Origin of the sequence: Streptomyces sp. 2-1, assembly GCF_048564895.1 — a bacterium.
In the GTDB taxonomy this organism is placed as follows: domain Bacteria; phylum Actinomycetota; class Actinomycetes; order Streptomycetales; family Streptomycetaceae; genus Streptomyces; species Streptomyces phaeochromogenes.
In genome coordinates, this window is the sequence record NZ_CP183383.1 from 4,635,774 (window position 1) to 4,691,764 (window position 55,991).

56 protein-coding genes and 1 pseudogene (2 of these 57 cut by a window edge) are annotated in these 55,991 nt (G+C 70.1%); 21 read left to right on the top strand and 36 right to left on the bottom strand.

All coding sequences use genetic code 11. The features are described 5' to 3' along the window. From ACN20J_RS20230 to ACN20J_RS20250, 5 genes are all read right to left on the bottom strand, one after another. Positions 1-356, bottom strand: partial view of a hypothetical protein gene (locus ACN20J_RS20230; RefSeq protein ID WP_361922480.1) — the 5' portion only. 61 nt of this gene lie to the left of the window's left edge; 356 of the gene's 417 nt are visible here — the first part of the coding sequence; it begins with the start codon at positions 354-356; its stop codon lies off the left edge, out of view. A gap of 56 nt (positions 357-412) precedes the next feature. After that, positions 413-1,291 carry a hypothetical protein gene (locus ACN20J_RS20235; protein WP_361922483.1) on the bottom strand — a complete coding sequence of 293 codons (879 nt, stop codon included), beginning with the start codon at positions 1,289-1,291 and terminating at the stop codon, positions 413-415. A 57-nt stretch (positions 1,292-1,348) separates the two neighbouring features. Next, positions 1,349-2,548 (bottom strand): ABC transporter permease, encoded by a 1,200-nt coding sequence (locus ACN20J_RS20240; RefSeq protein WP_419668916.1) that lies wholly within the window; start codon positions 2,546-2,548, stop codon positions 1,349-1,351. 68 nt (positions 2,549-2,616) lie between these two features. Continuing rightward, positions 2,617-3,318 carry an ABC transporter ATP-binding protein gene (locus ACN20J_RS20245; RefSeq protein ID WP_361922486.1) on the bottom strand — a complete coding sequence of 234 codons (702 nt, stop codon included), beginning with the start codon at positions 3,316-3,318 and terminating at the stop codon, positions 2,617-2,619. Continuing rightward, the gene (locus tag ACN20J_RS20250; RefSeq protein WP_419666475.1) at positions 3,315-4,688 is read right to left on the bottom strand and encodes a peptidoglycan-binding protein; all 1,374 of its coding nucleotides are present in this window, start codon (positions 4,686-4,688) and stop codon (positions 3,315-3,317) included. The genes ACN20J_RS20245 and ACN20J_RS20250 overlap by 4 nt, the downstream gene beginning before the upstream one ends. A gap of 249 nt (positions 4,689-4,937) precedes the next feature. On the opposite strand from ACN20J_RS20250, the gene ACN20J_RS20255 reads away from it, so the two are divergent. From ACN20J_RS20255 to ACN20J_RS20270, 4 genes are read left to right on the top strand one after another with little or no spacing between them, the layout of a single operon-like run. Further along, positions 4,938-5,351, top strand: a complete 414-nt coding sequence (locus ACN20J_RS20255; RefSeq protein WP_361922492.1) for a hypothetical protein — start codon at positions 4,938-4,940, stop codon at positions 5,349-5,351. A 15-nt stretch (positions 5,352-5,366) separates the two neighbouring features. Next, a complete protein-coding gene (locus ACN20J_RS20260; protein ID WP_361922495.1) occupies positions 5,367-6,308 on the top strand; it encodes a hypothetical protein in 942 nt (313 codons plus the stop codon). Between the two features lie 12 nt (positions 6,309-6,320). Then, the gene (locus ACN20J_RS20265) at positions 6,321-7,199 is read left to right on the top strand and encodes a hypothetical protein (RefSeq protein ID WP_361922498.1); all 879 of its coding nucleotides are present in this window, start codon (positions 6,321-6,323) and stop codon (positions 7,197-7,199) included. 51 nt (positions 7,200-7,250) lie between these two features. After that, the gene (locus ACN20J_RS20270) at positions 7,251-7,670 is read left to right on the top strand and encodes a peptidase inhibitor family I36 protein (RefSeq protein ID WP_361922501.1); all 420 of its coding nucleotides are present in this window, start codon (positions 7,251-7,253) and stop codon (positions 7,668-7,670) included. On the opposite strand, the gene ACN20J_RS20275 is transcribed toward ACN20J_RS20270, so the two are convergent. Then, positions 7,671-8,708, bottom strand: a complete 1,038-nt coding sequence (locus ACN20J_RS20275) for a glycosyltransferase family 2 protein (RefSeq protein ID WP_361993788.1) — start codon at positions 8,706-8,708, stop codon at positions 7,671-7,673. A gap of 214 nt (positions 8,709-8,922) precedes the next feature. On the opposite strand from ACN20J_RS20275, the gene ACN20J_RS20280 reads away from it, so the two are divergent. Beyond that, a complete protein-coding gene (locus ACN20J_RS20280; RefSeq protein WP_190231114.1) occupies positions 8,923-10,284 on the top strand; it encodes an LCP family protein in 1,362 nt (453 codons plus the stop codon). A 64-nt stretch (positions 10,285-10,348) separates the two neighbouring features. Here ACN20J_RS20280 and ACN20J_RS20285 read toward each other — a convergent pair whose 3' ends face one another. Beyond that, positions 10,349-10,897 (bottom strand): acyl-CoA thioesterase, encoded by a 549-nt coding sequence (locus ACN20J_RS20285; RefSeq protein WP_055616228.1) that lies wholly within the window; start codon positions 10,895-10,897, stop codon positions 10,349-10,351. A gap of 119 nt (positions 10,898-11,016) precedes the next feature. Here ACN20J_RS20285 and ACN20J_RS20290 point away from each other — a divergent pair, with 119 nt between their 5' ends. Beyond that, a complete protein-coding gene (locus ACN20J_RS20290; RefSeq protein WP_189845031.1) occupies positions 11,017-12,282 on the top strand; it encodes an LCP family protein in 1,266 nt (421 codons plus the stop codon). Between the two features lie 81 nt (positions 12,283-12,363). Here the strand turns inward: ACN20J_RS20290 and ACN20J_RS20295 are convergent, their stop codons facing one another. After that, on the bottom strand, positions 12,364-13,521 hold the full coding sequence (locus ACN20J_RS20295) for an acyl-CoA dehydrogenase family protein (protein ID WP_189845033.1): 1,158 nt from the start codon (positions 13,519-13,521) through the stop codon (positions 12,364-12,366). A gap of 223 nt (positions 13,522-13,744) precedes the next feature. Here ACN20J_RS20295 and ACN20J_RS20300 point away from each other — a divergent pair, with 223 nt between their 5' ends. The 6 genes from ACN20J_RS20300 (at position 13,745) to ACN20J_RS20325 (ending at position 19,931) form a co-directional block, all read left to right on the top strand. Further along, on the top strand, positions 13,745-15,088 hold the full coding sequence (locus tag ACN20J_RS20300; RefSeq protein ID WP_189845034.1) for a UDP-glucose dehydrogenase family protein: 1,344 nt from the start codon (positions 13,745-13,747) through the stop codon (positions 15,086-15,088). A gap of 289 nt (positions 15,089-15,377) precedes the next feature. Further along, positions 15,378-16,028 (top strand): hypothetical protein, encoded by a 651-nt coding sequence (locus tag ACN20J_RS20305; RefSeq protein ID WP_189845035.1) that lies wholly within the window; start codon positions 15,378-15,380, stop codon positions 16,026-16,028. Beyond that, a complete protein-coding gene (locus tag ACN20J_RS20310) occupies positions 16,025-17,368 on the top strand; it encodes a copper resistance CopC/CopD family protein (RefSeq protein ID WP_419666476.1) in 1,344 nt (447 codons plus the stop codon). Before ACN20J_RS20305 ends, ACN20J_RS20310 begins: the two co-directional genes overlap by 4 nt. Positions 17,369-17,417: 49 nt before the next feature. Beyond that, entirely contained in the window at positions 17,418-18,485 is a 1,068-nt protein-coding gene (locus ACN20J_RS20315) for a cupredoxin domain-containing protein (protein ID WP_419666477.1), read from the top strand. 151 nt (positions 18,486-18,636) lie between these two features. Next, on the top strand, positions 18,637-19,125 hold the full coding sequence (locus ACN20J_RS20320) for a hypothetical protein (protein ID WP_419666478.1): 489 nt from the start codon (positions 18,637-18,639) through the stop codon (positions 19,123-19,125). Continuing rightward, positions 19,122-19,931, top strand: a complete 810-nt coding sequence (locus ACN20J_RS20325; protein WP_419666479.1) for a cupredoxin domain-containing protein — start codon at positions 19,122-19,124, stop codon at positions 19,929-19,931. The genes ACN20J_RS20320 and ACN20J_RS20325 overlap by 4 nt, the downstream gene beginning before the upstream one ends. Before the next feature lie 48 nt (positions 19,932-19,979). Here ACN20J_RS20325 and ACN20J_RS20330 read toward each other — a convergent pair whose 3' ends face one another. The 3 genes from ACN20J_RS20330 to ACN20J_RS20340 form a co-directional block, all read right to left on the bottom strand. After that, entirely contained in the window at positions 19,980-20,480 is a 501-nt protein-coding gene (locus ACN20J_RS20330) for a CGNR zinc finger domain-containing protein (RefSeq protein WP_361993767.1), read from the bottom strand. Between the two features lie 108 nt (positions 20,481-20,588). After that, positions 20,589-21,569: a hypothetical protein gene (locus tag ACN20J_RS20335; RefSeq protein WP_419666480.1), complete on the bottom strand. Its 981-nt coding sequence runs from the start codon at positions 21,567-21,569 to the stop codon at positions 20,589-20,591. A gap of 7 nt (positions 21,570-21,576) precedes the next feature. Next, positions 21,577-22,002: a peptidase inhibitor family I36 protein gene (locus tag ACN20J_RS20340; protein WP_189845041.1), complete on the bottom strand. Its 426-nt coding sequence runs from the start codon at positions 22,000-22,002 to the stop codon at positions 21,577-21,579. Between the two features lie 246 nt (positions 22,003-22,248). On the opposite strand from ACN20J_RS20340, the gene ACN20J_RS20345 reads away from it, so the two are divergent. After that, on the top strand, positions 22,249-22,614 hold the full coding sequence (locus ACN20J_RS20345; protein WP_419666481.1) for a VOC family protein: 366 nt from the start codon (positions 22,249-22,251) through the stop codon (positions 22,612-22,614). A 212-nt stretch (positions 22,615-22,826) separates the two neighbouring features. Here the strand turns inward: ACN20J_RS20345 and ACN20J_RS20350 are convergent, their stop codons facing one another. The 8 genes and pseudogenes from ACN20J_RS20350 to ACN20J_RS20385 all read right to left on the bottom strand — a co-directional run bounded on the left by ACN20J_RS20350 (position 22,827) and on the right by ACN20J_RS20385 (position 30,309). Beyond that, the gene (locus tag ACN20J_RS20350) at positions 22,827-24,011 is read right to left on the bottom strand and encodes a dipeptidase (RefSeq protein ID WP_189845043.1); all 1,185 of its coding nucleotides are present in this window, start codon (positions 24,009-24,011) and stop codon (positions 22,827-22,829) included. Between the two features lie 255 nt (positions 24,012-24,266). Next, entirely contained in the window at positions 24,267-25,541 is a 1,275-nt protein-coding gene (locus ACN20J_RS20355; RefSeq protein WP_419666482.1) for an RNA polymerase sigma factor, read from the bottom strand. A 40-nt stretch (positions 25,542-25,581) separates the two neighbouring features. Then, positions 25,582-25,938 carry a YciI family protein gene (locus tag ACN20J_RS20360; RefSeq protein ID WP_055618818.1) on the bottom strand — a complete coding sequence of 119 codons (357 nt, stop codon included), beginning with the start codon at positions 25,936-25,938 and terminating at the stop codon, positions 25,582-25,584. Between the two features lie 161 nt (positions 25,939-26,099). Then, on the bottom strand, positions 26,100-26,678 hold the full coding sequence (locus ACN20J_RS20365) for a Uma2 family endonuclease (RefSeq protein ID WP_189845045.1): 579 nt from the start codon (positions 26,676-26,678) through the stop codon (positions 26,100-26,102). A 59-nt stretch (positions 26,679-26,737) separates the two neighbouring features. Continuing rightward, positions 26,738-27,592, bottom strand: a complete 855-nt coding sequence (locus ACN20J_RS20370; protein WP_189845046.1) for a hypothetical protein — start codon at positions 27,590-27,592, stop codon at positions 26,738-26,740. 244 nt (positions 27,593-27,836) lie between these two features. Next, positions 27,837-27,977, bottom strand: a pseudogene (locus ACN20J_RS20375) (DUF397 domain-containing protein); the annotation flags it as partial. Positions 27,978-27,998: 21 nt separating this feature from the next. Next, positions 27,999-29,081 carry an LCP family protein gene (locus ACN20J_RS20380; protein WP_419668917.1) on the bottom strand — a complete coding sequence of 361 codons (1,083 nt, stop codon included), beginning with the start codon at positions 29,079-29,081 and terminating at the stop codon, positions 27,999-28,001. A 169-nt stretch (positions 29,082-29,250) separates the two neighbouring features. Beyond that, on the bottom strand, positions 29,251-30,309 hold the full coding sequence (locus ACN20J_RS20385) for a LacI family DNA-binding transcriptional regulator (protein WP_189845047.1): 1,059 nt from the start codon (positions 30,307-30,309) through the stop codon (positions 29,251-29,253). Positions 30,310-30,440: 131 nt separating this feature from the next. Here ACN20J_RS20385 and ACN20J_RS20390 point away from each other — a divergent pair, with 131 nt between their 5' ends. The 4 genes from ACN20J_RS20390 to ACN20J_RS20405 all read left to right on the top strand — a co-directional run bounded on the left by ACN20J_RS20390 (position 30,441) and on the right by ACN20J_RS20405 (position 36,046). Further along, positions 30,441-31,844, top strand: coding sequence for an ABC transporter substrate-binding protein (locus ACN20J_RS20390; RefSeq protein ID WP_361896223.1), 1,404 nt, complete (start codon positions 30,441-30,443; stop codon positions 31,842-31,844). A gap of 140 nt (positions 31,845-31,984) precedes the next feature. After that, on the top strand, positions 31,985-32,800 hold the full coding sequence (locus tag ACN20J_RS20395) for a carbohydrate ABC transporter permease (protein ID WP_189845085.1): 816 nt from the start codon (positions 31,985-31,987) through the stop codon (positions 32,798-32,800). Between the two features lie 4 nt (positions 32,801-32,804). Continuing rightward, the gene (locus ACN20J_RS20400) at positions 32,805-33,710 is read left to right on the top strand and encodes a carbohydrate ABC transporter permease (protein WP_419666483.1); all 906 of its coding nucleotides are present in this window, start codon (positions 32,805-32,807) and stop codon (positions 33,708-33,710) included. 26 nt (positions 33,711-33,736) lie between these two features. Further along, the gene (locus ACN20J_RS20405) at positions 33,737-36,046 is read left to right on the top strand and encodes a glycoside hydrolase family 3 N-terminal domain-containing protein (protein WP_419666484.1); all 2,310 of its coding nucleotides are present in this window, start codon (positions 33,737-33,739) and stop codon (positions 36,044-36,046) included. Between the two features lie 68 nt (positions 36,047-36,114). Here the strand turns inward: ACN20J_RS20405 and ACN20J_RS20410 are convergent, their stop codons facing one another. Genes ACN20J_RS20410 through tsaB form a run of 4 tightly spaced genes read right to left on the bottom strand, consistent with a single transcriptional unit; the run spans position 36,115 to position 38,642 of the window. Further along, positions 36,115-36,369: a hypothetical protein gene (locus ACN20J_RS20410; RefSeq protein WP_055610254.1), complete on the bottom strand. Its 255-nt coding sequence runs from the start codon at positions 36,367-36,369 to the stop codon at positions 36,115-36,117. Further along, on the bottom strand, positions 36,366-37,481 hold the full coding sequence (gene tsaD, locus ACN20J_RS20415) for a tRNA (adenosine(37)-N6)-threonylcarbamoyltransferase complex transferase subunit TsaD (RefSeq protein ID WP_189845051.1): 1,116 nt from the start codon (positions 37,479-37,481) through the stop codon (positions 36,366-36,368). Before tsaD ends, ACN20J_RS20410 begins: the two co-directional genes overlap by 4 nt. Further along, entirely contained in the window at positions 37,474-37,965 is a 492-nt protein-coding gene (gene rimI / locus ACN20J_RS20420; RefSeq protein ID WP_419668918.1) for a ribosomal protein S18-alanine N-acetyltransferase, read from the bottom strand. The genes tsaD and rimI overlap by 8 nt, the downstream gene beginning before the upstream one ends. 20 nt (positions 37,966-37,985) lie before the next feature. Further along, a complete protein-coding gene (tsaB, locus tag ACN20J_RS20425) occupies positions 37,986-38,642 on the bottom strand; it encodes a tRNA (adenosine(37)-N6)-threonylcarbamoyltransferase complex dimerization subunit type 1 TsaB (protein WP_190231104.1) in 657 nt (218 codons plus the stop codon). A gap of 83 nt (positions 38,643-38,725) precedes the next feature. Here tsaB and ACN20J_RS20430 point away from each other — a divergent pair, with 83 nt between their 5' ends. Continuing rightward, on the top strand, positions 38,726-39,307 hold the full coding sequence (locus ACN20J_RS20430; RefSeq protein ID WP_373310881.1) for a hypothetical protein: 582 nt from the start codon (positions 38,726-38,728) through the stop codon (positions 39,305-39,307). 555 nt (positions 39,308-39,862) lie between these two features. Here ACN20J_RS20430 and tsaE read toward each other — a convergent pair. The 10 genes from tsaE to ACN20J_RS20480 form a co-directional block, all read right to left on the bottom strand. Continuing rightward, complete coding sequence (tsaE, locus tag ACN20J_RS20435) at positions 39,863-40,414, bottom strand: tRNA (adenosine(37)-N6)-threonylcarbamoyltransferase complex ATPase subunit type 1 TsaE (RefSeq protein ID WP_189845053.1); 552 nt, start codon at positions 40,412-40,414, stop codon at positions 39,863-39,865. Next, a complete protein-coding gene (locus tag ACN20J_RS20440; RefSeq protein WP_189845054.1) occupies positions 40,380-41,630 on the bottom strand; it encodes an alpha/beta fold hydrolase in 1,251 nt (416 codons plus the stop codon). Before ACN20J_RS20440 ends, tsaE begins: the two co-directional genes overlap by 35 nt. Before the next feature lie 136 nt (positions 41,631-41,766). Next, positions 41,767-42,918 (bottom strand): alanine racemase, encoded by a 1,152-nt coding sequence (gene alr / locus ACN20J_RS20445; RefSeq protein WP_419666485.1) that lies wholly within the window; start codon positions 42,916-42,918, stop codon positions 41,767-41,769. A 35-nt stretch (positions 42,919-42,953) separates the two neighbouring features. Next, positions 42,954-43,865 carry a L,D-transpeptidase family protein gene (locus ACN20J_RS20450; protein WP_189845056.1) on the bottom strand — a complete coding sequence of 304 codons (912 nt, stop codon included), beginning with the start codon at positions 43,863-43,865 and terminating at the stop codon, positions 42,954-42,956. Between the two features lie 125 nt (positions 43,866-43,990). After that, positions 43,991-45,427 carry an NAD(P)H-hydrate dehydratase gene (locus ACN20J_RS20455; RefSeq protein ID WP_419668919.1) on the bottom strand — a complete coding sequence of 479 codons (1,437 nt, stop codon included), beginning with the start codon at positions 45,425-45,427 and terminating at the stop codon, positions 43,991-43,993. A 453-nt stretch (positions 45,428-45,880) separates the two neighbouring features. Then, positions 45,881-46,252 (bottom strand): holo-ACP synthase, encoded by a 372-nt coding sequence (locus tag ACN20J_RS20460; protein ID WP_190231100.1) that lies wholly within the window; start codon positions 46,250-46,252, stop codon positions 45,881-45,883. Positions 46,253-46,261: 9 nt separating this feature from the next. Then, positions 46,262-46,714 carry a hypothetical protein gene (locus tag ACN20J_RS20465; protein ID WP_361914097.1) on the bottom strand — a complete coding sequence of 151 codons (453 nt, stop codon included), beginning with the start codon at positions 46,712-46,714 and terminating at the stop codon, positions 46,262-46,264. A gap of 3 nt (positions 46,715-46,717) precedes the next feature. Next, on the bottom strand, positions 46,718-47,623 hold the full coding sequence (locus ACN20J_RS20470; RefSeq protein ID WP_419668920.1) for a hypothetical protein: 906 nt from the start codon (positions 47,621-47,623) through the stop codon (positions 46,718-46,720). A 187-nt stretch (positions 47,624-47,810) separates the two neighbouring features. After that, complete coding sequence (glmS, locus tag ACN20J_RS20475; RefSeq protein ID WP_419666486.1) at positions 47,811-49,658, bottom strand: glutamine--fructose-6-phosphate transaminase (isomerizing); 1,848 nt, start codon at positions 49,656-49,658, stop codon at positions 47,811-47,813. 119 nt (positions 49,659-49,777) lie between these two features. Then, the gene (locus tag ACN20J_RS20480; RefSeq protein ID WP_189845091.1) at positions 49,778-50,029 is read right to left on the bottom strand and encodes a hypothetical protein; all 252 of its coding nucleotides are present in this window, start codon (positions 50,027-50,029) and stop codon (positions 49,778-49,780) included. A 185-nt stretch (positions 50,030-50,214) separates the two neighbouring features. On the opposite strand from ACN20J_RS20480, the gene coaA reads away from it, so the two are divergent. Both coaA and ACN20J_RS20490 read left to right on the top strand, forming a co-directional pair. Continuing rightward, complete coding sequence (gene coaA, locus ACN20J_RS20485; protein ID WP_361914085.1) at positions 50,215-51,204, top strand: type I pantothenate kinase; 990 nt, start codon at positions 50,215-50,217, stop codon at positions 51,202-51,204. Positions 51,205-51,239: 35 nt separating this feature from the next. Beyond that, positions 51,240-52,169: a DUF389 domain-containing protein gene (locus ACN20J_RS20490; protein WP_189845060.1), complete on the top strand. Its 930-nt coding sequence runs from the start codon at positions 51,240-51,242 to the stop codon at positions 52,167-52,169. 181 nt (positions 52,170-52,350) lie between these two features. Here ACN20J_RS20490 and glmM read toward each other — a convergent pair whose 3' ends face one another. The 3 genes from glmM to rplM all read right to left on the bottom strand — a co-directional run bounded on the left by glmM (position 52,351) and on the right by rplM (position 54,997). Further along, complete coding sequence (gene glmM / locus ACN20J_RS20495) at positions 52,351-53,709, bottom strand: phosphoglucosamine mutase (protein WP_361896189.1); 1,359 nt, start codon at positions 53,707-53,709, stop codon at positions 52,351-52,353. A gap of 274 nt (positions 53,710-53,983) precedes the next feature. Beyond that, the gene (rpsI, locus tag ACN20J_RS20500; RefSeq protein ID WP_055614905.1) at positions 53,984-54,511 is read right to left on the bottom strand and encodes a 30S ribosomal protein S9; all 528 of its coding nucleotides are present in this window, start codon (positions 54,509-54,511) and stop codon (positions 53,984-53,986) included. Between the two features lie 42 nt (positions 54,512-54,553). Next, positions 54,554-54,997, bottom strand: coding sequence for a 50S ribosomal protein L13 (rplM, locus tag ACN20J_RS20505; RefSeq protein ID WP_055614906.1), 444 nt, complete (start codon positions 54,995-54,997; stop codon positions 54,554-54,556). A 648-nt stretch (positions 54,998-55,645) separates the two neighbouring features. On the opposite strand from rplM, the gene ACN20J_RS20510 reads away from it, so the two are divergent. Continuing rightward, positions 55,646-55,991: the start of a hypothetical protein gene (locus ACN20J_RS20510; protein WP_372505577.1), read on the top strand. 524 nt of this gene lie beyond the right edge of the window; 346 of the gene's 870 nt are visible here — the first part of the coding sequence; it begins with the start codon at positions 55,646-55,648; its stop codon lies off the right edge, out of view.

The following is a 55,991-nucleotide window of genomic DNA, read 5'->3' on the forward strand; positions in this document are numbered from 1 at the left end:
GGCGGGGCGACATCGGAGGCGCCGGCGTAGTTCGAGTTGAAGTACGAGACACCGGTCTTGCTGTCGTGGCTGTTCGCGTAGGACGCGGCGTTGTTCTTCACGGGCGTGCCCACACCGTTGGTGCCCTGGCCACCGTTCGAGAAGTTCCAGTTGGCCCAGTTCGCGATGTCGTGGTACGTGGCGGTCCAGCCGCCCTTCTGGTCGGAGTTGTACCAGAGGCAGTAGTCGACATCGATGACGCCGCCGCACAGGCCGTCGGGGATGCTGTCGGCCTGTGCGGGCGCGGCGGTGGCGAGCATGCCGAGGGCCCCGGCGGCCGCCAGCGCGGCAGTGAGTGCGGAGGTACGGATACGCATGGGATGGGTGTCCCTTCTGTCCTGCGGATGGGAGGTGGTCGGGCAGCGGCGGCGGTTCACCGGGATTCGCCCAGCTCGGCTGCGGCCCGCTTGAGCTGGTCCGTCTTGTGCCGCTTGATCCGGGCGAGTTCCTCGGCCTTCTTCTCGATCTCCGTCCGCTGCCACGTGGACTCGACGTCGAACCAGGTGCGTACGAGTCCGGTCTTCTTCTTGCATTCGACGTCCGCTCGGGCCGTCGAAATCTCGGTGGGGTTTGTCTTCTCGGTCCCGAACTCCGGGTCGTCGATGGCGTCCATGGGCGAGGCGTAGCGGTAGCCCTTGGCCGCCATGCACGAGGACCACGTGCGGAAGCCCGCTACGACGCGCGAGTCCTTCTGGCTGCGCACGAAGCTCTCCAAGTTCAGTTCGCGCGCGATCTTGTCGGGGCCGAACTCCTCCTCCGTGCCCGCCAGCCGGCGCTTGGCCTCTCCGATGCACCCACCGTCCGGGTTGAGGGAACCGTCCGCGAGCGGCTTGCCGGCGAGTGTGATGCGGCCCGCCTCGCCCAGGGACTTGGTGTTCGACTCACCGGCCTTCGGGGTCGGGAAGTGGTAGCCGTACAGCGCCGCCGTATGGGAGTTGGCGACGCCGTAACGGCGGTCCATGACCCCGATGTCGGGAGACTGGGTGTCGTCCGGGCGGTAGTCGAAGCCCGAGCGCTTCATGCAGCGCTGGGCCAGGCTGCTCATCGCGCGTGTCATCAGGCCGAGTTCGGACTCCGAGAAGATGTAGCCCTCGATGGGCAGGGCTAGATCTCCCGTGAGGCTGGACGACCTGGGCGCGATGGAACTGTCCGGCTGCTCCGGTACCGCCGCCTCGTCGCCGTCACCGGAGCTCGAGCAGCCCGAGAGGAACAGGGCTCCAGCGAGCAGGGCTGTCACTGTCGTCTTTCGCACGTCTCTTCCTTGGTAACCGTGAGGGCTGGGAGCTGAACGACCCTGGAGTGGTGCGCCTCAGCGGCGCAGCGCCTCTGCGGGTTGGATGCGGCTGGCGCGCCAGGCGGGGTAGAGCCCCGCGAGGACCCCGGTGACCAGACCGATCGCCGGGGCGGCGACGACGGTCGCCGGGTGGATGACCGGTGTCCAGTCGCGGACGACCGCCATGCCGACCACGGTGACCGTGCCGAGGCTCGTGCCGATCAGCCCGCCGAGCGCGCCCAGCGCACCCGACTCGGCCAGAAACTGCACCGTGATGTGGCGGCCGCGGGCGCCGAGCGCCCTGCGCAGGCCGATCTCACCGGTGCGTTCGAGCACGGCCACCAAGGTGGTGTTGGCAATGCCGACCGCACCGATCACCAGACAGATGCCGGCCAGCAACATGAAGAGCTCGTCCAGGTCGGACGTGACGTTGCCGCGCAGGGTTCTGGGGTCGGGCGGCGGTACGACCTTGAAGTACTCGGGGTGTGCGGGGTCGAGTGCCAGCGCTGCTTCCGAGGCGATCTGCCGGGCGGCCCCCAGGTCGGTCGCGATGAGCATCTTGGCCCGCTCGCCGCTCTCCGGGCTTCCCCAGATCCGCTCGGCGGCGGTCCGCGGCACCACCACCGACAGCAGCAGGTCCGCCTTGCGCTCGACGTCCTCGACGATGCCGATGACGGTGAACGCCTGGTCTCCCACAAAGACCGCCGGCGCGGTCTCGAGTGTGGTGATGCCCAGCCGTGCGGCCAGGCCCGAACCGATCACGGCCACGTTCTCGCCCCGCCGGTCGTGGTACGCGTCGAACGTCCGCCCCTGAGCGAGGACCGGCCCGGCCGCGGCGAGAACGCCGGGGGACGCCGCGACGACCTGAGTTCGTTCCCCCTCGTCGCCGGTTCCAGGAGGCGCGGCCGAGACGACATCCCCCGGACCCAGTCGCACCGGCCAGTACACGCCCGCCTGGCGCACCCCGTTGAGTCTTCCGATACGGCGGTCCGCGTCGGCCGGGAAGGCGTTGTCGAGAAACTCGGGCTGAGCGCCGCCGGTGTCCTCAACAGTGACCTCGGTGGCGGTCAGCTCATTAAAGCGAGAGTCGATCTGCGAGGACGTAGTGGCGGTGAGACCGAGGACCGCGACGAAGGTCCCGACGCCCAGGACAGTGCCGAGCGCTGTGAGCGCGGACCGTGCGGGCCGCTGGAGGATGCCCGCCGCGGACTCGGACAACAGGTCGCGCGAGCTCAGCCGGGACCGGTCGGCCCGGTCCGTACGGGTGCGGCTCGCACGCTTCGCACGGCCGGGTATCGGGACCTTCACGTGGCGGTCACCTGCTCGCTGAGCATGCCGTCCCGGATGGCGACGGTGCGCTGTCCGCGGGCCGCCACCTCCGGGTCGTGCGTGATCACCACGAGGGTCATCCCGTCACTGTGGAGTTCGTCCAGGAGCAGCAGGATCGACTCGGCTGTCACGGTGTCGAGGTTTCCCGTCGGCTCGTCGCACAGCAGCAGCGATGGGCGGGCAACCAGCGCGCGAGCGATGGCGACACGCTGCCGCTCGCCACCCGACAGCCGGGTGGGCAACGCGTCGGTGCGGTGACCGAGGCCGACTCGCTCCAGCGCCTCACGGGCCCGCTGCTCGCGGCCGCGGCGCGCGCTGGTGTTGTAGACCATGGCCAGCATCACGTTCTCGACGGCCGAACGGTGCGGCAGCAGATGGAAGCTCTGGAAGACGAACCCGATCCGCCGGCCACGCAGCCCGGTGCGGTCCGCGTCGGAGAGCGTTCCGGTATCGATGCCGTCAAGGAAGTAGCTGCCCTCGGTGGGCCCGTCGAGCAGCCCCGCGATGTTGAGGAAGGTGGACTTGCCAGAGCCGGAGGGGCCGACAACCGTGACGTACTCGCCCTGTCCGATGGCCAGTTCACACGCATTGAGCGCCTGGACCGGAGGTGGACCGGGATAGGTGAGACCTACACCCCGGAACTCGACGACCGGTGGTGTGGTGGTGTCGGCGCTCACCGCGAGACACCCACGACTACCTTGTCGCCCTCCACGAGCCGAGCACCCTTGACGGGGGTGATCTCGGTATAGCCGTCTCCGGAGGTGCCGGGCCTGACCTCGATCCGCCGCCGCTCACCGGAGCGCTCCAGGACGGTGACAGTGGTGCGGGAGTCGGCGCCCGCGGAGAGGGCGGACACCGGGACGACGAGTACCTTCTCGCCCGACGAGGCAGCCTCGATGGTGAGCCGCACGTCCTGGCCCGCGAGGCGGGCGGGAAGCGCGGATTTCGGCTTGACCACGACCGTGTATCCCTGGCCGCCCGGGTCGGCAGCCATGTCCTTGTCGTCAGTCTCGGAGGCGGCCGGGGTGTCGGCCACCGAGGAGACCGTGCCGCTCACTTCGTCTCCGTACACCTCGGAGAGCACCTCGACCCGCTGACCGGGCCGTACCAGATCCTTCTCCTGCGCGCCGAGCGATCCCTTGATCACCAGCTGGCCCGCGGAGACGGTCGCGAGCTTCTCGCCGACCTCACCGCCGACCTTGGCGGTCATGGCGTCGACTCGGGCAGGGAATCCAGAGAGGAAGACCACCTCGGAGGCAGGCACCATGGGGCCCGCCACCTCCTCCGCCTTGCTGAGCCGCGTCCTGGCCTCGGCCAGGTCCTCGCGGGCGTAACGGATGGCGGTGGCGTCATTTTCCGGGACCTTTTCCGCTTTGTCCGCGTCGCCGTTGATCAGCTCGTCGAGCTGGCGCTGGGCCTGCTTCACCTGACCCCGGGCGGCGCTGACCGGATCACCGCCCTCACCCTCCCCGCCTCCTCCGGCGGCCACGACCTCGTAGCCGATGGCGGCGTAGAGCGCGGCGACGGCCTGCTTGGTGCCGGGACCGAAGGTGCCGGGCGCGTCGGTGCCGGTGGAGTGGCCCAGCGTCCGCAGGGCCTCCTGGAGCTGGCGCACGTCGTTGCCGTGAGTGCCCGGCTTGAGGTCCCGGTACACGGGCAGCTTCCCGGGCAGCGCGAAGACGGGCCGGCCCGATATCTCGACCAGGACGCGGCCTGCCTTGAACGTCTGGCCGGATCGCACCATCACCTTGGTGACGACGGGCGTGGTGGCGTCCGCGAGGGCCGAGCCGGCCGGCGCGATGTCGACGGTCTGCGAGGCGGAGACGGCACCGCGGGTGACGACGGTGTCCGACAGGACGCGCCGCTCGACGGGAGCGGTGAGGATGTCGGGGGCCGGAGGACCGGCGTCGGCCGCGGCCTGGGCGGGCGACTTCACGAACGTCGAGGTCCATACGGCGGCACCGGCGAGCACCACGGCGCCCGCCGCCAGCGCAGCCACGGCCCGCTTGCGCCGTGACAGCCCAGAGCTCTCCTGTGAGTTCGACATCGGTCCCCCCAACCCGGTCGCGACATTTGGGGCCCCGGCCCCATGCCGCCATGTCCGCGTCAGAGACGATCATCGCGACTGCGCTGCTGTCAAGCGACTTCCGGCACAGAAGGTTACTGGGTATTAACTTTCAGCCACCATGATCGACTTTTGGTCAACTAGATCTTCACAACCACCCCACAGGGTGCAACTCATGTCAGGATCCTCTGCGGTTCGGGAGTCCGAACGTTTGTCCAAGGGGGAATTTCCATGCGTATCGCGGCAAAGATCGCCGGTGTCCTGTTCGCGGCCGGCGCGGTGGTGGCCACGGCCGCCCCGGCCCAGGCCTACTCGTTCGACAACTACAAGGACGGGAAGTGCGTGGCTGAAGAGCTGTGCATGTACTACCACTCCACGTCCTACTCGTCGTCGTCCTTCATGGACTACTACGACGAGGAGCCGACCCACCACAACGACACCTTCTTGGCGTCGGGTCCCGGCCAGGGCCAGGTAGTCGGCAACAACGCGTCATCCGCGAAGTGCTCGGCCACGCGCTACAACTACGCGATCTTCTTCAACTCGGACTTCAAGGGCGAGCGGTACAACACCACCTGCGACGGTGTGCGCCGCAACACCCCGGGCTGGCTGCAGAACAACAACGCGTCCAGCTACGAGCCGTACTAGGCCGAGGAAGGGCACGTGGTGCGCACCACCAGGATCGGCCTGGCGCTGATCTGCGCCGCTGTCGCGCTCAGCGGCTGTTCCTCATCCGAGTCGGGCTCGGGCGACCGGGCCCGGTCGGAGGAGGCCCCGCCGGTCGACTTCAAGAATCCGCCCAAGGTCTCGGCCACTCCGTCCATGAGCAGTTCCCGCAGTCTGGAACTGCCGTTGGAGGCCTACACCTGGACGGACGAGGAGGAACGGACCCGGCGTCAGGGTGAGGACCTCCTCGCCGCCGACTGCATGCGCGGCTTCGGCTTCGACCTGGAGCCGCGCCCGGTGTACCGGGGGGACAAGGCACTGCGGGACGCGAACCGCTACGGCGCCACCGACCCGGACACGGCCTCGCGTTTCGGCTACCGGATCGACCCGGCGGCCCGTGGTCCCAAGCCGCCGGAGGAGGACTACTCTCCCGCGGAGTCCTTGGCGCTCTTCGGTCCCCAGGACGGGCAGGGCGAGCGGAAGACGGCCGACGGCAAGTCCATTCCCAAGGGCGGCTGTTGGGGCAAGGCGCTTCGCGACCTCGCGGCCAAGGGGCCCAAAGTGCATCCGGACAAGGAGGAATTCGCCTCCCAGCTGGCCATCTACACCTTCCAGGAGTCCCAGAAGGACTCCCGGGTCGAGCAGGTATTCGCCCAGTGGTCCGACTGCATGAAGAAGAAGGGCTACGACTACAAGGCGCCGATGGAGCCGGTCGAGGACCGGACACTCCAGGCCGCCAAGGCCGCCACCTCGCGCGAGATCCAAGTAGCCGAGGCCGACGTCGCGTGCAAGCGCGCACACAACGTCATCGGCGTCTGGTACAGCGTCGAAGTCGCCTACCAGAACCGGGCGATCGAAAAGAACCAGCAGGAGCTGGACACGCTCAAGGAACGCAAGGAAGCGATCCTCGGGGCCGCCGCAAAGGCCTCTGCCGACTGATCAGGAGTTGCCTTGAGGACCGTCCACGTCGGCGCCGCTCTTCTCCTGTCCGTAGCGCTGCTGACATCCTGCTCGCCCTCGGAGTCCTCCGGCGGCGAGCAGGCGGCCGACAGCGAGGAGAGAGCGGGGAAGCCCACGGCCGTAACCACGATCTCCCTTCCCCTGGACCCGTATCAGGTCTCCGACAGTGACTTCGGCAAGGCCTCCCGCGCACTCGCAGTTCTCACCGACCAGTGCATGGAGCAACAGGGATTCGACTACGAGGCCCCCGAACAGCAAAGCGCTTCCGCCACTCCGACGGGGCATGAACGGCGTTACGGAATAACCGACTTGGGGGCCGCCAGGAAATACGGCTATCACCTCGGCGGCGCCCCGACACCACAGCAGCAGCCCCGGGAATCCAAGCGGTACGAGCGCGCCCTCGCCGGCACGGGAAAACCGAGGGGTTCTTCCGGGGAGTTCGACGACGGCTGCACGGGCGAGGCACACAAGGAGCTGGAAGCAGGAATCGATATGGAAGCGGTCGACCTGCCCCAGTGGTACAAGCGCGATTCCTTCCAGCGTTCGATGCGGGATTCCCGGGTCACGACCGCTTTCCGGGAATGGTCCGGGTGCATGGCCGGAAAGGGACACCGTTTCTCCTCCCCGTTGGATCCGCCAGGTAGCCGGAAGGTCATGGGCCGGAAGGTGACGGCGTACGAGCGCTCGGTGGCAGTCGCCGACATCGAGTGCAAGGGGAGAACAGGGCTGGTCGTGACCTGGCGCGATGTGGAGAGCGCCCTGCAAAAGGCCACCGTCACCTCTCGTGCCAAGGAACTCGAGAAAGCGCGCACCGAGACCGCGAAACTGGTGCGCCGCGCCGACAAGATCCTCGCCTCCGAGGACGGATGACCGTCACGGCGGCGTGTGAATGACCGACAGAACACCAACGAGGGGAATTTCATGAACAAGTGGGCCACGCTCGCGACCACCGGCGCCGCAGCTCTGGCATCGGTATTCGCCTTCTCCGGCAGCGCGTCCGCCGCCAACGGATCCTGCGCCGTCCAGGAGGTGTGTTTCTACTACAACTCCAACACCTCGGGCTCGATGATCGACTACGAGGGCGACCAGTACACCCACCACGACGACTACTTCATCTCGTCCGGCAGTGGCCAGAACCAGGTGGTCGGAAACAACGCGGCGTCCATCTTCTGCAACATGGGACCGCTCTTCACCTGTGAGACGTACTACAACTCCGGCTACTCCGGAGACTCGTTCAAGACCCTCGGCGGCAAGCGCGTGAACCTGCCGTCCTGGCTGAAGAACAACAATGCCTCCAGCAAGTCCTACTACTCGGGCGGCTGCAGCGGCCCCGGCTGCTGATCAGGCCGAGTCGGCGCTCGAGTGCACTGCCGGGCGCCGACTCGCGATGACCTTCCTGGCCAGCGACTTCGGGCTGGTCAGAAAGCCGATGCCCCACGACATGTGCATGGTGGCGAGGGCGACCGGAATCCACAGCCGCGCCTTCGGCGGCAGCCCCTTGCCCGCCGGCAGGGAGCCGAGGGCGATCGCCGCGAGGTAGCCGCCGGGGACCAGGAAGCCCCAGGGGGTCACCGCCGCACCCACCACGAGCCCGGCGACGATCGCGCAGACCGCGGCCGGCGGGGCCAGGTAGCGCAGGTTGATCGAGCCCGAGTGGTAACGGGCGACCACATGACGCCAACGCCCGTAGTCCTTGTACTGCTTGGCCAGGGCCTGCATCGAGGGACGCGGGCGGTAGGAGACCCGCAGCTCGGGCGAGAACCAGATCAGTCCGCCCGCCTCGCGGATCCGGAAGTTCAGCTCCCAGTCCTGGGCGCGGATGAACTCCTCGTTGTAGCCGCCCTGTTGCTCCAGGGCCTCACGGCGGAAGACACCGAGATACACGGTGTCGGCCGGTGCGGCCTCGCCGCCCGTGTGGAAGGCCGCGTTGCCCACGCCGATCTTCGACGTCATCGCCGCGGCGACCGCGTGCTCCCAGTCGTTCTCGCCCTCGGCGTGCATGATGCCGCCGACGTTCTGCGCGCCGGTCTCCTCCAGGAGGCGGACGGCGGTCGCGATGTAGTTCGGCGAGAGGATGCCGTGCCCGTCGACGCGTACCACGATCGGGTGGCGGGACGCCTTGATCGCGGCGTTCAGCGCGGCGGGAGTGCGACCGGTCGGGTTCGGCACCGTGTGCACACGGGGGTCTTCTCGTACGAGCTCGGCGGCGATCTCGTCCGTACGGTCCGTCGAGGGACCGATGGCGATCACGACCTCCATCTCGCCCCCGTACTCCTGGGCGAGGATCGCTTGGACGGCTCCGCGCAGATGCCGTTCCTCGTTGAGGACGGGCATGATCACGGAGACGGCGGGGAGCTGCACGTCGGGCTTGGCGTTCATCGCGGATTACGTTACCGCGAATGGGGGACACGGACGCGCGCCGCCCGGTCCCTGCGCCGGGCCGCAGATCGTATGGGCCTACGGTGCTCACGGACCCCCACACCCGGCCGACGCGGAGGTGTCCGCCTTGCCCACGCCTCCCCGCTCCCCCGCCCGCCCGCAGCGGCAGCGCCCAGCGCGGCCTCCCGTACGGCGCAGGCAGCCTCGCTGGGCCATGCGGGTGACCACCTCGGTGTCCGTGACGGTGCTCGCGGCGGCCGGCATCGGGCACGCGCTGCTCACCGGTCTCGGCTCCGACATCGACCGGATCGACCCCTTCAAGGACATGAAGAACCGGCCCGCGCACGGCCACGGCATGAACGTCCTGCTCGTCGGCACCGACGGCCGCGACCGGATCACCCCGGAGGAGAAGGAGAAGTACCGGCTCGGCGGCGCCCCCTGCCACTGCACCGACACGATCATGATCGTGCACCTCTCCGAGGACCGGAGGCGGGCCAGCATCGTGAGCCTGCCGCGCGACTCGTACGCCGAGACGCCCGCCCACATCGACCGCACCACCGGCCATCGGCACCAGCCGCACCCGGTCAAGCTGAACGCCGCGTACGCGGAGGGCGGGCCGCAGCTGACCGTGCGGACCGTGGAGAACATGACCCATGTGAAGATCGACCACTATCTGGAGGTCGACTTCACCAGCTTCATCAAGACCGTGGACGTGCTCGGCGGGGTCCGGATCTGCACGGTAAAGCCGCTCAAGGACACCTACACCGGGCTCGACCTGCCGACCGGCGTGCACGACCTGAACGGCGGGCAGGCCCTGCAGTACGTGCGCTCGCGGCACATCGACGGGGCCTCGGACCTCGGCCGGATGCAGCGCCAGCAGCGCTTCCTGGCCGCGCTGATCGAGCGGGCCACCTCGTCCGGGGTGCTGCTCAACCCGATCAAGTTCCGGGAGGTGACCGGGGCCGTGCTCGGCTCGGTGCGCGCCGACAAGGGCCTCGGCTCGGACGAACTCATCGACCTGGGGCGGGCGATGCGGACCTTCTCACCGTCCTCCTCGGAGTTCACGACGGTCCCGATCGGGAAGATGGGGTACGCCGTCAAGGGCATCGGCTCGACCCTGAAGTGGGACGAGCAGAAGGCGGACCGGCTCTTCGGCACCCTGCGCGACGACAAGCCGCTCGCCCCGCACCGGGTCCGCTCCAAGGCGCTGCGCGTCGATGTGGCCCCGCAGCAGATCCGGGTCCAGGTCGAGAACGGCACCATGACCGCCGGCCTCGGCCGCCGCGTCGACAGCGGCCTGTCGGCCACCGGCTTCCGTACGACCCGGGCTCCCGTGAACGCCCCCGACCGCTCGATCCGGCGCACGATCGTCCAGTACGACCCCCGCTGGGACCGCTCCGCGAAATCCCTCGCCACGGCCCTGCCCGGCAGCGAGCTGCGCCCCGTGAACGGCCAGGGCCCCCTGATGAAGGTGATCGCCGGCTCGGACTTCAAGGAGGTCCACAAGGTCCGGGCGGAGGACCCGACCCAGGGCGAATTCAAAACGGTGACGGGCGACCAGGTGGTCTGCCCGTAGCCAAGCAATCCAATGCCAAGCAATCCAATGAGGGGTTCGCCACCGAATGTGTTGCGGAGGGGCCCTAGTCGTCGAGCCCCTCAGAAGCCCGCTTCTCCCGCAGCTCCACGATCGCCCGCCGCCGGGCGAGCCGATGCGTACGACGGATCTGCGCCTCCTGATTGCGGCGCCGGTCCCGCTCGCTCTCCGCCAGCACCGGAGGTACCCGCCGGGGCTTCCCATCGGCGTCCACCGCGGCGAAGACCAGGTAGGCCGAGCCGACCTGCTGAGGCGGCGTGGACTCGTTCCAACGCTCGGCGAGAACGCGGACGCCGACCTCCATCGACGTACGACCCGTCCAGTTCACCTGTGCCTTCACATGCACGAGGTCGCCTACGCGTACGGGTTCCAGGAAGGCCATCTCGTCCATGGAGGCGGTCACGGCGGGCCCGCCGGAGTGCCGCCCGGCCACCGCGCCGGCCGCGTCGTCGACCAGTTTCATGATCACGCCACCGTGCACCGTGCCCAGAAGGTTGGTGTCGTTGTGCGTCATGATGTGGCTGAGGGTGGTTCGGGACGCCGAAGTCGGCTTGCCCGGAATATCGGATTCCGGGGTACGGGCCTGGTCTGTCATGCCGACCACCTTATGCCGGGCACTCGCAAGGGTTGCTTTGCATCAGCTCTGCAACAGCCCTGGTGCGATTTTCCGAAGACCCTTGTATGGCACACAGTGGGACCCTGCACACTGGGCCCATGAGCGATTGGCCCCAGGGACACAACGGCGGCGACCGGCACGGCCGCGGCAGCACAGGCGCCGAGCCCGAGGGCGCCCGTGTGATGCGACAGGTGCAGCGCGGCTCGGGGGCCGGTCCACGCCCCTCGGCGCCGTCGCGCGGAGTCCCGCCCCAGCCGACGTACACGGACGGCTACGGCGAGGACGCCTACGACGGTTACAACACCGGACAGGTCTACGGCTCGCCGGGCGGCGGCGGTCCGCAGGAGCCTCCGGGCGGCCGTGGACGGGGTCCGCGGCCCGCGCCGAACTGGCGCAAGCGGATCAAGTGGACCGCGATCACGGTGGTCACCGTGCTGGTCGTGGTCTCCGTGGGTACGTACTTCTGGGCCGACTCGAAGCTCAAGCGCGAGGTCGACCTGTCTAAGGTGATCGACCGGCCCGACGGCGGCGAGGGCACGAACTACCTGATCGTCGGCTCCGACAGCCGCGAGGGCATGTCCGCCGAGGAGAAGAAGAAGCTCCACACCGGCTCCGCCGAGGGCAAGCGCACGGACTCGATGATGATCCTGCACGTCGGCGACAACGGGAACACGATGATCTCGCTGCCGCGCGACTCGAACGTGACGATCCCCACGTTCAAGGGCTCCGAGTCCGGCAAGACCTTCCCGGGCACCGGCCGTCAGGTGAAGCTCAACGCGGCGTACGCGGAGGACGGGCCCGAGCTGCTCGTGCGGACCGTCGAGGCCAACACCGGTCTGCGCATCGACCACTACGCGGAGATCGGCTTCGGCGGCTTCGCGAAGATCGTCGACGCGGTGGGCGGTGTCGAGATGGACATCCCCAAGGCCTTCAAGGACGACAAGTCCGGCGCCGACTTCAAGGCGGGCAAGCAGACCCTGAACGGCGAGCAGGCCCTGGCCTTCGTCCGTACGCGGTACGCGTTCGCCAACAGCGACCTGGACCGTACGAAGAACCAGCAGAAGTTCCTCGCGGCCCTGGCGAGCCAGACGGCGACGCCGTCCACGATCCTCAACCCCTTCAAGCTCTACCCGACCATGGGCGCCGGCCTCGACACCCTCACCGTCGACAAGGACATGTCCCTCTGGAACCTCGCCTCGATGTTCTGGGCGATGAAGGGCATCACCGGCGGTGAAGGCAAGTCGATGAACATGCCGATCTCCGGCAACTCGGCCAACGGCAACCTCCAGTGGGACACCGCCAAGGTCAAGACCCTGGTGAACCAGCTGAAGAACGACGAGAAGGTGACGGTGTCGGGGAACTGACCCGGTCCCGAGCCGTACCGCGGCGAGACGCGAAGGCCCCCGGCATGACGCCGGGGGCCTTCGACGTACGGCGGCGGGGCGTTACGGCAGGTTGCGCGCCATCACGATGCGCTGGACCTGGTTCGTGCCCTCGTAGATCTGGGTGATCTTGGCGTCGCGCATCATGCGCTCGACCGGGTAGTCGCGGGTGTAGCCGTAGCCGCCGAGGAGCTGGACGGCGTCCGTGGTGACCTCCATGGCGACGTCCGAGGCGAAGCACTTGGCCGCCGCGCCCTGGAAGGTGAGGTCGCTGTCGCCGCGCTCGGACTTCGCCGCGGCCTGGTACGTCAGGGCGCGGGCGGCCTCGATCTTCATGGCCATGTCGGCGAGCATGAACTGGATGCCCTGGAAGTCGGCGATCGCCTTGCCGAACTGCTTGCGCTCCCGGACGTAGCCCTTGGCGTAGTCGAGGGCGCCCTGGGCGATGCCGAGGGCCTGGGCGGCGATCGTGATGCGGGTGTGGTCCAGGGTCCTCATCGCGGTGGCGAAGCCCGTGCCCTCCTCGCCGATCATGCGGTCGGCCGGGATGCGAACGTTGTCGAGGTAGACCTCGCGCGTCGGGCTGCCCTTGATGCCGAGCTTCTTCTCCGGGGCGCCGAAGGAGACACCCTCGTCCGACTTCTCGACGACGAAGGCCGAGATGCCCTTGGAGCGCTTCGTGGGATCGGTCACGGCCATCACCGTGTAGTACTCCGACTCGCCCGCGTTGGTGATCCAGCGCTTCACGCCGTTCAGGACGTAGAAGTCGCCGTCGCGGACCGCCTTGGTCTTCATGCCCGCCGCGTCCGAGCCCGCGTCCGGCTCGGAGAGGCAGTACGAGAACATGCCGTCGCCCTTGGCCAGCGGGCCCAGGTACTTCTTCTTCAGGTCCTCGGAGCCGGAGAGGATCACCGGGAGCGAGCCCAGCTTGTTCACCGCGGGGATCAGGGAGGAGCTGGCACAGACCCGCGCCACCTCCTCGATCACGATGACCGTGGCCAGCGCGTCCGCGCCCGCACCGCCGTACGACTCCGGTACGTGCACGGCGTGCAGGTCGGAGGAGACCAGGGCGTCCAGCGCCTCCCGGGGGAACCGGGCTTCCTCGTCCACCACGGCGGCGTACGGCGCGATCTTCGCCTCGGCCAGTGAGCGGATCGCGTCACGGAGCATGCCGTGCTCCTCGGACGGGCGGTACAGGTCGAAATCAGCCGATCCGGCCAAGGTCTCTCACGCTCCAAAGACGCTGTGATGCTGACGCTAATTACCGTTAAGTAACTCAAATTTTAGGGGCCCGCCCACGGGAGTGATACGTGAGCTTGGCGACAAGAGGGAAACTGCCCGGTGAAGCACTCGAACAAGCCCCGACTATGCTCGGTCAGCGCACTCGAGACGCGCTGCGGGCGCACATCTGACGGATACCTGACGGACACCTACTGGAGCATCCATGGCCCTCAAGATCACCGTGATCGGCACCGGCTACCTCGGCGCCACGCACGCCGCGGCCATGGCCGAGCTCGGGTTCGAGGTGCTGGGACTCGACGTCGTACCCGAGAAGATCGAGATGCTCCAGCGGGGCGAGGTCCCGATGTACGAGCCGGGTCTCGAAGAGCTGCTGGCCAAGCACGTCGCCGGTATCGAGGGGTCCAGCGGGCGGCTGCGGTTCACCATGGACTGGGCCGAGGTCGCGGCGTTCGGCGACATCCACTTCGTCTGCGTGAACACCCCGCAGAAGCACGGCGAGTACGCGTGCGACATGTCGTACGTCGACGCCGCCTTCGCCTCGCTCGCGCCCCACCTCACGGGCCCCGCCCTCGTCGTCGGCAAGTCCACCGTGCCCGTGGGGTCGGCCGAGCGGCTGGGCCGCACGCTGGTCGAGCTCGCCCCCGCCGGCGAGGAAGTGGAGCTGGCCTGGAACCCCGAGTTCCTGCGCGAGGGCCTCGCCGTCCAGGACACCCTGCACCCCGACCGCATCGTGGTCGGCGTCCGCAGCGAGCGCTCCGAGAAGCTGCTGCGCGAGGTGTACGCCACGCCGTTGGGCGAGGGCGCGCCCTTCGTGGTGACCGACTTCCCGACCGCCGAGCTGGTGAAGACCGCCGCGAACTCCTTCCTCGCCACCAAGATCTCCTTCATCAACGCGATGGCCGAGGTCTGCGAGGCCGCCGGCGGCGACGTCGTGAAGCTCGCCGAGGCGATCGGCTACGACGACCGGATCGGAAAGAAGTTCCTGCGCGCGGGCATCGGCTTCGGCGGCGGCTGCCTCCCCAAGGACATTCGCGCGTTCATGGCACGCGCCGGTGAACTGGGCGCCGACCAGGCACTCACTTTCCTGCGCGAGATCGACTCCATCAATATGCGGCGCCGCGGTCAGATGGTGGAGATGACCCGTGAGGCACTGGGCGGCGGATCGTTCCTCGGGAAGCGGATCGCGGTGCTCGGCGCGACGTTCAAGCCGGATTCGGACGACGTCCGGGATTCGCCCGCGCTGAACGTCGCGGGACAGATTCATCTGCAGGGCGGCCAGGTCACGGTCTACGACCCCAAGGGCATGGACAACGCCCGACGCCTCTTTCCGACACTGGCGTACGCGGAGACGGCCGCGGAGGCCGTACGCGGCGCCCACGCCGTCCTGCACCTCACCGAGTGGAGCGAGTTCCGCGAGCTGGACCCGGCGGCGCTCGGCGAGTCCGTGACGGACCGCGTCGTACTGGACGGCCGCAACGCGCTCGATCCCGCCGTGTGGCGGGCCGCGGGCTGGACGTACCGGGCGATGGGGCGACCGGCCGCCTGAGTCGGCGCTGCGGCTTATTGTTCGCCGGGCGCAGCCCTGCACTTCTTCTCTCCAATTGGTTCGAATCGCATTCGAGCGATGTGGTGGAATTGCCGTGCCCCGCACGCCAGTTCTTCACAGTCGCAATGCGCGGAATGACGTCGTTGTAGCCCGTTCTCACAGCAGGGGCACCCCTGGATGAGAGGCAGGCAACAGGCGATTAACCAACGCGTAGCCGCGCGGAATTCGGCTCCCACTCCACTGGTCCGCATTCACCGATCTGAATGACCGGACCATGCCAGGAGTGATCATGCCCCTGTTCAACAGGGCGGATTGGCCGAGGGATCACCGCGACGAGGTGGTCGCGGGCGCGCTCGTGGGCGCCGTGCTGATCGTGCTCGGTTACGCCTCGGGGATCGGCGCCCCGCCGTCGTCGGGGCCGGCACAGGCCGCCGTGCCGCCCACGTCACCGCCCGCGGCGACGGCACCGCCCAGTACGACTCCGGCGCCGGGCGAGGACGCGCCGGAGGGAGCCGCGCCCGTGCCCCAAGTCCCGGTCGGAGCGGGCGAGTTGCCGATCGGCACCGGTGTCGTACCGATCGGGGGCAGCGGCCATGCCGGGCACGGGACCGGAACCGGCAGCGGGAGCGGCACGGGGAGCGGGGAGTCCGGTGCCGGCGGCCATGACGGTCACGGCGGGCAGGGCACGACGCCGACTCCCACCCCCACGCCCTCCCCCTCCGGCTCCGCGGGCGAGGAGCCCCCGGCCGACGACTCCTGCGACGACGGCGACGTACACCTCGTACAGCCCCTGCTCACCGGGATCGCCGGGCTCACGGGCCAGGCCCTCGACCTCGTGGGCGGCGCGGAACCGACCCCCGGGCCGACACCCTCCCTCTGCGTCGGAGTCGCCACGCCGGGCCTCCTCTCGGCCCCGGACGACGCGGAGGCCACCCCGTGACGTCCCGACCCCGACTCCTCGCTCCCCTCCTCGTCCTCCTCACCGCCCTCCTGTACGTCCTCGCCGGCGCGGCGCCCGCCTCCGCCCACACCGAGCTGGTCCGATCGACTCCCAAGGACGGCACGGAACTCGGCAAGGCTCCCGCCCACCTCACCCTCACCTTCGACGAGCCCGTCGAGCTGTCCGACGTACGCGTGATGACGCTCGACGGCGACCGGCTCCCCGTCTCCCGCGCCCCGCGAGGTGGCGACGACACCGTGCAGGCCGCGCTCCCCGAGGTGGCTCCGAAGACCGGTGAACTCGCTCTCACCTGGTCCGTCATCGACGAGGAGGACGGGCACGCGTCCTCCGGCCGGCTGACGTTCGGCTTCGGTACGGCAGCGGGGCCCGCCGCAGCCCAGGACCGCGGCGCCGAGGCCGCACCCGCGCCCTCCCCCTCGGTGCGGCACGGCCTCGTCGCCGCTCGCTGGGCCGGCTATCTCTCGCTGGCCCTGTTCATCGGCGGCATCGCGTTCGTCGCGCTGCTCTGGCCGCGCGGGGCGGGTGAGCCGCGGGCCCGGGCGATGCTCGCCCTCGTCTGGGCCTGCGGGCTGCTCTCGACGGTCGTGGCGCTCGGACTGCAGGGCGCGTACGCCGAGTTGGGCGGAATCCGCGACGCGCTGTCGGCGTCGGTGTACGCGAATGTGCTCACCACCGGGCCGGGCCTCGCGCTCGCCGCCCGCGGGCTGCTGTGGGTGCTCGCCGCGGTGGTGCTGAGCGCGCTGCTCCAGGGCGGCGGCCGTACGGCACGCTCGCCCGGCTGGCGGGTGGGTGCCCTCGCCGTGTCGCTCGGGCTGCTGCGCGCGACCGGGATGACTGGCCACAACTCCGAGGGCACGCAGCCGACTTGGGGCGCGCTGGCCGACCTGGTGCATCTGCTCGGGGCGAGTCTGTGGATCGGCGGTCTGGCCATGCTCGCGGTGGCCGTGCTGCCGCGCCGGGACCCCGACGAGCTGGCGCTGGTCGTGCCCGGCTACTCGAAGCTCGCGGGCGCGTCGGTGGCAGCGATCGCCGTGGCCGGGCTGGTGCTGGCCTGGCAGGTCGTGGGCTCGTACGACGCCCTGCTGCACACCTCCTACGGGCAGTTGCTGCTGGTCAAGACCGGTGTGCTGGCCCTCGTTCTGTTCGCCGCGTGGCGCAGCCGTCAGTGGGTGCGTACGCGTCTGGAACTCGCCGTGCTGCTGCGCGGCGAGGCCGCCACCGTGCGGCCCTTCGGTTACTCGGTCGCGGCGGAGACGGGGCTCGTCCTCGTCGTGCTCGCCGTGACGAGTCTCCTGGTCACGGCCGACCCCGGCCGCTGACCTCCCCTGAAAACCCCGAAATCCCCTCACAGACAAGGGAGTTGCGTTTATGCGCAGTAAAGACACCGGCGAACGGCGCCGCCGGGCGCCCGCCGGGAACCGCGCCCTGCTGGTCGCCGGACTCGGCGCCGCCTTCGCGGCGGTGCTCAGCCTGGGGCTGCTTCAGGCGACGGCCGGTTCGGCGTCGACGACCGACACGGCGGCGGGCGCGGCTCAGGCGCCCGCAGCCGCGGCGGCCGAGGCCCGGCCCGCGGCAGCCGCCGCTGCCGACCACCAGGTCGACATCATGGGCAACAAGTTCGGCGACGGGAAGCAGCTGGTCGTCAAGGTCGGCGAGACCGTCCAGTGGACCAACCACGACACGGCCCCGCACACCGTCACCACCACCAAGGGCCCGAAGAAGTTCGACTCGGGCACCCTCGAGAAGGGCGACTCCTGGTCGTACACCTTCACCACGGCGGGGACGTACGAGTACTACTGCGCGGTGCACCCGGACATGGTGGCGTCCGTGAAGGTCGTCGCGGACGACAGCGGGTCCACGGGTGGGTCCACCGGCGGGTCCACCGGTGGTTCCGGGAGCGGCGGTACGTCCGGCGGCTCCACGGGCGGCTCCTCCGGCGGTACGTCGGGGGGCTCGACCGGGGGCTCCGGCACGGGCGGTACCAGCGGGGGTGACACCGGTGGCACGTCCGGAGGCAGCTCCGGCGGAACCAGCGGTGGCAGCACCGGTGGCAGCACGGGCGGTGGGGACGGCGGCGACGAGCAGTGCGCCAGCGTCCAGGACGTACTGCTGCCGATCCTGCAGCACCTCAACGCCGCGCACCTGGAGCGTTCGCCGGGTGAGCAGGTGCAGGACGCCCTGGCCCTCGACTCGTACATCAAGATGCACACCGTCTGGGTCGAGAGCATCCTCACGCCCGCCACGGAAGGCGGGGGCGCGGTCGTCGACGACACCCTCGGGGTGCTGCTCCAGCACGTCAACTCGGCACATCTGGAGGAGTCGCTCGGCCAGCAGATCACCGATCTGCTCAACGTCGACAGCTACGTGAAGATGCACACGGTCTGGGCCGAGCACCTGCTCGCCCCCACGACGGGCTATCTGACCAGCAACTGCTGACCCCGGCGGCACCGCCGATCCCGGCGGACCGCTGATCCATGCGGTACCGCCGCCACAGGAGGACGCCGGGCCGGCCGAGGCTCAGTCGGCCGGCCCGGCGTCCGGCGTTCATTCTCCCCCCGCTCTGTTTCTCCTCGGAAGGAGAACCAGGATGACGACCGTCACCCTGCCCACCGTCTCCCCACCGCCCGGCCGGTACGCCGTCGCACCCGGCCGCTCCTTCGCCGAACTCACCGCCTACTACGGCCCGTTGGCGACCCTGCGGCGCCGCGTCACCCTGACCGGGGCATCGCTCACGGTCCCGATCCCGGAATCGGAGTCCATGTCCGATTCCGAAGGCGCGCGGCCGGTGTTCCGCTTCGACCTCGCCGGCACGATGAAGGCCTCCCTGGTCTCCGAGCACGTGGAACCCCTGGCCGACGGGCGGCACCTGCAACTGCTCGCCGACCTCGACGTACGGGGTGTCGCGTTCCCGGTCCTGCTGCGTCTGCGCGTGGTGAGGTGCGCCGAGGGCCGGCTGCTGGTGGTGGGCTCGACCCGGCTCTCGTACCGGCTGCTCCGGCGCGCGACCGGCTTCCGGCTGCCGTGGTCCCGCCCGGCGACCCGGCTGCGGCTGCTGCTCGCCGCGGAGTTCGCGTGAGCGCGGGGTGGCGGGGGCGGCACGTGCCGCCGGGGCCCGCCACGTTCGCCGTACGCTCCCCGCTCTCCGTACTCTCAGCACTCTCCGTACTCGTCCTGCTGGTACCGCTGTTGCTGCTGTGGGCGGCGCCCGGGCCCGCATCGGCGGCCACCTACCGGGTGGCGATGAAGGGGTACGCGTTCGGGCCCGGGACTCTCACCGTCCCGGTGGGCTCCACGGTGACCTGGACCAACCAGGACACGGCCCCGCACGACGTGAAGACCACCTCCGGCCCGGCCTCCGTCCACTCTCCGATGCTGCAGAAGGGGCAGAGCTGGAGCTTCACGTTCACGACGGCCGGGTCGTACGGGTACTACTGCACCGTGCACCCGGACATGACGGCCCGGATCGTGGTCCAGGCGGCACCGACTCCCGCGGCTCCGACCCATACGCACACGGGATCGGACGATCACGGGTCCGGGACGGGAGCCGGGACTGGGGCCGGAACAGGCACCGGGTCCGGGTCAGGGACCGGGACCGGGCACCACACGGCTCCGACGACTTCGGCGGCCTCTGCGGCTGGGCGTTCCAAGGCGCCGACTGCCACCAAGTCCCCCTCCGCACCGCCCACTTCGGCCCCGGCGGCCGCGGCGGCTCCTTCGGCAGCAGGTCCGGCGGCGACCCCGCAGGCCATGGAACCGACCGCCTCCGCCCGCCCCCTCGACGGCCTGCTCGTCCTGGCGGGTGTGGTGGCGGGAGTGGCCGTGCTGTGCCTGCTGCTGGTGGGTTCGCGCTCGGCGGCGAGGGAGGGCCGGGACTCTCCGTAGCCGGAGAGTCCGGGCCGGAGAGTCCGGAGAGTCCGGAGAGTCCGGAGGCTACTTGGCTCGGTAGCGGCGCATCTTCGCCCGTGCCCCGCAGACGGACATCGAGCACCAACGGCCGCGCCCCGCCGGACTGCGGTCGTAGTACGCCCAGTGGCAGTCCGGCGCCTCGCAGGCCTTGAGACGGAGCCAGGTGCCGGCGGTGAGGGACTCGGCGACGGCCGCGGCGACCCGGGAGGTGAGGGCGGCCGGGTCTGCCGGCCGGAGGCTCGCGGAGCCGTCCGCCGCAGAGACGGTGACGACGAGCGGGGCCGAAGCGAGCAGCTCGTCGAGGGGGCGTACCTCCCGGTGTCCCGGATGCCCCGCGTGCGCGAGACAGACGGCCCGCAGCGACTCACGCAGCTCCCGCGCGGCCTCCACATCGGCCGTCGCCAGGCCCAGCCCGGCGCGCCCCTCCACCGTGTCCAGGGCGTCGGTACCCGTCTCGATGTCCAGGGTGTTCACCAGGGACTGGAGCAGGGCCAGCCCGCCGGGTGCGGGCGCGCGGTCGTTCATACCGGCGACGTTACCTCCGGTGGCAGCCATACGGTAACCGCGGCCGGTGACTGCCGGCGACCGGCCACCGGCGGCCGTCGCAGCTCAGCCGCTCAGCCGGTCAGCCGGTCAGCCGGACTTCTTGACGACCGCCTCCGCGTTGCGCAGTCGCGTCGCGTTGTCGGCACGCTGTGCCGCCGTCGCCGACGCCTCCTTCTTGATCATCCCGCGCTGGATGGAGGCCTCCGCACGGCTCCAGACGGCGACGAGGTCCACCGACTCCTTGCACTTCACGTCCGCGGTCGCGAGCGCGGTCTCGGCCTTCGGCGCGGCGGGTACGTTCAGATCGGCGGACCCGATGCTCTTGAGCGGGTCGGCGAAGTCGTGCCCGGCCTTCTTCATGCACGAGGACCACTTGGCGAAGACCGCCTTCACGGCCGGGGTGCTCATGGACGAGCTGAACGACTCGGTGTTGATCCGGCTCACCACCCCGGCCTCGGAGCGCAGGTCGTCCCGGCCCAGCAGTTTCCGCTCGGCCTCCTGCGCGCAGCCGCCGGGCGGCACCGCCTTGCCGCGGACCCGCTTCACCGGGGCGTCGTACCCGGCGGCGAGGCGGGACTCACCGGTGTCGCCGTCGAGCAGCTGTCCGGCGGTCAGGGCCGCCATCTCCTCCTTGGAGGGGGTCGCGGCTCCGGACTCCGCCGCGACCGAGCTGTCCGTGGGCAGCAGGTGATAGCCGTACCGCTGTGCGGCGCGGAGATCGATGACCCCGTACCTGCGGTCCTGGCGGGGAATCGTGGGGGTCGGGGCGCTCCAGGAGAATCCGTACCGCTTCATGCAGGCGGTGACGAGGACCTGCTTCGCCTCGGCGACCTTCGCGTACTGCGAGGGGCTCAACTGGTAGTCGTACACGGGGAGATCGAGGCGTCGCGGGGTGAAGCCGAGCGACTCGACAGAGGCCGGGGCCTGAGCCTCGGCCTCCGCCTTCGCGGAGCCGGAGGGCTCCGAGTCGCCCGGCGTCCCACTGGTCGAGCAGCCGCTGAGCAGTCCCGCGGCGAGGGCGGACATCAGCACCACGGAGTACGTGGCCCGCGGGAGTGGTCGTCTCATCGGGTCGTCAGCACGCCTTCACGGAGGCGTTCTCGTTGTACGTGGAGACGAGCTGGCGGTAGCCGCTGTCGCCGATGTAGTCGCTGGCACCGGCGTAGTTGCTGTTGAAGTACACGCGCCAGCAGTTGCTGCCCGGGTTGGCGGCGCTGGCCGCGTTGTTCTTGACGCCCTGGCCCTGGCCGGCGCTGTTGGGCGTGCCGATGTGGCCGAAGATCCACGGGTCCAGGTCGGCGACGTTGCGCGTGAACGCGGCGAACGAGCCCTCCTGGTTGGAGTTGTAGTACAGACACAGCGAGTTGTAGACGGAACCCGTGGCCTGGGCGCAGAGGTTGTACCCCGCGATGCCCGCCTGCGCCGTACCGGTGGAGAGCCCCATCATGGCGACGGTGGCAGCGCCCGTCATCGCCAGCACGCCGAGCCGCGACTTCATCATGAACAGTCCCCCAGAGACGAGATGCGAAGGAAAACGAAGGATCAGTGAAAGCTGAGGGGGCATCAGTGATCAAACCCCCGCCGGAAAGTTACCCGAGAGGTACATGTGACGTCCATCGAGATTGTCACCGCCGGAACACTCACCGCACCCCCACCCTTGCGTCGTTACCTCCATTGGGGCAGCATGCGGTAACGGTTACCGATTGATCGCCTGTGAAGGTAACGAGTAACGACCGAGGAGGAAGTCATGGCTGTCGCCGAACTGGGCACCGTCGTTCTGGACTGTCCCGACCCCCGCACACTCGCTTCGTTCTACGCCGAGGTGCTGGGCGGCACCGTCGAGACCGAGGGGGAGGCCGACTGGGTCGACCTGCGGCTGCCCGACGGACGGGCGCTGGCGTTCCAGGCAGCCCCCGGCCACGTACCGCCGAAGTGGCCCGCACCCGACGGCTCCCAGCAGTTCCATCTGGACCTGACGGTCGAGGACCTGGACGCGGCGGAGAAGGAGGTCCTGGCGCTGGGCGCGACCGTGCTCGAAGCGGCGGATCGGGGGCGGGGGTGGCGGGTGTACGCGGATCCGGCCGGGCACCCGTTCTGCCTCTGCGCCTGCTGAGGCGAAGCGGGGGCCGAGGCGGGCGCTTTTGGGGACCGAGGCGGGTGCTTTGAGGGGCCACGGCTGGCACTTTTGGGGGCCGCGGCCGGTGCTTTCAGGGGCGCGGGGAACTGCGCACTCAGCCCCCGCCCACCCGCACCGGCATCCGCACACCCGCACCCGCACCCGCACCCGCACCCGCCAGCCAACCGCCAACCGCCAACCGCCGGAGGCTACCCGTCCATCTCGGCGATCTTCGCCGTGGACGGCTCGCGGCGGTTGCGGGCCGCGCGAGCCGTGAAGTCCGCGGTGCGCAGGACGCGTTGGACGTTGCCCCAGGTGAGCAGGGCGAGATCGGACTCCGACCAGCCGCGGCCGAGGAGTTCGGCGATGAGGCGCGGATACCCCGACGCGTCGGACAGGTCCTGGGGATGCGCGGCCCCGGAGTCGTACGTCCCCGAGAGGCCGACGCACTCCGGCCCCGCGAGCGCGCGTACGTGGTCGAGGTGGTCCGCGACGTCCCGTACCGACGGACCCGTCTGCTCGGAGGTGAGCGGCACGAGGCACAGGCCCTTGGTCATGCCGAGCTCGACGAGGACGTCGTCGGGGAGGTTCGCCGGGTGGAGGCGCAGGGCCCGGGCGGCGGAGCGGGTGAAGACGACCGGGGACTTGGAGATGGTGAGGGCACGGCTGACGGTCGCGTCGGAGGCTCCGGACAGGTCGACGAGTACGCCGATGCGGTTCGTCTCGCGTACGACCTCCTCACCGAACCTGGTCAGCCCGTTCTCGCCGGCCCAGGACGCGCCGGAGAGGGTGAGGACGCGCAGGCCGAGGGAGTGCAGCGCGCGGAGGATGCCCAGCGAGTCGTCCAGCGCGGCGGCGCCCGCGGGGCCGAGCAGCACGGCGACCCGCCCGCAGTTCCTGGCATCCGTGACCTGCGCCGCGCTGTGCGCCATCCGCAGGCCCTCCGGGTGCGCCTCCACCACGGTCCTCACCAGGTCGAGCTGCTCCAGCGTGGCCCCGACAGCCCGCTCGCCGACAAGACCGTCGGGCAGATGCAGCGACCAGAACAACGCCCCCACGTGCCCTTCCCTCAGCCGGGGCACATCCGTGTCTATCGTGCTCTCGCCGAGCTCCAGGTCGTACCAGGGCAGGTGCCGCAGCGCCCACGGCAGACCGCTGTAGCCGTCGGCGACGGGGTGGGCGGCGAGCAGGGCGTGCGCGCGGACGAGAGGGTCCTCGGCCGCGTCCCCCTCGCCCGCCTCGGGTCCGGCATCGACCGCGAGACCCCGCTCGTCCTCAAGAGCACCCGGCTCGAACTCGAACTCGGCATCGGCCTCGACATCGGCCACGACATCGGGGCGATCCAGCTCGCCGACCTCGGTGGTTGCGTGCAGTTCGTCCTGCAGATCTGCCATGACGACGCTCCCGGGTCCGGTGGTGGCGACAGGTATCCCCACCGTGGCACGGGGGCGGAACGGGGTCTCGGTGAGTACGCCGTTCGAGCGACGGCAACCCCCGCCCCGCAAGGGGCGCGGGGCCGTGACATTTTGCGGCTCCGCCGCGTGGGCACACCCGGCCCCCACCCACCCGCAGCCTCCAAACCCCACGCCCAGTGAAGCGATCCCTCGGAGCCAACAGGGGAAGCCAACAGGCGATGCGAACCGGCGGAGCTACCCACACTCCTCCGCCCGCCCCAACAAAAGCCCCCGCTCCCTCTCGTTCCGCGTCAACGAAGCCGCCCTCTCGAACTCCCCCCGCGCCTCCCCCACCCTCCCGAGCCGCACCAGCAGATCCCCCCGCACGCTGGGCAGCAAGTAATAGCCCCGCAGGGCCGGTTCGTCGACGAGCGCGTCCACGATGGCGAGCCCGGCCTCGGGGCCCTCGGCCATGGACACGGCGACGGCCCGGTTCAGCTCGACGACCGGAGAGGGAGTCCGGACGGCGAGCAGCCCGTACAGCGTGGCGATCCGCGCCCAGTCGGTCTCCTCGTACGAATAGGCGTGGGCGTGGCACGCGGCGATGGCGGCCTGCAGCACGTACGGCCCGGGCCCGCCCCCCGTGGACACGGCCTCCGCACGGGCGAGGGCGGCGAACCCTCGGCGGATGAGGAGCCGGTTCCACCGGGAGCGCTGCTGGTCCTTCAGGAGTACGGGCTCGCCCGACGGCCCGGTGCGCGCGGCGGACCGGGACGCCTGGATCTCCAACAGGGCGGCCAGCCCGTGCACTTCGGGTTCCTTGGGCATCAACTCGGCGAGCACACGGGCGAGTCGGAGGGCGTCCTCGCAGAGGGCGGGGCGCAGCAGGTCGTCGCCCGCGGTGGCGGCGTACCCCTCGTTGAAGATCAGGTAGATGACTTCGAGTACGGACCCGAGCCGGGCCTCGCGCTCGGGCCCGTACGGCACCTCGAAGGCGACGGCCTTCACGGCGAGCGTCCGCTTGGCGCGCACGATGCGCTGGGCGACGGTCGCCTCCGGGACGAGGTAGGCGCGGGCGATCTCGAGGGTGGTCAGCCCGCCGAGCAGCCGCAGGGTGAGGGCGATCCGGGCCTCGGCGGACAGCACGGGATGGCACGCGGTGAAGACGAGTCGCAGCAGGTCGTCGTCGATGTCGTCGGGATCGGCCGGCTCGTCGATGTGCCCGTGTGGGGCGGACGTCTCCAGGTCCCGCCCCATCTCCACGAGCTTGCGCGCGTACCGCTCACGCCGCCGTACGAGATCGATCGCCCGGTGCTTGGCCGTGGCCATCAGCCAGGCCCCGGGATTGCCGGGCACCCCTTCCCGGGGCCACTGCTCCAACGCGGCGACCAGCGCGTCCTGCGCCAGCTCCTCCGCGATCCCGACGTCCCGCACGATGCGCGCGACCCCGGCGATGATGCGGGGCGACTCGATACGGAAGACGGTCTCGATGGCGTGGGCGGGGGCGTCCGCCGATGGCTCTGGTGTCACGCTCCACCATCAGACACCCCCGGAGCCGTACGACCAAGGCTCAGCCCTCGACGATTTCCCGTACCTCGCAGGTCACCGTCCAGTGGGCCTCGTGGATCTGGAGGAACCGCTTGGTCCACTCGACGGCCTCGGCCTTGTCCTTGGCCTGCAGCATCGCGTACCCGCCGACGACCTCCTTGGCCTCGGTGAACGGCCCGTCGGTGACGGACATCTCCCCGCCCTCCCACCGCACCCGCGTCCCCTCCGCGGTCGGCTTCAGCCCGGAGGTGTCCAGCAGCACCCCGGCCTTCGTCATCTCCTCGATCAGCTCCCCCATCCGCGCCATGAGCTCGTCGCTGGGCCCCTCGGCGGGCGCGTTCTGCTCATCGATACGGATCATCGACAGGTAGCGGGGCATGGTGACTCCCTGAGTCTCTCGGTACGGGGGCGGGGCTTGTCCCACCTTCCCTCTCACCCATGCGTCGAACGGCGGACGGCGGGATCGACACGCTCGCCGAACTTCTTCGGGAGAATTTCCGCCGAGGCCGTTTCCACAGGTAGGGAAGCCACGCGGTCACATCAGTCAGCGAAGTCCTTGAGCTTCTCGGTCTCCAGGGTGAAGCCGACAGGGTTCGGCAGCTCGATCACGGTGCCGAACGGTTGTGGGGTGCCGGAGCGGTACCTGCCGCCTTTCGGCTCCGAGTGGACGGTGACAGTCGCTGCCTCGCGATCAATCAGCAGGTAGACGGGGATACCTGTGGTCGCGTAGCCCGTTGGCTTCTCGATCCGGTCACGCCGGTTCGCGTCGCTGTCACGGGACGTGACCTCGACGACCATCAGCACTCCCTCGGGCTCTGACCACTCACCCTTGCCCGCGAAGAACGTCTGCGGCGCCAGCGACCCGTCCGGGCGGGCCCTCCCATTGCGGTACGCCTCGACCTTGAGCCCCTGTTCCGGGAAAAGGAACAGGTCAGGACGATGCTGCATACATCGTTGGAGAAGCCAGGCGACGATCGTCCCATGATTGCCGTCCGGCATGGGCTTGACCCCAACCTTTCCGTTCAAGAACTCCAGCGCCACCGTTTCCGGCGCATGGCGGGCGAGCTCCTCGAATTCCTCGACGAGCATCTGGGGCTGATCGGAAGTCATGGGGGTCATTGCGTCGCCTCCTTCCCTCCATCCTGCCCCGCTCGCGGGCGGACCGTGCTGCAAGGTCGTCATGCGCGTGCTCCGTTCTCTGTACTCCCTGTACGTCGCCCGGTGCGCAGGGCGGCGCGCACCTGCCCCGCACGGGCGTGGACGTGTTCCGACGCGAGCCCGGGCCGACCTCCCCAGCAGCCGCCGCACAACCCGCCCCGCATCTCACCCCCGTCACCGGGCTCACCACACGCCGTGCACACCACCTCGTACCGCGGGGCCCGCGTTACGACCGGCTCCGGCGGCAGCTTCCCCAGCAGCCGAGCCCGTACGAACCCGTACGGATGCGCCACCCGCTCCGGAAGCCCAGCGATCACCGCCTGCACGAGCTGCGCCTCGCCCGCGCCCCGCGCGAACCACTCGGCGGCCTGTTCCTCCAGCGCCCCGCACTCGGCGGCGGAGAGCGTGAGCCGGGCGTCGATACGACCGAGCCGCGCGAGCACGCCGTACGCGCCGGACCGCGCCGCCCGCGAGGGCTCTGTGACCGGCACCTCCCCGCCGAGGAAGGAGCCCCACCAGGCGTCATCGCGTGCCGTCCGCGAGAAGAAGGTGTGCCAGACCCACCGCGGACAGCCGTCGACGGTGACGGGCCGTCGTACGCGCCGCACGTGCCCGGCCGCAGAGAGGTTGTTGAGGGCGGTCCCGATGGCGCACTGTCCGTAGGGCAGATGCTTGGCGAGGGTCTTGATGGACATGTCCGCCTCGTCGTCGAGCCGGTCGAGATACCCGGCGATCGACGCTTCACGGGCGGGCAGATGTACGAAGTCCCGCCCGGTACGGGGCTCTTGGTCGGGCGCGGACTTCTTCCCGTACCCCGGATTGGCCATGGGATGGGCGGAGGGGCGCGGGGCAGCACTAAGCTGGGCGGTAGCCATGGATCGACTTGTCCTCGATCTAGTTGGTCAGACCCCCGCGCGGTGCTCTAACACCCACGGGGGTCATTTCTTTGGGCGCACGCTACACGCCCGCCACGCTCCGCCGCGACCCGATCACAAAAAGTCATCTCCCCTGGCCCGGGCGCCACTTGAGCCCGCCTCAGCCGGCCACAAGGGAGGGAGGGTGGGTTGAGCCACCCACCCATTCCTTACAAAAAGGGTCTCGAATCCCGACCCCCGAAGCTCAAGCCCCGACGTGCGCGACGAACTCCGCCCACGCGGAGGCGGGGACGGTCAACTCGGGGGCGCCATCGATCGGGTTGAGCTTCGAGTCCCGGATGTGAATGGCGCCGAGGTGGAGGGCGACCTCGACGCAGGCGCCCCCTTCCCACCCGCTAGAAGCACCTCACCGCAACGACTCCCAAAGCTCGCTCGCCTCCGGCTCGTTCGCCACCACCCGGTTGGGGTCGGACGGGGCCGGGACCACCGGCATCATCACCGTCTCCGTCGTGGTGGAGGAGAGGGACTTCAGGCTCTGGCCGAGGCTCATGAGTTCGGTGAGGGAGTTGAGGCCGGTGTCCGTGGTGAGGCTGTCGGTGAGGGCGTCGGCGACGCGGTAGAGGCGGGTGGGGTTGGTGAGGAGGTTCGTGGAGTCGACCTGGTCGAGGAGGGCCTTCACCAGTTGCTGCTGGAGGCCTATGCGGCCGAGGTCGCTCTGGTCGCCTATGCCGTGCCGGGTGCGCGCGAGGGCCAGGGCCTTCGTACCGTCGAGGTGGTGGGTGCCCGCGTCCAGTTCGAGGTGGCTGTCCTCGTCGGAGATGTCCTCGTCCGTGGTCACCGTGACCCCGCCCAGCGCGTCCACCAGATCGGCGAAGCCCGCGAAGTCGATCTCGATGTAGTGGTCCATGCGGACGTTCGTCATGGACTCCACGGTCTTGACCGCGCAGACGGGCCCGCCGACCGAGTACGCGGTGTTGAACATCGCGCCGTACGACACCGATGTCGAACCGCCGGACTCCCGCGGGCAGGAGGGGCGCGTGACGAGAGTGTCGCGCGGGATGCTCACGACGGTCGCCTTCGTCCGGCCCTCGTCGAGGTGGATGACCATCGCGGTGTCGGAACGGGCCCCGCCGCTGGCGCCGCCGCCGAGTTCCTTGTTCCGCTTGCCGTCCCGCGAGTCGGAGCCGAGGACCAGGATGTTGAGCGCGCCGCTCGGGAGCGGGGAGGGGGAGGCCGCGCCGTAGGGGCTCGGTGTCGTCATCGACTTCGCCGGGCGGTTGTCGCCGAGCGCGCTGTCGATGTCGACGCTCTTGATGTTCTGGTTCAGATGCCAGTACGCCCATGCCGCACCGGCCAGCGATACGACCAGGGCGCAGCCGAGTGCGATTCCCGCGGCCCTGAACAGCCGTGCCCGTCTGGATCGTTGCCGCCCCGCGCCAGGTGTCTCGGCGCCCCCGCCCCCGTGCTCGTCTTCTCCGCTCACAGACAGGAACGTAAGTCCGAATTATTACAACGAGGAACCACTTCCCGGTTTTCCTAGTCAAACTCTCATATTTCGTTGGGTCTTCTCAGCTGCCGGTAAGGAGCGGACGGCACCCCGCCGAAAGTCTTCGAAAGTTTCGAAGCGCCGACCGGGCCCGGCTCACGGCCCGGTTCGATCACCGCGCCCCGAAGTACGCCGCCCGCCCCTCCCCCGCCGGCGCCGCCGTGCTGCTGCGCACCACCAGGCTCGTGGCCAGTTCCACCCGGGTCGCCGCCGAGGGGCGCTCGCCACGGCCCAGGTCGAGGACGAGCCGGGCCGCCGCCTCGGCCATCTCCGTGAGCGGCTGGCGGACGGTGGTCAGCGGGGGGCCGACCCAGCGGGCCACCGGCAGGTCGTCGAAACCGACGATGCTGAGGTCCTCCGGTACGCGCAGACCCAGCTCGCGCGCGGCCTCGTACAGGCCGAGGGCCTGGAGGTCGTTGCCCGCGAAGACGGCCGTCGGACGGTCGGGGAGCTTCAGGAGCTCAAGACCCTCCCGGTAGCCGCTCTCGTGGTGGAAGTCGCCGGTGCGGATCAGCGCGGGGTCGGCCGGCAGCCCGGCCGTGTCGAGCGCCGCGCGGTAGCCGTCGAGCCGGGCGCGGCTGCACATCATCCGTGAGGGTCCGCTGATCACGCCGATGCGCCGGTGGCCGAGGTCGGCGAGGTGACGGGTGGCCGCGAGGCCGCCCTGCCAGTTGGTGGCGCCCACGGACGGCACGTCGTCGCCCGGGTCGCCCGCCGGGTCGACCACCACGAACGGGATCGAGCGGCTGGTGAGCAGCGCCCGCTGGGACTCGTCCAGCCCGTTCAGGACGAGGACGACCCCGTGCGGGCGGCGGGCGGCGACCTGGTCGGCCCAGGTGCGCCCGGGCGTGAGACGGCCCGCGCTCTCGGAGAGGACGACACTCAGCCCCTCGTCCCGCGCCACGTTCTCCACGCCCCGGATGACCTCCATCGCCCACGCGCTCTCCAGTTCGTGGAAGACGAGGTCGATCAGCGGCGACCGGGACGCCTCGGCCCGCCGGCGCCGATAGCCGTGGTTGCGCAGCAGTTCCTCGACCCTGGTGCGGGTCGAGGGGGCCACATCGGCACGGCCGTTGAGCACCTTCGAAACAGTCGGAGCGGAGACTCCCGCCTCGCGGGCGATCTCGGCGAGTGTCGCCGACTGGGCTACAGCGGGATTCGGGCGAGTCATGGACCGGATCGTATCCCTGCGCAACCTCTTGACGAAGCCCTTCGACAGCCATACGTTCCCGGAACATTCGAAGTGCCTTCCGAAACATTCGTGTCGCGAGTCCAAAAACGAGTACAAAAAGAGGTGCTGTCATGGAGTCGATCAGCGGGCGGTCCAACGGCGGACGGCCCACGGGCGGGCAGCCCACGGACGAGAGTCCCGGGAGCCTGGGCGGCGGGACGTTCGCCAGCAGGACGTTCAGCAGGCGCTGGGTCCTCGGCGCCGGTGCCACCACCCTGCTCACCACTGGTCTGACCGCCTGCGGCTCGGGTGACGGTTCCGGCGGGGGCGGCGGCACGATCACCGCCATGGTGTACGGGGACGACGCGGTGAAGGTCCAGACGGCGGCCGTCGACCGTTTCAACAAGTCCGCCGCGAGCAAGTCGGCCAAGGGCAAGGTGAAACTGGAGAAGGTCCCGGGCTCGGACTACTCGGCCAAGCTGCGCACGGCGATGGGCTCCCCGAGCGCCCCGGACGTCTTCTTCAACTGGGGCGGCGGCTCCATCAAGGCGTACCAGGAGGCCAACCAGCTCATCGACCTGACCGACACCATCGAGGGCGACCCGGTCCTGAAGGGCGGTTTCCTGCCCTCCGTACTCGCGGCCGGCGGACTCGGCGGCCGCAACTACGGCATACCGATGCGCGGCATGCAGCCGGTCATCCTCTTCTACAACAAGTCCGTCTTCGCCGAGCACAAGCTCCAACCGCCCACCACCTGGGCCGAGTTGCAGGAGATCAACGCCAAGCTGAAGGCCGCGAAGATCACCCCGTTCGCGCTCGGCGGCGCCGACACCTGGACCGAGCTGATGTGGCTGGAGTACCTCGTCGACCGCATCGGCGGCCCCGAGGTCTTCGCGAAGATCCAGGGCGGCGACGCGTCCGCCTGGGGCGACCCGGCCGTCCTCAAGGCCGCCGAGACCGTCAAGGAACTCATCGACGACGGCGCGTTCGGCTCGAAGTTCAGCTCGGTGTCGTACGTCAACGGCGGCGCCCCGGCCGTCTTCGCCAAGGGCAAGGCGGCGATGCACCTGATGGGCTCGTGGGAGTACTCGACGCAGCTCGGCAAGTTCCCGTCCTTCGCGAAGAACAACCTGGGCTGGTGCGCGTTCCCCACGGTCGAGGGCGGCACGGGCGACATCCGCAACGTCGTCGGCAACCCCACCAACTACTGGTCCGTCAACTCCCGTACGCAGAACAAGGACGCCGCGATCGCCTTCCTGAAGGACTGCGCCTCGGAGGCGTACGCGAAGGCTCTGGTGGCCAACGGCGACATCCCGACGACCGCCAACGCGGCCAAGCTGCTGGAGGCCTCGCCCAACCCGGAGTTCGCCACGTTCCAGTACGAGATGGTCGAGAAGGCGCCCGCCTTCACGCTCTCCTGGGACCAGGCGCTGGGCGCGGACATCGCGACCCCGATGCTCACCGAGATCAACAAGCTCTTCGTCGGGAAGTCCTCGCCGAGCCAGTTCGTGTCCGCGCTCAAGGAGCTGAAGTGAGCGCACCGAGCCCATCGAGCGCACCGAGCCCTACGAAGGCCCGCCCCACCGAACCGACAGCCAACACGTCCGCCCCACCCGCCAGGTCGTCCAGGTCGTCCAAGTCCTCCACGGTCGGCCGCCCGCACGCCGCCTGGGCCCTGCCCGGTGTCCTCTTCTTCGCGTTCTTCGCCGTGGTCCCGATGGGCCTGGCCTTCTACCTCTCCTTCACCAGCTGGGACGGCCTGGGCGACCCGCAGCCCGTCGGCCTGGACAACTGGCGGAAGCTGCTCAATGACGACCGCATGGTCCAGTCCCTGTGGCTCACCGTCCTGCTGACGGCGGCGAGTTGGGTCTTCCAGACGGTGATCGCGCTGCTGCTCGGCGTCTGGGCGGCGGGCCGCCAGCGCAACCGGGCGGTCCTGTCCGCGATCTTCTTCGTGCCGTTCCTGCTCTCCTCGACGGCGATCGCGCTGCTCTTCTACGCCCTGCTCGACCCGAACTTCGGCATCATCCAGGAGAACATCCTCGGCTCCTCCAGCGGCGCGTTCCTCGCGATCGTCTTCGTCGGCGGCTGGCAGTTCATCCCCTTCCACACCCTGATCTACCAGGGCGGGGCCCGTCAGATACCCGAGGTGCTCTACCAGGCGGCGGCGATCGACGGGGCGGGCCGCTACCGCCAGTTCTTCTCGATCACGCTCCCGCAGCTGCGGCACACCGTCACGACGTCCACCGTGCTGCTGGTCGTCGGCTCGCTCACGTACTTCGAGACCGTGCTGATCCTCACCAAGGGCGGCCCGGGCACCGACACGGCGATCCTGCCGTACCTGATGTACGAGGCGGGCTTCAAGAGCTACGACTTCGGCTACGCGAGCGCCATCGCGTCCTTCCTGGTGGTGGCCGCCACGGGGCTGTCCCTGATCCTCGTGCGGCTGACCGGCTTCGGCAGCATGCGCAGCACCCGCGAAGGGATGTGACGGAGTGTCACACGATACGTTGCCGCGTCCGCGTCCCCCGAAGACCGAGGAGCGTCCCACGCCACCGCCCCCGCAACGCCGCCGCAAGCACTGGACGAAGCGCGGCAACCCCGTCTCCGGCCTCGGCTCGGTCATCTGGCTCGCGATCGTCCTCGTCCCGATCTACGCGATGCTGTCGGCCTCGCTCACCAGCCAGGACAAGGCACTCACCGGCAACCCGCTGAACCCGCCCACGAGTCCGACGCTCGACAACTACAACACCGTGCTGAACAGCGGCTTCGGCCATCTGCTCAGCAACACCGCGATCGTGGCCGTCGCGGTCGTGGCCATCGTCCTCGGCCTGTCCGTCCCGATCGCGTACGTCGCCGTCCGCACCCGCAACCGCTGGTCGGGCCTGGCCTTTCGCCTGTTTCTCCTCGGCGTGGCGATCCCGGCCCAGGCGGTCGTGGTCCCCCTCTACCTCCTGATCGCCAAACTCAACCTGTACGACAGCCTGTTGGCGGTCATCCTGCCGACGGCGGCCTTCGCGATGCCGGTCTCGGTACTGGTCCTGGTGGGCACTCTCCGAGACGTCTCGGAGGACCTCTACGAGGCGATGGCCCTGGACGGAGCGTCCCCCCAGCGGATGCTGTTCCAGCTCGCCATCCCGCTGGCCAAGGGCGGCATCAGCACGGTCGTCATCTTCGCCGCGCTCCAGGCCTGGAACGGCTTCCTCTTCCCGCTGATCTTCACCCAGTCCGACGGCCCACGCGTCCTGACCCTCGGACTCTTCAACTACGTCAGCCAGTTCGGCGTGAACATCCCCGCCCTGCTCGCCTCGGTCGTCCTCTCCGGCATCCCCATCTTCGCCGTCTACCTGGTGGCCCGCCGCGCCCTGGTCGGCGGCCTGATGGGAGTCGGCGGCAAATGAACCCCCTAGACCCCGACAGGAGTTTCATGACCACCGCCCCCTGGCGTGATCCCGCCCTGCCCGCCGAGGCCCGGGTCGACGACCTGCTCGCCCGGATGACCCTGGAGGAGAAGACCGCCCAGCTGTACGGCGTGTGGGTGGGCGCCGCCACGGACGGCGACGGAGTCGCCCCGAACCAGGTCGAGATGACCTCGGAGTACGACTGGGACGAGCTGATCACCCACGGCCTCGGCCAGCTGACCCGCTCCTTCGGCTCGGCCCCCGTGGACCCGGCGCTCGGCGCGCAGGCACTGGCCCGCGCCCAGCGCCGCATCGCCGAGGCCGGCCGCTTCGGCATCCCGGCCGTCGCCCACGAGGAGTGCCTGGCGGGCTTCACCGCCTGGGGCGCCACCGCGTACCCGGTCCCCCTGGCCTGGGGCGCCACCTTCGACCCGGACCTGGTCGAGGAGATGGCCCACCGCATCGGCAAGGACCTCGCCTCCGTCGGCGTCCACCAGGGCCTCGCCCCGGTCCTGGACGTCGTACGGGACCCGCGCTGGGGCCGCGTCGAGGAGACCATCGGCGAGGACCCCTACCTGGTCGGCACGATCGGCGCGGCCTACGTCCGCGGCCTGGAGTCCGCCGGCGTCATCGCCACGCTCAAGCACTTCGCGGGGTACGCGTCCTCCGCGGGCGCCCGCAACCTCGCCCCCGTACGCGCCGGTGTGCGCGAGTTCGCCGACATCACCCTGCCGCCGTTCGAGTTCGCGCTGCGCGAGGGCGGGGCCCGCTCGGTGATGGCCGCCTACACGGACACGGACGGCGTGCCCGCGTCCTCGGACCCGTATCTGCTGACCGAACTCCTGCGAGAGCAGTGGCAGTTCACTGGCACGGTCGTGTCCGACTACTTCGGTGTCGGCTTCCTGGAGACCCTGCACCGGGTGGCGGGCACGAAGGCGGAGGCCGCCCACGCGGCCCTGGCGGCCGGCATCGACGTCGAACTCCCCACGCTCCGCTGCTACGGCGACCCACTGGTCGAGGCGGTACGCGCGGGCACGATCCCGGAATCCCTGGTGGACCGGGCGGCGGCCCGGGTCCTGCGCCAGAAGTGCGAACTGGGCCTGCTGGACGAGGACTGGACCCCCGAGCCGACGGGCCCGATCGACCTGGACTCGACCGCGAACCGCGTACTGGCCCGCCGCCTCGCCGAGGAGTCCGTCGTCCTGCTCTCCAACCCGGACGGCCTGCTCCCCCTCGCCCCCGACACCCGGATCGCCGTGGTCGGCCCGCGCGCCGCCGACGCCCTCGCCATGCTGGGCTGCTACTCGTTCCCCTCGCACGTGGGCATCAACCACCCCGACCAGCCCATGGGCATCGAGATCCCCACGCTCCTGGAGTCCCTGCGCACCGAACTCCCCGACGCCAAGGTCACGTTCACCGAGGGCTGCGACACCACGGATCCGGACACCTCGGGCTTCGCGGAGGCGGTGGCCCGCTCAGCCGAGGCGGACGTCTGCGTGGCGGTACTGGGCGACCGGGCGGGCCTCTTCGGCAGGGGCACATCGGGCGAGGGCTGCGATGTGGGCGACCTACAACTCCCGGGCGTACAAGCCCAGTTGCTTGACACCCTCACCGCCACCGGCACCCCCGTGATCCTGGTCCTGCTCACGGGCCGCCCGTACGCGCTCGGCCGCTGGCACGGCCAACTGGCCGCCTCCGTCCAGGCGTTCTTCCCGGGGGAGGAGGGCGGCCCGGCAGTGGCAGGCGTGCTGTCGGGCCGCGTGAACCCCTCGGGCAGGCTCCCCGTGAGCGTCCCGCAGACGCCCGGCGGCCAGCCGTGGACCTACCTCCAGCCCCCACTGGGCCTGGCCGGCACGGTCAGCAACCTCGACCCGACCCCCCTCCACCCCTTCGGCCACGGCCTCGGCTACACGGACTTCACCTGGGAGGACATCGAGGACCGGGGGCCGACGGAGATCGGCACGGACGACCCGTACGACGTCTCGGTCACGGTCCGCAACACGGGCCCCCGAGAAGGCACGGAGGTGGTCCAGCTCTACCTCCACGACCCGGTGGCCCGAGTAACCCGCCCCGACGTCCGCCTGATCGCCTACCACCGCCTGACCCTGCCCCCCGGCCAGGCCCGCCGAATCACCTTCACCTTCCACCCGGACCTCTCGGCCTTCACAGACGGCAAGGGCCAACGCGTGGTGGAACCGGGCGCTTTGGAACTCCGCCTGGGCAGCTCCAGCACAAACACCCATCACACGGCCCACCTCACCTTGACGGGCCAGGAGCGCCACTTGGGCCCAGACCGCCAACTGCGGTGCGATTCAAGGGAGACGGAGGCAATTTAGGGGCGCGGGGAACTGCGCAATCTTTTGTCTTTCAGGGGCGCGGGGAACTGCGCGACCAGCCCGCCCCCCTACCCGTCGAGGGACTCGAACCGCCACCGATGAACCGCCCGCGCAACCAACTCCCCAGCCGGCTCCGGCAACTCAGGCAGCTCAGCCTCATACGCGGCATCCCACCACGTAATGACGAGCACCCGATCCCCCGGAGCCCGCAGGACCTCCCGACGCAGGGGCCGCGCCGGGAGGTCCTGCCCCCTCACCCACGCAAGCAGTTCCTCCCCCCGCCCCTCGACGGCCCGCGCCTCCCACATCAACGCAACAGTCATGAGTACAGATTGCCCTTGCTGACCTCATGCACATGATCATGACCGTGCTCATGGTCATGATCATGCGACCGCCCGGGCACATGCGTGTCAGTAACGGGCAACGAAGAATCCGCGGACAGATCCCAGTCGGAGGCGGCCCGCCCCCGCGCAACCATCTCCGCCCCCAACGCGGCAACCATCGCCCCGTTGTCCGTGCACAACTTCGGCCGCGGCACCCGCAGCCGAATCCCCGCCGCCTCGCACCGCTCCTGCGCAAGCACCCGCAGCCGCGAGTTCGCGGCGACTCCCCCACCGATCATCAGGTGGTCGACACCCTCGTCACGACAGGCCCGTACGGCCTTGCGCGTCAGCACATCGACGACGGCCTCCTGGAAGGACGCGGCCACGTCCCGCACCGGCACGTCCTCCCCGGCCGCCCGCTTGGCCTCGATCCACCGCGCCACGGCGGTCTTCAGCCCGGAGAACGAGAAGTCGTACGCGGGATCCCGCGGCCCGGTGAGCCCGCGCGGGAAGGCGATGGCACGCGGGTCCCCCTCCTTGGCGTACCGGTCGATGACCGGCCCGCCGGGGAACCCGAGGTTCAGCACCCGAGCGATCTTGTCGAAGGCCTCGCCGGCAGCGTCGTCGATGGTGGCGCCCATGGGCCGTACGTCACTTGTGATGTCCGAGGACAGCAGCAACGAGGAGTGTCCGCCGGAGACGAGCAGCGCCATCGTCGGCTCGGGCAGCGGGCCGTGTTCGAGCTGGTCGACGCAGATGTGCGAGGCGAGGTGGTTGACCCCGTACAGCGGCTTGCCGAGCGCGTACGCGTACGCCTTCGCCGCCGACACCCCGACGAGCAGCGCGCCCGCGAGCCCGGGGCCCGCGGTGACGGAGATCCCGTCCAGGTCCTTCGCGCTGACGCCCGCCTCCTTCAGCGCCCGCTCGATGGTGGGGACCATCGCCTCCAGGTGCGCACGGGACGCGACTTCGGGCACCACGCCCCCGAAGCGCGCGTGCTCGTCGACGCTGGACGCGATCGCGTCCGCGAGCAGGGTCGTGCCGCGGACGATGCCGACGCCGGTCTCGTCGCAGGAGGTCTCGATGCCGAGGACGAGCGGTTCGTCAGCCATTGATCTCGGTTCCTTGTACGGATGTCGATGGGTCGTTGAGTCGCATGACGAGCGCGTCCACGTTCCCCGGCTGGTAGTAGCCGCGCCGGAATCCGATCGCCTCGAAGCCGAAGCGCTCGTACAGCTTCTGGGCGCGGACGTTGTCGACGCGGCATTCGAGCATCACCTCGGCGCACTCGAACGCGGTCGCGGCCCGCAGCAGTTCGGTCAGGATCTGCGCGCCGAGGCCGGTGCCCCAGTGCTCGCGGGAGACGGCGATGGTCTGCACGTCACCCACGTCCCCGGCGGCGGCGAGCCCGCCGTACCCGACGATCCGCGCAACACCTCCGGAGTCGGAGGGGATCTCGGCCACGACGTAGCGCCGAGTCGCGCCCGGCCCCCGCGCATGGGCGAGGTCCGACCAGAACATGCCCCGGGACCAGGCGTCCTCGGGGAAGAGGTCCTTCTCCAGCTCCAGCACGGGCTCGATGTCCCACCAGCGCATCTCGCGCAGCACCGCGGTCGTCACTTGGGGGTGACCACCTTGTAGTTCTTGGGCACCTGGGCGTCCGGCCGGCGCAGATAGAGGGGCCGGGGCGCCTCCAGTTCCTCGCCCGCGGCCAGCCGTTCCGCCGCCAGGGACGCGAGCGCGGCAGCCGAGACGTGCTCGGGCTCGCGCGCGTCCGGGAAGGTGTCGGGGTAGAGCAGCGCACCCGCGCCGACGGCGGGCAGCCCGCCGATGTCCAGCTCGCCCGGCCGGTCGACGGCGGGCTCGGTGACCCGGGTGCGCGAGTCGGCGTACCGCGCCCAGTACACCTCTTTGCGCCGGGCGTCGGTGGCCACGACGAAAGGCCCATCGGCAATCGACCTGTCGGCCGCGTAGGCGAGACCGTCGAGCGTGCACAGTCCGTGTACGGGGATGCCGAGCGCGAGCCCGAAGGTGTCGGCGGTCATCAGACCGACGCGCAGCCCGGTGTACGGGCCGGGGCCCACGCCGACAACGATGCCGGTGACCGCGTCGAGCCGCAGCCCGGCCTCGGCGAGCACCCGGTCGACGGCAGGCAGGAGCAACTCCCCGTGCCGGCGCGCGTCCACCTGACTGGAGGCGGCGATGACGGACGTCCCGTCGTGCAGCGCGACGGTGACGGCGGGGGTGGCGGTATCCAGAGCGAGCAAGAGCACGCGAACAGCCTACGGCGCCCGGGCTCGGAGCACGGCCGCCTCAATCCATCCCAGACCTGCTGCTAACGTCACAGAGATCACAAATGCCGTACGAGAGGTGGGCACCCAAGGTGGTTCGGAGCAGCTCGGGAATCGTGGCCGGGCTCACCGCGGCGGCGCTCGCCGCGATCGGCTTCCTCGCCTACCAGGCGTCCGCGGACGTGCCGAGCGGCCTGGGCTCCTCCCGGGCCGCCGACTCCTCGAAGACCGAGGCCGCCAAGGCCCCCCGGGACAGACAGCACCCGACGGCACTGCCCGCCGCGTCGGGCACGGGACGACGGGTCGTCTACTCGGTGGACGACGACCGCGTATGGCTCGTCGGGTCGGGTGACCGGGTCAAGCGCACGTTCAAGGTGACCCCCGGAACGGTGGATCCCGCGCCCGCCGCGTACATCGTCACCTCCCGCTCCGGCAAGATCACCGGCTCCGACGGCGTCGCCGTCGAACACGTCGTCCGCTTCACCAAGGTCTCCGGCGTAGCAATCGGCTTCAGCGCCGCCCTGAACGGCACGACCACCGCCCCCGCCCCCTCCAAGAAGCTGGGCGGCATCCGAGAATCCCGAGAAGACGGCACAGCCATGTGGGAATTCGCCACCATCGGCACAAGGGTCACAGTGATCAAGTAACGCAACACGAGCGCCCCCTCAGGGACGCGGGGAACGGCGCAATCTTTTGCCTTTTCCGGGGCGCGAGGAACGGCGCAGTCTTTGGTCTTTTTCGGGGCGCGGGGAACGGCGCAATCTTGTGGCCTTTAGGGGCGCGAGGAACCGCGCACCCAGCCCCCACCCACCCGCACCCGCCAAACAGACCTACGCCGCACGCCGCCGCGCGTCACCCACCGGCTCAGCCGGAGGAGGAGGCGGCGTAGAAACAACCCGCGCCAACACCCCCGCCGCAAGCAACTCCCGCATGGACACCCCACCCACCCCCGACGGAGTCACCCCCACAGGAACCGACGCCCGCGTCACATCACGTTCAGACGTCGCCATGGCGGCCTCCTATGGGCTCCGGGAGCAGACGTGGTTAGGTAGACCTAACCAACTCCTCCGTCCATGTGAACACGCCGAAGCCGCCCGACGCAACATCTTCCCGACGCCTTGTCGGAATGTTGGGGCGAACCTACGAGGACGGGGCCGGACCAAGCCGGACCAGGCGTGATCGGACGGGTCCGGGCCGCCGGATCAGGCGGAGAGCACGCCGAGCCCGACCGTCGCCCACCGCTCCCCGACCCCGGTCAGCGTGACGTGCCGTACCTCGTCGGTCGTGTCGCCGACGGCCCGGTGGATGAGGACGTGCAGCCGGTCGTCGGCCAGCTCCTCGACCTTGCCCTCGCCCCACTCCACGACGATCACGGAGTCGGACAGCGAGACGTCGAGGTCGAGGTCCTCCATCTCGTCGAGCCCGCCGCCCAGGCGGTACGCGTCCACGTGGACCAGTGGCGGACCGTCGCCGAGGGGCGGGTGCACGCGGGCGATCACGAAGGTCGGCGAGGTGACCGCACCCCGCACGCCGAGCCCTTCGCCGAGCCCGCGGGTCATCGTCGTCTTGCCCGCGCCGAGTTCACCGGTGAGCATCACGAGGTCCCCGGCGCGCAACAACTTGGCGAGCCGACGGCCCAACTCCCGCATCTGTTCGGGTGAGTTGACGGTGATCTCAGTGGTGACGCCGGCCACGGAAGGCTCCGAGGGTCCCGAGGACTCAGCCGGGTTGCGCGGTGCTGCTGGTGCTTCCATAACCACCCACGGTAGCCCCTGCCGGGACGGCTCCGGCGCGGGTGAGGAGGTCGGCAAGCCGGTCTATGACGACCTCCGGGTGCTCCAGCATCACCAGGTGCCCGGCGTCCGGCACGAGCACCAGCTCGGCGTCCGGCAGCAGGTCGGCGATGGCCTCGCTGTGCTCGCTCGGCGTGACGAGGTCCTTGACCCCGGCCAGTACGAGCACGGGCATGTCCGCGAAGTGGGCGAGCGCTTCCGTCTTGTCGTGGTCGGTGAAGGCCGGGTAGAACTCCGCGACCACGTCGATGGGCGTGCCCTCGATCAGCCGCTCCGCGAACCGCGCGACCGCCGGGTCGACGTCCCTGGACGCGAACGAGTACCGCTTGATGATCCCGGCGAACAGATCGGCCGTGGCCCGCCGCCCGCGCTCCACCAGAGCGGCCTGCTGCCCCAGCGCCTTCAGCACTCCGGGGAGCACCCGCCGCACCGCGTTGACGCCCGCGACGGGCAGCCCGAAGTTGACCTCGCCGAGCTTCCCCGACGACGTACCGACGAAGGCGACGCCTGCGACCCGCTCGCGGATCAGGGAGGGGTACTGGTCGGCCAGGGCCATCACCGTCATGCCGCCCATCGAGTGGCCGACGAGGACGAGCCGGCCCTCGGGCGCCGCCGCGTCGATGACGGCCTTCAGGTCGCGGCCGAGCTGGTCGATGGTGACCGGCATGTCGTCCTCGACCTGGGCCACGCCCCGCGCGGAGCGGCCGTGGCTGCGCTGATCCCAGTGGACGGTCCGTACGACACCGCGCAGCGCGGCCCGCTGGAAGTGCCAGGAGTCCTGGCTGAGGCAGTAGCCGTGGCTGAAGACGACGGTGACGGGGGCGGGAGCCTTGCGGCCGAAGAGCCGGCGGCGGCGCGGGGCGAGGGTGGTGTCGGGCTCCACCTCGTCGACCTCGTAGTACAGCTCCGTGCCGTCGTCCGCGACGGCCTTGCCGGGCATGCCGCGCAACGACCCGTACGGACCGGCCGAGTCGAGGGCGAGACGGGCCTTCCTGCGCATGCCCCGGCCCACCGTGAGCCGCTCTATGGCGACTCCGGCGGCGGCACCCGCGGCGACCACGCCTATCGCGGCACCGGCGATCCCGGCCCTGCGCCAGTTCGCACCCCCCGCCGCGGAGACGGCCGAGGCGGCGGCCGTGGCCGCTTCCACGGCGGCCTCCGCGCTGCTCTCGCTCACGTACCGCTCCTCTTCGCCGGGGCGCTGCCCATGTCCACTGTCGGTGCTGCTGGTGTCGGTGCTGCCGGTGTCACTGTTCCTGCCGGTCGTGCTGTTCCTGCTGGTTGCCGCGATGCCGTGCCCGGCATCTATGCGGTTACCCCGCTTGTTCGCTATTCACGTAAACGCGCGGCACCCGGGTTCCGATCCGGGTGACGATTTCGTAGGCGATCGTGCCGACCGCCTGGGCCCAGTCCTCGGCGGTGGGTTCACCGTGGTCACCGGGGCCGAAGAGGACCACGCGCTCGCCGACCGGTGGCTCGTCCCCGCCGAGGTCGACCGCGAACTGGTCCATCGCGACCCGCCCCGCGACCGTCCGCCACTTGCCGGCGACCAGAACGGGGCCGGTGCCGGAGGCGTGGCGCGGGATGCCGTCCGCGTACCCGACGGGCACCAGGCCGAGGGTCGTGTCGCCCGCCGTCACGTAGTGGTGTCCGTAACTGACGCCGTGCCCCGCCGGTACGTGCTTCACCAGGGCCAGCGACGCCGACAGGGTCATCACCGGGCGCAGCCCGAGGTCGGCCGGAGTGCCCAGCTCGGGGCTGGGCGACACGCCGTACACCGCGATCCCGGTCCGTACGAGGTCGAAGTGGCTCTCCGGGAGCGTGAGCGTGGCGGGCGAGTTGGCGATGTGCCGGACCTCGGGGCACACGCCCTGCCCCTCGGCGTACGCCAGCATCTCGCGGAAGCAGGTGAGCTGGGCCTGGATGGAGGGATGGCCGGGCTCGTCGGCGCAGGCGAAGTGGGACCACAGACCGGTGACCCGGACGAGCCCCTCGGCCTCGGCGCGCAGGGCCTCGGCGACGAGCTCGGGCCAGTCGGCCGGCTGGCAGCCGTTCCGCCCGAGCCCGGTGTCGGCCTTGAGCTGGACCCGAGCGGTCCGACCGGACGCACGCGCGGCCTCCACGGCCTCCCGCAGCGCCCACACCCCGCTGATCCCCAGGTCCAGATCGGCCTCGACGGCCGCCCGCCAGGGTCCGCCGGGGACCCACAACCAGCACATGATCCGCCCGTCGAGACCGGCCGCGCGCAGGGCGAGGGCCTCCTCGGGCGTGGCCGTGCCCAGCCAGGTCGCGCCGGCGTCCAGGGCCGCGCGGGCGCACGGGAGCGCCCCGTGTCCGTACGCGTCGGACTTGACCACCGCCATGAGGGCGGCGGTCGGCGCCTGGGCGCGCAGAGCCCGCACATTGGCCCGCAGTGCGGCCAGGTCGATCTCGGCGCGGGCCCGCGCGGGTGCAGTTTCAGTCATCGCGCCCAGTGTCTCAGAGGGGTCGGACACAGCCCTCAGGTACCGGGCCTGCGGCCCCACACGTACACGCTGTCACCCTTGTAGAGCACGCCCCACAGCGTGCGGGCGTCGGCGATCCGCATGTTCACGCAGCCCATCGAGCCGGGCGGGTTGTAGACGCTGCCATAGATGCCGTGGAAGGCCTGGCCGCCGCTGAAGAACTGGCTGTACGGCATGGGGGTGTTGTACAGCGTCGACCAGTGGTTCTTGTGCTTCCAGTAGACCTTGTGCCAGCCGGCCCTGGTCCGGTACCCGGCCTTGCCGCTGCGGATCGGCACCGGCCCGAACAGCACCTTCGTGCCCTTCTGCACCCAGGTCAGCTGCCGGGTGAGGTCGACACAGGCGACCCGGTAGGCCCGTACGGGACAGTTCCCCGCGGCGTTCGGGTATTTCGCGGCCGACAGGAGCTGCATCTTCGCCCAGGTCACGGGCCCGGCGAAGCCGCTGTCGGGCCGGATCCCGTATCTGACCTGAAAGGCCCGGATGGCCCGGCAGTCGTTCGCCGACTGCTTCCCGTCCACCCTGAGCCGCAGCCACCGCTCGACCTGCCGCTGGTACGGCCCGGTCTGCTTGCTGCACGCCACGACCCCGGACTGCCGCTCCACGGCGTCGCTCAGCGGTACGTACTCGATCAGCTCGTCGCTCTCCGCGTCGGCGTCGGCCGGCTCGTCGGCGTCCTCCTCGGCGGTCGGCGTGTAGACCTTCGGGGCCAGCGCCTGGTCGGGAGTGTCCAGGTGCCAGGGCTGGGACGGCCCAGGGGGCACCCCGGGCACCAGCTCGCTCAGCGGCGCGGGGACCTCGGGGGCACGGGGGACGCCGGGGGCGGGCGGAGGCTCCGCGACGGCCCCCGGCACGGACAGCGCCGTGATGACGGCGACCAACACGGCAACGGTTCTCTGACGGACCATGCCCCCAGCGAAACCCCCGGGACGGCGCACGGGGTTCAGCCGCGCGGAAGGGTCGCCCGTTGTGCGCACGCGGACGGGGGACCGGGGCCCCGCCGCGCGGCGGGGCCCAGAGGGGTGGGAGCGGCTCAGCCCTCCATGACGTCCCGCCAGGCCTCCCGTACCGCGTCGGCCACGTCGTACGCCCCCACGGGCGCCCCGTCCGCCGCGAACCGCCCGGCCAGCCCGTGGAGATACGCCCCCACGCTGCCGGCGTCCCGCGCCCCGAGCCCGGCGGCGAGCAGCGACCCGGTCAGCCCCGACAGCACGTCCCCGCTCCCGGCGGTGGCGAGCCAGGCGGTGCCGGTGGGATTCACGCGCACAGCCCCACCGCCGGGCTCGGCCACCAGGGTGGTGGACCCCTTGAGCAGCACGGTCGCCCCGTACGCCGCCGCGAGTTCCCGTACGGAGGTCAGCCGCGCCCCTTCGACCTCGTCCCGCGAGACACCGAGCAGCGCGGCGGCCTCACCGGCGTGCGGCGTCAGCAAGGTGGGCGCGGTGCGGGCCCGTACGACATCGCGCTCCGCGAGCCGCAGTCCGTCCGCGTCCACGAGGACCGGCACGTCGGCCCTCAGCACGGCCGCCACGGAATCGGCGTCGTCGCCGACCCCCGGCCCCGCGACCCAGGCCTGCACGCGCCCGGCCCGCTCGGGCGACCCCGCCGACACCAAGGTCTCCGGGAACCGCGCGATCACCGCGTCCCCCGCGGGCCCGACGTACCGTACGGCTCCGGCCCCGCCCCGCAGCGCCCCGGCGACGGCCAGCACGGCCGCGCCGGGATATCGGGCGGACCCGGCCACGATCCCCACGACCCCGCGCCGGTACTTGTCGCTCTCGGCGCCGGGCACGGGCAGAAGCGCGGCCACGTCGGCGTGCTGCAGGGCCTCCAACTCGGCCTCGTCGGGCAGCGAGAGCCCGATGTCGACGAGCCGCACGGACCCGGCGTACTCCTTCGCGGGGTCGACCAGCAGCCCGGGCTTGTGCGTCCCGAAGGTCACGGTCAGATCGGCCCGCACGGCGGCGCCCCGCACTTCCCCGGTGTCGGCCTCGACGCCGCTGGGCAGGTCTACGGCCACGACGGCGGCGCGGGACTCGCGGGCCAGGTCCGCGAGGGGGGCGGCATCCGGCCGCAGGCCCCCCTTCCCCCCGATCCCCACGATGCCGTCGACGACGAGGTCGGCGCGACGGATCGGTTCCGCCGCCGCGTCCGACCCGGGCACGATCGTGCCGCCGGCCCGGCGCAGCGCCGCGAGCCCATCGCTGTGGGTCCTATCGGGCGCGAGCAGGACGGCTACGACGCCTGCGCCGCGGCGGGCCAGCCGGGCCCCGGCGTAGAGGGCGTCGCCGCCGTTGTCGCCGCTGCCGACCAGCAGGACGACCCGACTGCCGTACACCCGCCCCAGCAACTCGGCACAGGCCGCGGCCAGCCCGGCCGCCGCCCGCTGCATCAGGGCCCCCTCCGGAAGCCGCCCCATCAACTCCCGCTCCGCCGCCCTGACCGTCTCAACCGTGTACGCGATCCGCATACCCCGAGTCTCCCCCACGGGGCCCTCCGGGGGTTGGCGGTGACGTGGTGCGGGTCTGCTGGTGCTGGCCGCGCAGTTCCTCGCGCCCCTAAAAGACTGCGCAGTTCCCCGCGCCCCTGGGTGGGTGGGGGTTGCGGCACGCCTTCCGGGTGCGGGGCCGCGTCGGAATGTCCGCCCGCAGCGCAAGACGCAAGCCACGTCGCCCCGGTGGCCGCCTCCCCTTGTCGTCGTAAGCTGCGGCCACACATCCCGCCACGTCCCCTCCGGCCATCCCCCGTCAGGGGCGCGGGGTACGACCGGAGGGGATGTGACGGACGGGCACGCGGCGAACAGACCTCGGCCACCGGGGTCTTTAGGGGCGCGGGGAACTGCGCGGGCAACCGAGGTCGGCCGCACGTGGTGAACAACCTCAGACACCGGCATCTTCAGGGGCGCGGGGAACTGCGCAATCTTTTACCCCTCCGCCACCACCACCGCAGAAGCCACCCCCGCATCATGGCTCAACGACACATGCCACGCCCGAACCCCCAGCTCAGCAGCCCGCGCAGCAACGGTCCCCGTAACCCGCAGCCGAGGCTGACCACTCCCCTCGACATAGACCTCCGCATCGGTCCACCGCAGACCACCCGGCGCGCCCAGCGCCTTGGCCAGCGCCTCCTTAGCGGCGAAGCGAGCGGCAAGGGAGGCGACCCCCCTGCGCTCCCCACTCGGCAGCAGCAACTCGCTCTCCAGAAACAGCCGTTCGGCCATCCCGGGCGTCCGCTGCAGCGACGCCGCGAACCGGTCGATCTCAGCCACGTCGATTCCGACCCCGATGATGCTCATCAGGGCACCCTATTCCCGGTCAAGCTCCGCACCCGCCCTGAACAGGTCCTCCGCTCGCTCGACCGTTCCGGCCCGGTCGAGCCAGTCGTCGAGGCGAACGTGGTCCGTACAAGTGGTGATGCGCTCGCGGACAACGTCGGAGATGGAGAGCAGCCGTACTTCCAGCACGGCCAGAGTTCCCTTGGCCAGCCCCTGCGCCAGCCCTGCGGCATACCCTGAGGCCCACGACTCGGCGTAATAGCCGGGCACCCACTTCTCGATCTTGCCCCGCAGATACGCGACCTCCCCGGGAGACAGGCCCTCCCGCTTGATGATCTCCTTGAACCTTGTGTGGAGTTCGGCCATGGCCTTCTCAGGCTGAAGTCCAAAGGCCATGGCCGCCGCGAGCGACATGGCAATGCCTGAGACTTCCTCCTGCAGCTCCGGGTTCAGGCTCTGCCGATTGTCTTGCAGGTCTGTCAACGCTCAGGCCTGTTCCGGACTGACCCCCGGAACGGCCGGGTCCTCGGCGAACAGGTCCTCGACCGCAGCGGCTGTCCATGAGCGGTCGACCCAGAGGGCAAGGGTGTCGAGATCAGCGCACGAGGTGATGCGCTCCCGAGTGTCCTCGGGAACGGGGATGCCGCGCTTTTCCAGGACGCTCAGGATCATCGAGACGCGCTCTTCGATCTGGCCTTCGGCCCTGCCTTCGAGATAGGCCGTCTCACGGACCGTCCCCCGGCCGGGGAAGTAGCTGACGAACGACATGATTCCCTTCCATTCCTCTCCGGCTGGGGTGTTCCCCAGGTTGATTTCCAGGAACTCGAAAAAGTACCCGGCGGTCTCCGGGTCCGTTTCCTGGAGTTCTTGGAGGGCGCTGCCGATCGCCTCCAGTATGGCGCCGCACTCGGCGCTGCGGGCGTGTGCAAGGGCTGACAGCGCGGCCAGTGCGAGGTTCTTCGCCACGGTCCTGACGTCGGTGATCACTGGCAGGTTGTCAGGCCCTGCGACCAGCGGGTAGGTCCGCTGCGCAGTCCAGCCACGCGCGCCGCAGTCGAACGGACCGGCCGCCCACTTGGCCGTACCCCTGTCCTGACACACCACCAGAAGCAGCACGGGCAGGCCGTACTTCGCCTGGAGGTACGCGATGTAGTACCCCCAACTCGCCTCCTTGCCCGGGACCCTCTTCGACTGCGCCTCGATGGCGAGCAGGAAGTCCTCGCCGTCGGACGGGCCAATGCGCAGCACCGTGTCCACGCGTCGCTCCAGCGGCCGAGTCTCCGTCACGTCTGTCGTGACAGCGTCCACAGTCACCTTGGCAGGTAATGGAACGTCCAGTACCCCGAACACGGGAGCCAGGATCTCGGGCCGCTCCTGGAAGATCCGGTGCATGCCCTCGTGAGCAGATGTGACCATGTGCGCAACCTTGGTGGCGTCAGAGGCCGAAGATCCGGACGATAGGGATGCGTTCACCCATTCGAGCGGCGACGAAACGTTCACGCTGTCGAAGTCAGCTCGCACCATCCACGGGCTGGCGAGAGAGCTGTGAGGCACCTGTGGACAACTGGCGGAAGTCGCCCTACTCCACCGTCACCGACTTCGCCAGGTTCCGAGGCTGATCCACCTCGTTGCCCCGAGCCGTGGCCAGCTCGCACGCGAACACCTGCAACGGCACAGTCGCCACCAGCGGCTGAAGCAACGTCGGCGTGGCCGGGATCCGGATCAGGTGATCGGCGTACGGGACGACCGCCTCGTCCCCCTCCTCCGCGATCACGATCGTCCGCGCCCCCCGCGCCCGGATCTCCTGGATGTTCGACACGATCTTGTCGTGCAGGACCGATCGTCCCCGGGGTGAGGGCACGACAACCACCACCGGCAGATCCTCCTCGATCAGAGCGATCGGCCCGTGCTTCAGCTCACCCGCCGCGAAGCCCTCGGCGTGCATGTAGGCGAGCTCCTTGAGCTTGAGGGCGCCCTCCAGAGCGACCGGATACCCCACGTGCCGCCCCAGGAAGAGCACGGTGTTCTTCCCGGCCAGCGACCGGGCCAGCTCCCGCACCGGCTCCATGGTCTCCAGCACCCGTTCGACCTCGCAGGAGATCCGGGACAGGTCACGCACCACGGCCTGGATCTCGTCGCCCCACTTCGTCCCGCGCACCTGGCCCAGGTACAAAGCCACCAGATAGCAGGCCACGAGCTGCGTCAGGAACGCCTTGGTCGAGGCGACCGCGACCTCCGGCCCCGCGTGCGTGTAGAGAACGGCGTCCGACTCCCGGGGAATCGTCGACCCGTTCGTGTTGCAGACGGCCAGGACCCTGGCCCCCTGCTCCCGCGCGTGCCGCAGCGCCATCAGCGTGTCCATGGTCTCGCCGGACTGCGAGATGGCGATCACCAGGGTCCGGGCGTCCAGGATCGGGTCCCGGTAGCGGAACTCGCTCGCGAGCTCCACCTCGCAGGGAATCCGGGTCCAGTGCTCGATGGCGTACTTGGCGATCAGCCCGGCGTGGAAGGCGGTCCCGCACGCCACGACCACGACCTTGTCGACCTCCCGCAGCTCGCTCGGGGAGATCCGGACCTCGTCGAGCGAGAGCGACCCGCTCGCGTCGATGCGCCCGAGCAGCGTGTCGGCGACGGCCTTCGGCTGCTCGGCGATCTCCTTGAGCATGAAGTAGTCGTAGCCGCCCTTCTCGGCGGCGGAGACGTCCCAGTCGACGTGGAACGACCGCACCTCGGCGGGCCGCCCGTCGAACCCGGTGACGCTCACGCCGTCCCGCCGCAGCTCGACCACCTGGTCCTGCCCGAGCTCGATGGCGGACCGGGTGTACGCGATGAACGCGGCGACATCGGAGGCGAGGAAGGCCTCGCCCTCCCCGACCCCGACCACCAGCGGTGAGTTGCGCCGCGCGCCCACGACCACGTCCGGCTCGTCGGCGTGCGCGGCGACCAGCGTGAAGGCGCCCTCCAGCCGTCGGCACACCAGCCGCATGGCCTCGGCGAGATCGGCGCACGCGGAGAACTCCTCGGCGAGCAGATGCGCGACGACCTCGGTGTCGGTCTCGGAGGTCAGCTCGTGCCCCCGCTCCGCCAGCTCGGCGCGCAGGGCGGCGAAGTTCTCGATGATGCCGTTGTGGACGACGGCGACCCGTCCCGCGTTGTCGAGATGCGGGTGCGCGTTCGCGTCGGTCGGCCCTCCGTGAGTGGCCCACCGCGTATGGCCGATGCCCGTTGACCCGGTCGGCAACGGCCGCTCGACCAGCTCCTTCTCCAGGTTGGCGAGCTTCCCGGCCTTCTTCGCGGCGGCCATCCCGCCGTCCGCGGGCACCGCGACGCCCGCCGAGTCGTAACCCCGGTACTCCAGCCGCTTCAGTCCGGCCACCACCACATCGAGCGCCGACTGCGACCCCACGTATCCCACGATTCCGCACATGGCGGCAGCCTAGATGCCGACGCCCGCCCCGCCCCGGCACCGCGTGCCCGATATCGGAAATTGCCGCCCGGAGGGCCCGGGGCGCTCGGAGCCCCCTGAGCGCCCTGCTCCCCTGTTCCCTACTCCCCGCGCTCGATCCGGTCGATCGCCTCCTGGACCATCCCCAGGTACTCGACCTCCTCGCAGCGCGGCTTGCTGCCCATCTCGTAGAGGTCGATGCAGTCGTAGAGGTACTCCCCCAGGTCCTCGTCCGGCAGGTCGACGGACAGCTCGCTGCAGACCCGGCCCTCGTGCTCCGCCGACGGGACGGCCCCGACCGCCGGACCCGGTCTGCGTCTGCCGAATCCACGCACGCGGAAACGCACGGCCATGACGACCACCCCAACCCCCGAGAACACCGGAAGGCGGCTCGCTCCCGGATGGGCGGACGCTATCCCCGTACGAGCGGGCGGTCCAGACTTCCGGACGCACCCGGGACCCACCCGGACGCGTGTAGAACGCACCGACGTGACGGACTCCACCCGCCACCCTGTTCAAACTCCCGTAACAATGAACTGTGATCTCACCGGTCTCCTCGTTGCCGCGGAGCGCCCACCGGCCCAGGCCGGAGGCGACTCCCTACCTCGACCTCACCCGCTCGGAATGGAGCGCGCTGCGTGAGAAGACGCCGCTTCCGCTGACCGCCGAGGAGGTGGAGAAGCTGCGCGGCCTGGGCGATGTCATCGACCTCGACGAGGTGCGGGACATCTATCTGCCGCTCTCCCGGCTCCTCAACCTCTACGTGGGTGCGACCGACGGCCTGCGCGGCGCCCTGAACACGTTCCTCGGCGAGAAGGGCTCCCAGTCCGGTACGCCGTTCGTGATAGGCGTCGCGGGCTCGGTCGCCGTCGGCAAGTCCACCGTCGCGCGCCTCCTCCAGGCGCTGCTGTCCCGCTGGCCCGAGCACCCGCGCGTCGAGCTGGTCACCACGGACGGCTTCCTGCTGCCCACCAAGGAGCTCCAGGCCCGCGGTCTGATGTCGAGGAAGGGCTTCCCCGAGTCGTACGACCGCCGGGCGCTGACCCGTTTCGTCGCGGACATCAAGGCGGGCAAGGACGAGGTGACGGCCCCCGTCTACTCGCACCTCATCTACGACATCGTCCCCGGCAGGCGGCTCACCGTCCGCCGCCCGGACATCCTGATCGTCGAGGGCCTGAACGTCCTGCAGCCCGCCCTGCCCGGCAAGGACGGCCGCACCCGCGTCGGCCTCGCCGACTACTTCGACTTCAGCGTGTACGTGGACGCGCGGGCCGAGGACATCGAGGCCTGGTACCTCAACCGCTTCCGCAAGCTGCGCGCCACCGCCTTCCAGAACCCTTCCTCGTACTTCCGCAAGTACACGCAGGTCTCCGAGGAGGAGGCCCTCGACTACGCGCGGACGACCTGGCGGACCATCAACAAGGTCAACCTCCTGGAGAACGTGGCCCCGACCCGTGGCCGCGCCACCCTCGTCGTCCGCAAGGGCCCGGACCACAAGGTCCAGAGGCTGAGCCTGCGCAAGCTGTAACCAGAGGTTTCCCCTCTGCGGCTACTCTGCGTCGCATGCTGCATCTCCGCCTGATCACCCCGGCCGACAGAACCGACGCCGTGGTCCGCCTGATCGAGGACACGGTCGGCACCACGCACCTCGCGGTCGTACCGGGTGCCGCCCGCAACCCCGCGGGCGACATCGTCATGGTCGACGTGGCGCGCGAGGCCGGCGACGAACTCATCGGCGGGCTGCGCGAGTTGGAGATCGACACGCACGGTTCGATCGCCGTCGAGAACATCGACCTGTCGCTGTCGGAGCGCGCCGACAAGGCGGCGGACGACGCCCCCGGCGAGGGCGCGGACGCGGTCCTGTGGGAGCACCTGGCGGACGCGACGCACGAGGAGTCGACGCTCTCGTTCACGTACATCGCCTTCATCACCCTCGCCACGATGATCGCGGCCTGCGGTGTGGTCCTCGACAACGCGATCCTGATCGTGGGCGCGATGGCGGTGGGCCCGGAGTTCGGCCCGCTGGCCGGCTTCAGCACGGCCCTGGTCCAGCGTCACCCGCGCCTGGCGCTGCGCTCCCTGATCGCGCTGCTGGTGGGCTTCGCGGTGGCGATGGCGGTGACGGTCGGCTTCAGCCTCTTCATGGACGGCCTCGGCCTGTTCAGCGAGGCCCAGTTGGAGGGCGACCGCCCCAACACCGCCTTCGTCTACGCCCCCGACGCGTTCTCGTTCGTCGTGGCGGTCCTCGCGGGCATCGCCGGCACCCTCTCCCTGACCTCGGCCAAGTCGGGCCTCCTGGTCGGCGTGGCCATCTCCGTCACCACGGTCCCGGCCGCCGCCAACGCGGCCGTGGCCCTCAGCTACGGAGACACCACCCAAACCATCGGCTCCACCAACCAGCTCCTACTGAACCTCCTGGGCATCGTCCTCGCGGGCACGCTGACCCTCCTGGCCCAGAAGTGGGCCTGGTCAAGGCAGAGGGCACGCACCTAAGGGGCGCGGGGAACGGCGCAGTCTTTTGCCTTTAGGGGCGCGAGGAACCGCGCACCTTCCAGGGGCGCGGGGAACGGCGCAGGCTTTCGCTTTTAGGGGCGCGAGGAACCGCGCAGTCCAGCCACAACCAACCCGCACCCCGCAACGAACGGCTCCCCCCACCCCCTGGGCAGCCCAAAAATCACCCCAGCGCAGACTTCACCGCATCAGCAAGCCGCCCCGCCACAGACCGAGCCTGATCAATATCCGCCGCCTCAACCATCACCCGAACCAACGGCTCGGTCCCGGAAGGCCGCAACAACACCCGCCCCGTGGCCCCGAGTTCCCGCTCGGCCTCGGCAACGGCCGAGGCCAGTTCCGCGGACGTCCCCACCCGGGACCGGTCGACATCAGGCACGTTGATGAGAACCTGCGGCAACCGCTCCATCACGGACGCGAGTTCCCGAAGCGTACGACCGGTCTGAGCGACCCGAGCCGCGAGCAGCAGCCCTGTCAACGTCCCGTCGCCCGTGGTCGCGTGGTCAAGGATGATCACGTGCCCGGACTGCTCGCCGCCGAGCGCGTACCCGTGCTCCTTCATCTCCTCCAGCACGTACCGGTCCCCGACCCCGGTCTGCACGAGGGACAGCCCCTCCCGCTCCATGGCCAGCTTGAACCCGAGGTTCGACATGACCGTGGCGACGACGGTGTCGGACCGCAGCTCGGAACGCTCCCGCATCGCGAGCGCGAGGACCGCGAGGATCTGGTCGCCGTCGACCTCGGCACCCGTGTGGTCCACGGCGAGGCACCGGTCGGCGTCACCGTCGTGCGCGATACCGAGAGCGGCACCGTGCTCGATGACGGCGGCCTTGAGCAGGCCGAGGTGGGTGGAACCGCACCCGTCGTTGATGTTGAGCCCGTCCGGGTCGGCGCCGATCGTGACGATCTCGGCGCCTGCGCGGGTGAAGGCCTCGGGCGAGACCCGGGCGGCAGCGCCGTGCGCCTCGTCCAGGACGACCTTCAGACCGTCCAGACGGTTCGGAACGGCCGTGAGGAGATGGGCGACGTACTGGTCGAAGCCCTCCTCGTACGAGCGGACGCGGCCGACGCCCGAACCGGTGGGCCGGTCCCAGGGAGCGCCGGTGCGGTGCTCCTCGTAGACGGCCTCGATCCGGTCCTCCAGCTCGTCGGCGAGCTTGTGTCCGCCGCGGGCGAAGAACTTGATGCCGTTGTCCGGCATGGCGTTGTGGCTGGCGGAGAGCATCACACCGAGGTCCGCGCCGAGCGCACCGGTGAGATACGCGACCGCGGGGGTCGGCAGGACGCCGACGCGCAGGACGTCCACGCCCGCGCTGGCGAGGCCCGCGACCACGGCGGCCTCCAGGAACTCCCCGGACGCTCGCGGGTCCCGTCCGACGACCGCCGTCGGCCGGTGGCCTTCGAAGGTTCCCGCTTCGGCCAGTACGTGCGCCGCCGCCACGGAGAGGCCGAGCGTGAGCTCGGCCGTCAGATCCGCGTTGGCGACACCACGTACGCCGTCCGTCCCGAAGAGTCGTCCCACTGGTGTCCTCCGAACTTGCTCAGGTACTCAGGCTTACTCAGAAACGTGCGGCTCGGGCCAGGGGTCCGGCTGCGGCCCTTGTCAGGGTCCGGCTACGACCCCTGTCAGGTATATCCCCCGGACCTGTATATCTCCCAGGTCCGTCGCAAGGCTGCCGCCTTGCAGGCCTTCTCAAGGCAGACTTCCGGACCTGTTCCAAGGTTGTGGTAAACGAACGCCCCGGCGGCACAGAACGTGCCGCCGGGGCGTTTCGTGCAAAACAGCAGAGCGGTATTTAGCGCTTGCTGTACTGCGGGGCCTTACGGGCCTTCTTGAGACCGGCCTTCTTGCGCTCGACCGCACGGTCGTCACGCTTGAGGAATCCGGCCTTCTTCAGGGCGCCGCGGTTGTTGTCCACGTCCGCCTCGTTCAGGGCGCGGGCCACGCCGAGGCGCAGGGCACCGGCCTGACCGGAGACGCCGCCACCCGAGATGCGGGCGACAACGTCGTAGCGGTCGTCGAGCTCGAGCACCTTGAAGGGCTCGTTGACTTCCTGCTGGTGCACCTTGTTGGGGAAGTAGTCCTCAAGGGTGCGACCGTTGATCTTCCACTTGCCGGAGCCCGGGACGATCCGGACACGGGCGATGGCGTTCTTGCGACGGCCCAGGCCGGCGGCCGGCTGCGGGTCGCCGAAGCGGCCGGCGAGGGACTCCGAGGTGTACTCGCCCTCGACGGGCACCTCGGACTCGGTGGTGTACTGCTCGACGTCGACGAGCTCGGTCTCAGTCTCTTCGACCGGCTGCTCAACGGTGGTCTCGGCCACGATTCTCCTCAGATTCTTTTTCGTCTTAGGGGGTGGCCGGAACTACTGCGCGACCTGGGTGATCTCGAACGGCACCGGCTGCTGGGCAGCGTGCGGGTGCTGGTCGCCCGAGTAGACCTTCAGCTTCGAGAGCACCTGACGGCCCAGGGTGTTCTTGGGGATCATGCCCTTGATGGCCTTCTCGACGGCCTTCTCGGGGTTCTTCGCCAGCAGCTCGTCGTAACGGACGGAGCGCAGACCACCCGGGTAACCGGAGTGGCGGTACGCCAGCTTCTGGGTCTTCTTGTTGCCGGAGAGGTGCACCTTGTCGGCGTTGATGATGATGACGAAGTCACCAGCGTCGACGTGGGGGGCGTAGATCGGCTTGTGCTTGCCCCGGAGGATGTTCGCGGCGGTGGTCGCCAGACGGCCCAGGACGACATCCTGAGCGTCAATGACATACCACTGGCGAGTGATGTCGCCGGGCTTGGGGCTAAACGTACGCACTTCGTAGCCTTCGCTTCTTCAGTGGATGGGTCCTGACACATGGCATCACTGAAGCGATCGTGCAGCTGGGGACGACAGTGCCGGGGACGCTGCCCGTATGCCGCCCACTGGTAACTGCTCCAGGGAACCTACGTAAGGGCCTCTCGCGTGAGAACGACCAAGCCGATACGCATAACGAAAGGCAAGAGTACTCGCGCCGCCCCACAAGGGTCAAAACGAGTGACCCGGCCCGTCCTCCACCCACCCGGACCGGCCCCCACCCGCCCCACGCGCGACGCCCGGCCACACCCCCCGTGTCTGAGCCCGCTGCGCCCGCCCCCTCAGCCGTGGGCACGCAAAAAAGGTGGGCACGCAAAAAAGAACGTGCGGATCGTCATACGGGGATCCACCGCCGAGCCCGCCGGGCACAGGCCTCCGCGGCCCGTACGACGACGGCGTCGCCGATACCCCCACCCCGTGTATGCAGGGACGTCTCGACCGCACCGGCACCGAGCACACCCCCCGGAACGACCCACGCGTGCCAGGACGCGGCTCGTACCAACCACCCCGAGATACCCCCTTTGGCCTCATTCACGCTTGACAGGTCAGGGGTTCCGGTGGTGCCGGAGACGGACCAGCACACCCCATGTCCCGTCTAAGATGCGCCCCATGAGCTTTGGGCAGGGGGGACCCTCGTGGGGTTCCGGGGGATCAGGTTCTCAACCGCCGCAGTGGGGCGGTCAGTCACCCGACTGGGCGGCGCTGGCCGAGGCGTCCGAAACGCGCAACCGGCGGCGCAGATGGCTGCTGATCGGCGGAGGCGCGCTCGCCACGGTCGCGGTCGGCACGGCCGTCGCCATGGCCGTGGTCTCGGCGGACGGCAACGAACAGGCGTCGAACAGGCCTGCCTCCGAGCTGCCCACGTCCGCGGCCATCCCGTCGGACACCACGGGCACCGGCCCGTCCTTCGCGGAGACCTCGGCGCCGCCGCCGCTGGATCCGAAGGACTTCATAG

Excerpts from the sequence above, each read along its gene's own strand:
- ACN20J_RS20470 (WP_419668920.1), bottom strand. The coding sequence starts at position 47,623 with ATGCACCGGATCTTCCAGGAGCGGCCCGAGATCCTGGCTCCCGTGTTC.
- tsaD (WP_189845051.1), bottom strand. The coding sequence starts at position 37,481 with ATGGCTGACGAACCGCTCGTCCTCGGCATCGAGACCTCCTGCGACGAG.
- ACN20J_RS20255 (WP_361922492.1), top strand. The coding sequence starts at position 4,938 with ATGCGTATCGCGGCAAAGATCGCCGGTGTCCTGTTCGCGGCCGGCGCG.
- ACN20J_RS20460 (WP_190231100.1), bottom strand. The coding sequence starts at position 46,252 with ATGAGCATCATCGGGGTCGGAATCGACGTGGCTGAGATCGACCGGTTC.
- ACN20J_RS20410 (WP_055610254.1), bottom strand. The coding sequence starts at position 36,369 with ATGACTGTTGCGTTGATGTGGGAGGCGCGGGCCGTCGAGGGGCGGGGG.
- ACN20J_RS20370 (WP_189845046.1), bottom strand. The coding sequence starts at position 27,592 with ATGGCTACCGCCCAGCTTAGTGCTGCCCCGCGCCCCTCCGCCCATCCC.
- ACN20J_RS20360 (WP_055618818.1), bottom strand. The coding sequence starts at position 25,938 with ATGCCCCGCTACCTGTCGATGATCCGTATCGATGAGCAGAACGCGCCC.
- ACN20J_RS20405 (WP_419666484.1), top strand. The coding sequence starts at position 33,737 with ATGACCACCGCCCCCTGGCGTGATCCCGCCCTGCCCGCCGAGGCCCGG.
- ACN20J_RS20350 (WP_189845043.1), bottom strand. The coding sequence starts at position 24,011 with ATGGCAGATCTGCAGGACGAACTGCACGCAACCACCGAGGTCGGCGAG.
- ACN20J_RS20285 (WP_055616228.1), bottom strand. The coding sequence starts at position 10,897 with ATGACAGACCAGGCCCGTACCCCGGAATCCGATATTCCGGGCAAGCCG.
- alr (WP_419666485.1), bottom strand. The coding sequence starts at position 42,918 with ATGACTGAAACTGCACCCGCGCGGGCCCGCGCCGAGATCGACCTGGCC.
- glmS (WP_419666486.1), bottom strand. The coding sequence starts at position 49,658 with ATGTGCGGAATCGTGGGATACGTGGGGTCGCAGTCGGCGCTCGATGTG.
- ACN20J_RS20315 (WP_419666477.1), top strand. The coding sequence starts at position 17,418 with ATGCGCAGTAAAGACACCGGCGAACGGCGCCGCCGGGCGCCCGCCGGG.
- ACN20J_RS20455 (WP_419668919.1), bottom strand. The coding sequence starts at position 45,427 with ATGCGGATCGCGTACACGGTTGAGACGGTCAGGGCGGCGGAGCGGGAG.
- ACN20J_RS20335 (WP_419666480.1), bottom strand. The coding sequence starts at position 21,569 with ATGAGACGACCACTCCCGCGGGCCACGTACTCCGTGGTGCTGATGTCC.
- ACN20J_RS20270 (WP_361922501.1), top strand. The coding sequence starts at position 7,251 with ATGAACAAGTGGGCCACGCTCGCGACCACCGGCGCCGCAGCTCTGGCA.
- ACN20J_RS20250 (WP_419666475.1), bottom strand. The coding sequence starts at position 4,688 with ATGTCGAACTCACAGGAGAGCTCTGGGCTGTCACGGCGCAAGCGGGCC.
- ACN20J_RS20330 (WP_361993767.1), bottom strand. The coding sequence starts at position 20,480 with ATGAACGACCGCGCGCCCGCACCCGGCGGGCTGGCCCTGCTCCAGTCC.
- ACN20J_RS20450 (WP_189845056.1), bottom strand. The coding sequence starts at position 43,865 with ATGGTCCGTCAGAGAACCGTTGCCGTGTTGGTCGCCGTCATCACGGCG.
- ACN20J_RS20385 (WP_189845047.1), bottom strand. The coding sequence starts at position 30,309 with ATGACTCGCCCGAATCCCGCTGTAGCCCAGTCGGCGACACTCGCCGAG.
- ACN20J_RS20340 (WP_189845041.1), bottom strand. The coding sequence starts at position 22,002 with ATGATGAAGTCGCGGCTCGGCGTGCTGGCGATGACGGGCGCTGCCACC.
- rimI (WP_419668918.1), bottom strand. The coding sequence starts at position 37,965 with ATGCGCTGGTGGGACATCGAGCCCGTGCTGGAGCTGGAGAAGGACCTC.
- ACN20J_RS20365 (WP_189845045.1), bottom strand. The coding sequence starts at position 26,678 with ATGACCCCCATGACTTCCGATCAGCCCCAGATGCTCGTCGAGGAATTC.
- ACN20J_RS20490 (WP_189845060.1), top strand. The coding sequence starts at position 51,240 with ATGCTGCATCTCCGCCTGATCACCCCGGCCGACAGAACCGACGCCGTG.
- ACN20J_RS20280 (WP_190231114.1), top strand. The coding sequence starts at position 8,923 with ATGCGGGTGACCACCTCGGTGTCCGTGACGGTGCTCGCGGCGGCCGGC.
- ACN20J_RS20290 (WP_189845031.1), top strand. The coding sequence starts at position 11,017 with ATGAGCGATTGGCCCCAGGGACACAACGGCGGCGACCGGCACGGCCGC.
- ACN20J_RS20300 (WP_189845034.1), top strand. The coding sequence starts at position 13,745 with ATGGCCCTCAAGATCACCGTGATCGGCACCGGCTACCTCGGCGCCACG.
- ACN20J_RS20320 (WP_419666478.1), top strand. The coding sequence starts at position 18,637 with ATGACGACCGTCACCCTGCCCACCGTCTCCCCACCGCCCGGCCGGTAC.
- ACN20J_RS20430 (WP_373310881.1), top strand. The coding sequence starts at position 38,726 with ATGCCGTACGAGAGGTGGGCACCCAAGGTGGTTCGGAGCAGCTCGGGA.
- ACN20J_RS20305 (WP_189845035.1), top strand. The coding sequence starts at position 15,378 with ATGCCCCTGTTCAACAGGGCGGATTGGCCGAGGGATCACCGCGACGAG.
- tsaE (WP_189845053.1), bottom strand. The coding sequence starts at position 40,414 with ATGGAAGCACCAGCAGCACCGCGCAACCCGGCTGAGTCCTCGGGACCC.
- ACN20J_RS20390 (WP_361896223.1), top strand. The coding sequence starts at position 30,441 with ATGGAGTCGATCAGCGGGCGGTCCAACGGCGGACGGCCCACGGGCGGG.
- ACN20J_RS20480 (WP_189845091.1), bottom strand. The coding sequence starts at position 50,029 with ATGGCCGTGCGTTTCCGCGTGCGTGGATTCGGCAGACGCAGACCGGGT.
- ACN20J_RS20275 (WP_361993788.1), bottom strand. The coding sequence starts at position 8,708 with ATGAACGCCAAGCCCGACGTGCAGCTCCCCGCCGTCTCCGTGATCATG.
- ACN20J_RS20345 (WP_419666481.1), top strand. The coding sequence starts at position 22,249 with ATGGCTGTCGCCGAACTGGGCACCGTCGTTCTGGACTGTCCCGACCCC.